Below are 57671 nucleotides of genomic sequence, written 5' to 3' on the forward strand. Positions count from 1 at the left end.
TGCTGTTGAAGAACTCCTGCATGTATTCGAGCAACTTGCCCGCCGGGTTCGTCGGCGATTGCACGCCAAAGACAATCGCGGTCATGCCGTGCAACTGACGCAGCGCGCTGAACACGGCGTACCCCAATTGCAGTTCGACGCGCAGGCGCTGATAGAAAGGCGTCTGGCACAACTGAGCCACAAGGCGCCACGCCGCTTCGTCAGCAATATCGCGGCTGGCTGTCGGGCAGATCAGCAGCAACGCGTGTTCGCTGGAGGCGGTGTTGATCTGGCTCCAGTGGTACTGGGCTTGGGTGATCGGTATCTGCGGTAGCTGATTGTCCGGTGTGCCGGGAATGCGGCTCAGCGCCAGGCCCAAGGCTGATTGGGTTTGTTGGTTAAGGCCTAGAGCCAGGCCGTCCCAGCGCGAAGTTGTCCACAGCTGATTGGCGTCATCGCTGGTTTCAATCGTGGGCAGGGATTTCTCTGGCAACGCTTCGAGTAGTTGGCGGATCGGCATCGACGGTATCTGCACCTCGTCGCGCGGCGAATCGGCGCCGATCATCGTCAGACATTTCAGCGCATGCTCGAGGATGCTGGGCATCGGTTCCTGTAGTCCGGTCATTTTCAGCAGGCATTGGTTGCCTGCGGCGCTGAAAGACAAGTCCACTCCGGCTTCGGACGCATCCTGTCGGGTCTGGCGCAGACTGCGCTGCAATCTTGAGCGCAGATCGGCGCTGGCCGCCGTCTCGACCTGCCAGCGCAGGTAAATCGCGCCCTCATCGCTGTTGTCCGGCAGCGCCTGGCTGAACTGCATCGGCGATCGCTCGCGACGACTGCGCGAGCGATCCTGGGCGAAGGTGCGCAGGCCACGGTGGGCGCTGGTCTGGCCGCGAATCAGCCCGGCGTTGGCCAGCGGTTCACTGGCGCGCAAGAAAGGATTCGCGGCGGGCAGATGCCAATGATCGCTGAAGTTATCCACAACGCCGATTTCGCGAAGGATGTGCTCAAGTGCGGCAGCGCCGGATTCGGACAGGCCGAATGCTTGCTGCTCGATGTCGGTTCGCGCCAGTTGCAATGCGCCGCTGACTTGCTGCTGGCGCTGAAGCAGGGCGGCGTATTCCTCGCGCAACGGCGTCCAGTCCTGACGGGCGAAGAAGCTCAGCCAGTCCAGCAGGTGTTCGCGAATGGTATCCAGGCGGTCGCCGCCAGCATTGAATTGAAGATGCAGCAGCGCTTGGCCGGCGAACTGGTAGAGCGGCGTGGCTTTCAGGCTGTCAGCCAGATTCTGTTGATGCAGGTATGCGAGCAATCCACCAGGTTTTGCGCTATTCAACCAATGACAGAGAAAAGCCATCGCCTCGGCGGATGACTCGGGCAACGCGTCGAAAGCGAATAACAGGTTCGAGTGAGCGCCGACCTGTTGATAACTTTTCACTGCCAACGGTGGCGGTGCGGCCTGGGCAACTTTATCCCCAATCGGCAACACTGCTGCGAATTGCTGCGCCAGCTCCCGAAGCTCATCGATACTTTGTGGCCCGACCAGACTCAGGCTCATTTGCCCGGTTCGATAAAAGCGCTGATGGAAGTCTTGCAGCGCCGACTGAAACCCTGGCGATTCGACCTGCAAGCTGTCCCGATTGCCCGCATGAAACCCACGTAACGGGTGCTGCGCGGGTAAACCTTCATACAGGGCAAACTGCTGCTGTGCTGTCGGATCCTGCGACCAGGCGACAAATTCCGCCTGCAGCACTTCCCGTTCACGCAGTTGATCGTCCCGATTCATCCGTGGCCGGGCGAGCATGTCTGACAGACGCTCGAGCCCCGCGCTGAAGGACGACACAGGCAACTCGAAGAAAAAATCCGTGGTGCGCTCACGGGTGCTGGCATTCACCTGCCCGCCGTGACGTTGCACGTAGCCCATCAGCCCTTCGTCTGTGGGAAAACGCTCGGTGCCGAGAAACAGCAAGTGCTCAAGAAAATGCGCCAGCCCCGGCCATGCCAATGGCACGTCATGGCTGCCGGCCGCCACGCGCAATGCGGCAGCGCTGCGCTTGAGACCGGGCACGTGGCGCAGGGTCACGCGCAGGCCGTTGGCCAGGGTTTCAGAGTCGGGGCGGGGATTAGTCGGCGCGGGCATGGGCACTTCCAGAACAGTGAAGTGCCCATGCTAGCGGATTAGCGGCGGTTGAGCGCGCCGTAAAGCTCCGGGCGGCGATCGCTGAGATAGCGATTGGCCTGGCGCGAATCGTTCATCAGTTGTCGGTCCAGTTCGCCGACGATCAACGCCTCGTCCAGACCTGCCAGAGCGATGCGGCTGCCGTCCGGCGCGGCAATGCTGCTTTGCCCGCAATACTGGATATCGCCTTCATGTCCGCAGTAATTGGCGTAAGCCACGTAGCACTGGTTTTCGAAGGCGCGGGCACGCACGGTGACATCGGCAACGAAATCGAACGGAATCATGTTGGCCGTCGGCACCACAATCAGCTCGGCGCCGGCCAAGGCCAGGCGCCGCGCGTTTTCCGGAAACTCCAGGTCGTAGCAGATCAGGAAGCCGAGCTTCCAGCCGTTCAGCTCAACCACCGGCAACTCCGCTTCGCCGGAGCTGAACATCGACCGATCGAGATCGCCGAACAGATGCGACTTGCGGTAATTGCACAGACGCTCGCCGTGGGCGTCGATCAGTTGCACGGCGTTGTAGATCTGCCCGTCGGCGGTGCGCTCGGGGTAGCCGTAGACAATCGCCAGACCGGCAGCCTTGGCAATCCGGCCGATCTGCTGCGCCCATTCACCGTTATAGACCTCGGCCAGCGTGCCGACCGCTTCGGCGCCGATGTTGTAGCCGGTCATGAACATCTCCGGCAGCACCAGCAGATCGGCGCCTTTGGCCTCCATCGCTACCTGATGCAGGCGATGCAGGTTGGCGGCGGGGTCCAGTGGCAGCGGTGGACATTGGTAAACGGCTACGCGCATCGGGGAATCCTCTTACTCGGGCAGGGCGATAGGGCCGATGTCTTTGAACACATCACCCGGGCCGGGGTTCTCTTTATGTGTGGAGCCGCCGAAATGTTTCATGATGCCCCACACCGCGTTGAGCGAAGTCTGCACCGCGCCTTCGACCCACGCCGGTGTCCACGACACGTCGTCGCCGGCGATGAAAATCCCGCGCTGTTCGGCCGGCATGTCGTCCTGCATGAAGTGCGCGTACATACGCTGGTTGTAGCGATAATGGCCGGGCAGGGCGCCTTTGAAGGCACCGAGGAAATACGGATCGGCTTCCCACGACACGGTGATCGGGTCGCCGATGATCCGCGCGGCGATGTCGACTTTCGGGTAGATCTTTTTCAGTGCGTTCAACGCCAGCTCAACGCGTTTTTCCACCGGATGCGGGAGCATTTTCAACGCGTCGCTCATCCACGAGTACGACAGGCAGATCACCCCCGGCTTGTCGTCGCCGTTGTCGAACAGATAGGTGCCACGGGTCAGGCGATCGGTGAGGGTCATGCTCATCACGTCGCGGCCGGTCTCCGGATCCTTGTCCTTCCAGAATGGCCGGTCGACCATCACGAAGGTTTTCGACGACTGCATGTAGCGCGTGCGGTCGAGGGCCATCCACATCTTCTGCGAGAACAGGGTTTCATCGCATTCGATCTGAGTGGTCAGCAGCCAGCTCTGGCAGGTTGTCAGGACGGCGGCGTATTCGCGGGTGTCACCGTTGTTGTCGGTAACGGCGAAACGGCCCTCCGGTGCATGAGCAATTTTCTTCACGCCGGAACGCGGCGCGCCACGGTGCAGGGATTTCAGGCTGGTGCCGGCCGGCCAGTGCACACAGCGCTCCGGCACATGGCGCCAAATGCCCTGTGGCACCTGCTCGACGCCACCGACCACCAGGTGTTGGTGATCGTCGCAATTGGTCATCACCACGCGGAAGATTTCCAGCATCGAATTGGGGAAGTCCGAATCCCAGCCGCCGGTGCCGAAACCGACCTGGCCGAACACTTCGCGATGCTGGAACGACAATTTGGCGAAGGCCTTCGAGGTGGCGACGAAGTCATAAAAGGTCCGGTCGTCCCACAGCGGCACCAGCTTGTTCCACAGCTCTTTCAGGCGCGGCACATCGCGATCGCGAATGGCTTGCTGGATATCGGAGAACTGCGAACCGGCTTCCAGCGCATCTGCCCAGGCGTCAGCGACTTCCTGGAACAAAGCAGGAAGATCCTTCAGGCTTTCGGCGTAATAGGTTTCGCCTTCCAGATCGATCACGGTACTGCCCGAAGCACCGGTCAGCGGGTTGGGGAAAGGCTTGGTTTCGAGGCCGAGCTTGTCCACGTAGTGATAGAACGCCGTGGAGGACACTGGAAAGCGCATGCCGCCAAGCTCCGCGACGATGGCGTCGGTACCGTTGAAGGCTTGCGAGCGCAGACGACCGCCGAGTTTCGACGCCTCGTACACCACCGGTTTCAAACCGAGTTTCATCAGTTCATACGCAGCCACCAGACCGGCAATGCCCGCCCCGACAATCGCCACCTCAGCGCCATGGTGCTGCTCGGGAATGCTCCCCAGGCCGGCGGGATGCTCGATCCAGTCGTCAAACGCGAACGGAAAGTCCGGACCGAAAATGGTGACTGGTTTTTTTCCGTCTGCAGGATGGCGGTTGTTCTTGTTCATGGCTGACCTTGTTGGCGACCCGACGCAGGATTCACGTCTGAGTATAGGAAAAGATGTCAGCCATTCTAGGGAGCGTGGAGCGCGTTAATAAGACGCAATGTGTCGTCGTTTTGCCTGATTATTGTGCAGATTGACGATTTCAGGCTGCATACCGACCAAAATGTGGGAGCGAGCCTGCTCGCGAAGAGGCTCTGAAATTCACCCGAGAAGCTCGATCAAAATCTTAAACCGGCTGACCCCGATCTATCTTGCTACTCAGAATGATAGAAGTCGTGGTCTTCTCCACCCCATCGACACTGCCAATCTGATCCAGCAGCTGATCGAGCTGCTCCGGCGAATCGGTGCGTAACCACGCCACATAATCAAACTCGCCACTCACCGCACACAACTGCTGCACCTGCGCCATCGCACTCAAACGCCGCAACACGTCCTTGCCGGAACGCGGCTGCACCTTGATCCCGACGTACGCCTGCAAGCCACCATCGACTACACGCTGACCAAGACGCACGCCATAACCGGTGATCACTCTGGCCTTTTCCAGCCGGGCCAGCCGCGACGTCACCGTCGTGCGAGCAATGCCTAGCTGACGGGCGAGCATGGCCACGCTTTCGCGGGCGTTGATTTGCAGCGCGGCGATTAGCTGGCGGTCGATTTCGTCGAGGATGGGTTGGCGGGTGTCTGGCAAGGTGGGCTCCATTGGCGTTGAGTCGGAGGGAGGCGCACTTTACAGGCAAATAAGGAAAGGCTTTTGCGCCATAGCAAAGTGGTCACTGATGAATTTGATGAAACAAATGTTCTGACAATTGATTTGACTTGTCTGCCCTGTTTCCCAAGAATGCCAACAAGAGCGCGAAATCTGCTGCCTTGCAGGGCATTAGCAGATGTAGGTACCTCAGCGATGCTGCAACATCGGTGTCAGGTGAGACCTCTTCATCCCATTTCCTGAGGATGCAAATATCAGGATTTAGATGTTACGGGCAGCCCGATGGCTGCCCTTTTTTTGTCCGTAAGAATGTACCGCCTATACAAAAGCTCGCCTTTTCGATGCCTGTTCATGGCTCTCGCCGGAGCGTGCATAAAATTCCACAGAACGTGTCCATTCCGAATGTCTACAACCACAAGCATGTCATTTTTTGCCTCATAGGCATTGATGAATGCCACGCGGTGTCCGCCGTTATCGTATCGGACTTTCCATATTTCAAAGGGTCCCGTTAAGGTATCGATAGCGTGTCGAACATAGCGCTCGCGCGAGTCCGGGCGTTTTTCAACGATGTGGGCCAGTTTGTCTCTCGCAACCGCAACGTTTCCAATCGGCGTCAGGATCGTGACGGCCATAACAGACTCATCGATGAATCCGAAGTATTCCAAGAGTATTCCCAAGGCACCCGCTGCATCGTCAGCCCTTTTTATTTCTGTGATTGCGGCTGATCGAAGTTCTTTTGAGAGTGTTCTCAAGTCGGGTAGGGCAAGATCGATCCAGGTTGCTTGGTCGGCTGCTTCGCTGATTGTTGGAGCAGCATTCATGAGCATGGAAACAGTCCTGGGCGGCGATGGCGTCAGGAGATTAATTGCTCGCAGGAAAGCCTCACAAGGCTGCAAACGTCCCGGAAGCATCGCTTCAGAATGATCCTACAGATAGCGCAGCTTTCTTCCTGGGTCGGAATTAGCCAGACTGAGAAACCGCACCCACAAAAAAGCCGCGCATTCAGCGCGGCTTTTCAATTTGGTGGGCCCACACGGACTCGAACCGTGGACCAAAGGATTATGAGTCCTCTGCTCTAACCAACTGAGCTATAGGCCCTCAGTAGGCCGCGGATTATAGCGACGGTTTCGCGGCTGTGCTATCCGAAAAATCCGATACGGTTATATGCAGAAACGTCGCGGCGAATTCGTCCGGGGGCAGCGGCAGGCTGACGATGTAGCCCTGGATCTGTTCACAACCTTCTGCGGCGAGGAATTGTTGTTGCGCCTGGGTTTCCACGCCTTCGGCAATCACGGTGAATTGCATGCTGCGACCGAGCGCGATGATGGCGCGCACAATGGCCGCGTCGTGGGGGTCGTCAGGCAGTCCGCGGACGAAGGACTGGTCGATCTTGAGGATGTCCAGCGGCAGGCGTTTGAGATAGCTGAGCGAGGAGTAGCCGGTGCCGAAGTCATCGATCGCCAGTTGCACGCCGAGGTGTTTGAGCTGGTGCAGCACTGCCAGCGCCTCTTCGGCCTGACTCATGATGAAATTCTCGGTAATTTCCAGTTGCAGTAAATCCGGCCTGAGGCGGTTGTCCTTGAGCAGTTGCTCGATGCGCACCAACAGGTTCGGCTGACGCAGCTGCGCGCCAGCGAGGTTCACCGAGAGCGGCCCGAGCGGTTGGTAGATTCGGCTCCACTCGAACATTTGCCGGCAAGCGGTCTCCAGCACCCAGTCACCGATCTGCAGGATCATGCCGTTCTCTTCGGCCAGCGGAATGAAATGCTCGGGCGGCACGTCGCCGAAGGTTGGGTGGCGCCAGCGAATCAGCGCCTCTGCACCGACCAGACTGTGGTCGACCAGGCTGATTTTCGGTTGGTAATAGAGAAACAGCTCATCGCGCTCGATGGCGCGGCGCAGTTCGTGTTCCAGCGCTACGCGCTCGCTGGCCTGGGCGGTGAGGTCGCGGGTGTAACTTTCAACGCGGTTACGCCCCTTGGCTTTGGAGCGGTACATCGCCGCGTCCGCGTTTTTCACCAGGGTGGCGACATCGCAGCCGTCGCGGGGATAGAGGCTGGTGCCGATGCTCGCGCTGATAAAAAACTCGTGTTCGCCGGCCTGGAACGGCGCACCGAAGCAGTTGAGCAGTTTCGTCGCGATGTTGTCGGCATCGCTGGCTTGCTGCAGGCCCGGCAGCAGAATGATGAACTCGTCGCCGCCCAGCCGCGCGACCGTGTCGATATCGCGCAATTGTTCTTTCAAGCGCACGGCGATGCCCTTGAGCAACAGGTCGCCGACCGGGTGGCCGAGGCTGTCGTTGATGTGTTTGAAACGGTCGAGATCGAGAAACAGCACGGCACCCTGGCCGCCATTTTCCTGCTGGCTGGTCAGGGCCATTTGCAGGCGGCTCTCGAACAAGGTGCGGTTTGGCAAGCCGGTGAGCGGGTCGTGGTGAGCCTGGTAATCAAGCTTGGCCTGCGCATGCTTGAGGCTGGAAATATCGGCGAACACCGCGACGAAGTGAGTGATGAACTTGTCGCGATTGCGCACGGCGCTGATGGTCAGCCAGCTCGGGTACAGCTCGCCGTTCTTGCGCCGGTTGGAAATCTCGCCTTGCCAGTGGCCTTCGTCAGTCAATTGGTGCCACATCGCCGCGTAGAAAGCGCTGTCATGCAGCCCTGACGCCAGCAAGCGTGGCGTGTGGCCCAGCGCTTCACTTTCGCTGTAACCGGTGATTTCGGTGAAAGCGCGATTGACGGCGCTGATGTGTTGTTGAGTATCGGTGATCAACACGCCCTCGGCGGTGCTCTCGAAAACGGTCGCGGCCTGCTGCAGTTTTTCCTGCATGAGATGGCGTTCGGTGATGTCGCGGGCGATGGTCAGCATGCAATCCTCGTCGCCGATCGGCAGCGGTCGACTGGACACTTCGCACAGGCGAATCTGCCCGTCGCTGCGACGGATGTGGCAAGTGAAGTCGCGGACAAACCCGTCGCGCTTTAGCAGATCGAGCATCTGCTTGCGTTCGTTGAGGTTGACCCAGATACCCAGGTCCAGTGTCGACCGATCCACCGACATGGCGCTGTTGAAACCGGTGATGCGGCTGAAACCTTCGTTAACCTCCAGCAGCAGGCCGTCGCTCTGGCGCGACAGCAACAGGCCGTCGGGCGACGCATGGAAAGCCTTGGCGAATTTCTCTTCAGAGGTTTGCAGTTGCTGTTGGGTTTCCTTGAGCTGGCTGATGTCGCGAACTACCACCACCAGCGCCGGGGTGGTGTCGAGGTCGAAAGGCTCGGCGGAAATCAGCCCGGTGAACAATTGGCCGTTGTTGCGGCGAAAGGGCATTTCCAGATTACGGATGCTGCCGGCCTGCAAACGCTGCAAGAGGCCCGGCCCGACCCCGGGAATGCCCCAGATATTGAGGTTGGTGGCGGTCTGGCCGATCACATCCTCGGCCCTGAGGCCGATCTGCTCCTCGAAGGCCTCGTTGACCTCCAGCAGGCAGCCGTCGGACAGGCGCGCAATCACCAGAATGTCCGGGCATTGCTCAAACACCGAAGCGAACTTCTGCTCGGACAGCCGCAGCGCTTCTTCGGTGCGTTTGATTTCGCTGATATCGATCATCAACCCGCGCATCACCGGTTCGTGGCCATGCTCGATCAGGCTGACAATGTCGCGCACCCACAGGCAGCGGCCGTCGGCGGTGATCACGCGATAGTCGACGATGTGATCGCGGCCCTGGCGCAGCGCTTCCCTGCAATAGTTTTGCGTGCGGGTCAGGTCGGCCGGGTGAATGATGTTGTGCCAGAAACCCGGAATCAGCCAGTGAGACTGTGGATACCCGAGCAGGTCTTCAGCATGGGGCGAAACATAGCTGTAGGTGAAGTCGCTCATCCGCGCTTCCCAAGCGATCGCCGACAAGCTCTCCACCAGACCGCGGTAGTGATATTCGCTGCTGCGCAATTCCTGTTCGAGGTCGATGCGCCGGGAGATTTCCGAGCTCAGGCGGCGGTTGATGCGAATCACCACGGCCAGCACCGTCATCAACAACAACAGACCGGGCAGGCCATACATCAGCAGATCTGACCAGAATGTGCGGTGGTCGAGCACATTACCGACCCAATGTTCCTGAATGCTGCTGATTTCCGCCGGTGTCATGTCGGCCAGGACTTTATCGAGAATGCCCACCAACATCTTGTTGTCGCGGGGCACGGCCATCGCCAGTTGATAGCGATACGGGGTTTCGCCGCTGACGTAGAGGCCGTCGAGTTTGAGCTGGCGCAGGCTCCAGACGCTGGAAGCCAGATCGCCGACCACCGCGTCCACTTCATCGGTCGCCAGGGCTTGCAGCGCCGAACTAACATTGGGCATGGCCACCAGATTCAGATCGGGATGGTGAGTGCGCAGCAGTTCGTGGGGAGCGTAGTTTTCCACTACGGCGATTTTCAGACCGTACAGGTCGTCGAGTTTGCGCGGCTGGGCCCCGCCGACATGGGCCAGAATGACGATCGGGAAGTCGAGGTACGGCCGGGTAAATGACAGGTAATTCTGGCGTTCCGGCGTGGACATGATTCCCGGCAGCAAATCGATCTTGCCTTTTTTGACCTGCTCCAGCACCACCGTCCAGCTTGCCGGTTCGATGGGCGTCAGCTTGATTGCCAGACGTTCACGGATCACCTCGATATAGTCGGCAGCCAGGCCCTGATAGCGGTTCTGATCGTCACGGAACTCGAAGGGCGGCCACGATGCATCAACACCCAGGCGCAAGTCAGGGTGAGCCGCCAGCCAGCTGCGTTCTTCATCGGTGAGAGTCAGCGCGTCAGCCGTGGCGGTGCAGATCATCAATGACAGCAGAAAAAGCACGGGCGCCAGTCTGGGCATAACGCTCTCGTCAGGGCTTGGGATGATTGTTTCGAGTGTAGACGGGGTACGCGACGGGGAGGGCGGAGCGGGGAATTTAATCTGCCATAAAACAAAACCCCCGGCCTGGGCCGGGGGTTCTGGTATCACTCGTCGAGGAAGGAGCGCAGATGCTCGCTTCGCGTCGGGTGGCGCAGCTTGCGCAGCGCCTTGGCTTCGATCTGACGGATCCGCTCACGCGTTACGTCAAACTGTTTGCCCACCTCTTCGAGCGTGTGGTCGGTGTTCATGTCGATACCGAAACGCATGCGTAGTACCTTGGCTTCACGGGCAGTGAGGCCGGACAGCACTTCGCGAGTCGCTTCCTTCAGGCTTTCCACTGTGGCGACATCGATTGGCGACTGCATGGTCGAGTCTTCGATGAAGTCGCCCAGATGGGAGTCTTCGTCATCACCGATCGGGGTTTCCATGGAGATCGGCTCTTTGGCGATCTTCAGTACCTTGCGGATCTTGTCCTCAGGCATTTCCATGCGTTCGCCCAGCTCTTCCGGGGTCGGTTCGCGACCCATTTCCTGCAGCATCTGCCGGGAAATACGGTTGAGCTTGTTGATCGTCTCGATCATGTGCACCGGGATACGGATGGTGCGCGCCTGGTCGGCGATCGAGCGAGTGATCGCCTGACGGATCCACCAGGTGGCATAAGTCGAGAACTTGTAACCGCGACGGTATTCGAACTTGTCCACCGCCTTCATCAGGCCGATGTTGCCTTCCTGGATCAGATCCAGGAATTGCAGGCCGCGGTTGGTGTACTTCTTGGCGATCGAGATCACCAGACGCAGGTTGGCTTCAACCATCTCTTTTTTCGCGCGGCGGGCCTTGGCCTCACCGATCGACATGCGACGGTTGATGTCCTTGATTTCTGCGATGGTCAGGCCGGTCTCGGTTTCCAGCGCAATCAGCTTCTGCTGGCAACGGATGATGTCCGGCTGCACGCGACCGATGGCTTCGGCGTACTTGCTCTTGCCTTTGGCCAGGGCGTCGGACCAGCTTTCGTCGACTTCGTTGCCCGGGAACTGACGCAGGAAATCGGTGCGCGGCATACGTGCATCACGTACGCACAGCTGCATGATCGCGCGCTCTTGCTGACGCAGGCGATCCAGGGCACTGCGTACACGCTCGACCAGGGCTTCGAATTGCTTCGGCACCAGTTTGATCGGCATGAACAGCTCGGCCAGGGCCAGCAACTCGGCAACGGCTGCCTTGTTGTGACGACCGTGCTTTTTCAGGGCCTTGCGGGTGATTTCCATCTGGTCGGCGACGGCACCGAAGCGCTGCGCAGCGATGACCGGATCCGGACCGCTTTCGGCTTCTTCTTCATCGTCAGAAGATTCGGCATCATCGTCGTCGGTATCGTCGTCGGCCTTGACGGCTTTCGGGTCAACCGGCGGCGGCACTTCTGCCGCAGGCGGCGCGATGCCGTCGTCCGGGTCGATATAACCGCTCAGGACGTCGGACAGGCGACCACCTTCGGTGGTGACGCGGGTGTACTCGGAGAGAATGTGGTCAACCGTGCCTGGGAAGTGCGCAATCGCGCTCATCACTTCACGAATGCCTTCTTCGATCCGCTTGGCGATTTCGATTTCGCCTTCACGGGTCAGAAGCTCGACCGTACCCATTTCACGCATGTACATGCGCACCGGGTCAGTGGTGCGACCGATATCGGTCTCCACCGCCGCCAACGCAGCGGCTGCTTCTTCCGCAGCGGCCTCGTCGGTATCGGCGTCGGCCAACATAAGGGCGTCCGCATCCGGAGCACTCTCGTGTACGGGGATCCCCATGTCGTTAATCATGCGGATGATGTCTTCCACCTGCTCCGGATCTGAAATATCCTCGGGCAGGTGGTCGTTGACCTCGGCGTAAGTCAGATACTTCTGCTCACGACCCAGTTTGATCAACTCAATAATACGAGACTGCTGTTGCGCTTTTCCGGACATAACACCCTATCCACTGAAGGTCTTGGCGGGCAAAAAACAAGCCGAGGATTATACCTGAGCTATGACCTCACGCGCCAGTTGAGGTCGGGTTTGATGCGGAAACATTGCGACTTAAAAGGTCGCGCAGTTGATTTTTCTCTTCGACGCTCAGTTCGCTTTGCCGCGCTTTCCTGAGTAACTGTTCGAGATTTCGCTCGCGTTGGCGGGCGGACAAGCTAGTAATGGTGTCGAAAAACTGTTGTTCAAGGTTATCTCCGTCAATCAGCCATTCCTTTTCTGCCAGCGCCTTGAGTAAGCGACCCTGTTCAGTACCGTGCCATCGCGCGATCAGCTGAAATGAGTTTAGCTTGGGATTCTTCTGTACGGCTTCGAGCAGCGCCACAAGCAGCTGGGCGTTGGTCTGATTTTCATCGGCAATGTGCCCGGCGTCTTCGACGCGCTTGGCCAGTTGCGGATGATGGAGCAATGTTCGCAGTGCCGTCAGGGTTGGCGATTCAACGCCAATCGGCGTGCGCGGGCGCTGCTGTTCGCGATCGCCACCACGCTTGCCGTTCTTGTCCCACGGTTTCTTGTCCCACTTCTTGCCGCCGGCGCCGGGTTTCTTCGGCGTCCATTCCTGCTGCGGCGCATACATGTCCTGCGCCTGCGGCTGATGGTAGTCGCTGTAGTCCGGCATGGCGTCATAATCGAAGCCCGGATCGTAGGCGGGCGGTGCTTCCTGCGGCGCACTCTGAACCAATTGGCTGACGGTTTCGCTGCTCAGGCCAGTGATTTCGGTCAGGCGCTGACGCATGAGAATACGCAGGTTTGCGCCCGGCACCTTGTCGATCAATGGTGCGGCGAGGGTGGCCATGTGCGCCTTGCCCTCAAGTGAGCGCGGGTCGGCTTCTTCGGTCAGTTGCTGGAAAAAATAATCGGCCAGCGGCTGCGCGTGCTGATTGATGCGCGCCTTGAAAGCATCGGTGCCTTCGGCGCGAACCAGAGTGTCCGGGTCTTCGCCTTCGGGCAAAAACAGGAACCGCGCGCGACGACCGTCCTGCAGGCACGGCAGGGTCGCTTCCAGTGCACGCCAGGCTGCGTTGCGGCCGGCCTGGTCGCCGTCGAAGCAGAACAATACGTTCGGGACGACGCGGAACAAGCGCTTGAGGTGTTCTTCGCTGGTCGCGGTACCCAGCGTGGCGACGGCATTGCGCAAGCCTTGCTGGGCGAGGGCGATGACGTCCATGTAACCCTCGACGACGATGATTTCGTCGAGGTTGCGATTATTTTTGCGTGCTTCATAAAGGCCGTAGAGTTCCTGGCCTTTATGGAATACCGGTGTTTCCGGTGAGTTCAGGTACTTGGGCTTGTCGTCGCCCAGTACGCGGCCGCCGAAGGCGATGATTCGTCCGCGGGTATCGCGAATCGGGAACATCACGCGATCGCGGAAGCGGTCATAGCGTTTGCCGGTTTCGGCGTTCTCGATCAGCAGGCCAGCTTCGATCATGGCCTTCTGTTGCAACGTGTCGCTGCTCAGATGCTTGAGCAGGTTGTCCCAGCCCGGCGGCGCAAAACCGAGGCCGAAATCCCGAGCGATCTCGCCCGTCAGCCCGCGCCCCTTGAGGTAATCCACCGCAGCCTTGCGCGACGGATGACTCTTGAGTGCCTGCCGGTAAAAATCAGCGGCGGCGGTCAGCAGCGGGTACAGCGGCGAATCGGTCGGCTGGCGCGGCTTGCGCTCGCGACCGCTTTCTTCGCGGGGGATTTCCATGCCGGCGGCTTTGGCCAGATCTTCGACGGCCTGGGGGAAGTCCAGGTTGTCGTGATCCATGAGAAAGCCGAGGGCGTTGCCGCCGGCGCCGCAGCCGAAACAGTAATAGAACTGTTTGTCGGGGCTGACGCTGAATGACGGGGTTTTCTCTTTATGGAACGGGCAGCAGGCGGTGTAGTTCTTGCCGGCCTTCTTCAATTGCACGCGCGAGCTGACCACGTCGACGATGTCGGTGCGGTTCAGCAGGTCGTCAATGAAGCTCTGGGGAATCAGCCCGGCCATGGCGTTCTCGTCGTCTGCGCTGCAATAAATCCGTTGCGACAGGCCGTCGGACGCGGGCCATTGCTGGAAACGCACAAAAAGTGCGGCTCGACCGGTCTCGTCTGCGTAATCGCTGTCGGGAAGTGTATCTGCCGAAAATCCACTGACGTTAGTACCTATCAGTCTTCGACTATGTGAAAGTGTTGCGCTGAATCCGCTGACGGCCGATTGTCGACCTCGGATAGCTCAATAAAGCGGGCACGCATGCAGGTGCCTTGGGCTGATCGTCGTAAGAGGAATCAGTGGGTGTGCTCGTCAGTAGCCTTGAAAGGCTCGTCAGAAAAGACGTGCACCGCTGGCAAAAGAGCCAGGCCTGACGCGGTGAAGCAGATTTGTCTCGGTCGCATCGGCGGCGTCGACGGTGAAGCATCAAGCGTTTTACGCAAATGCCATTAGCCCGGCTGAGGGCCGGGCTTAGGCAAGAAGCTTGCTACGAACGTCTGTGGATTAGTACAGACGAACGGCGCGGCGCTGTTCGCGCTGAACTTTCTTGGCGTGACGCTTAACAGCGGCTGCTGCCTTGCGCTTACGCTCAGAAGTTGGCTTCTCGTAAAATTCGCGGCTACGAACTTCAGCCAGTACACCGGCTTTTTCGCAGGAGCGCTTGAAACGACGCAGAGCTACGTCGAAGGGTTCGTTCTCTTTTACTTTGACGGCTGGCATCCAGAGCTACCTTCATTCATTACCGGGGTCAACATCCTCGCGGCAAAAGAGCACTTGAAGACGTCGGTTTTTAAGGGTTGCGGATGTTAACCCCTCATCGCTCGGAATGCAAAGCCTCTGATCGAAAACCGCTGGTCGGGGCATCACGTGGCGACTATTATGCGCGCCTTCGAATTCAGCCTAAACAAGGCGCAAACCCATGCTAGTACTGGGATTAGAAACCTCCTGCGACGAAACCGGCGTCGCATTGTATGACAGTGAACGCGGTCTGCTGGCCGACGCGCTGTTCAGTCAGATCGACCTGCACCGTGTCTATGGCGGTGTGGTGCCGGAGCTGGCCTCGCGTGACCACGTCAAACGCATGCTGCCCTTGATCCGTCAGGTGTTGGCCGAGGCCGACTGTGTGCCGACCGAGATCGACGCAATCGCCTACACCGCAGGTCCTGGCCTGGTCGGCGCGCTGCTGGTCGGTGCATCCTGCGCGCAGGCGCTGGCGTTTGCCTGGGGCATTCCGGCGCTTGGCGTGCACCACATGGAAGGCCACTTGCTGGCGCCGATGCTGGAACCGAAACCGCCGGAATTCCCGTTCGTCGCTTTGTTGGTTTCCGGTGGTCATACCCAGTTGGTTCAGGTCGACGGCATTGGCCAATACAGCCTGCTCGGCGAGACGCTCGACGATGCGGCCGGCGAAGCTTTCGACAAAACCGCGAAGATGATGGGCCTCAATTACCCCGGCGGGCCGGAAATCGCCAAGCTGGCCGAGAAGGGCGTCGCAGGACGTTTCACCTTTCCGCGTCCGATGTGTGATCGCCCGGGTCTGGACTTCAGTTTCAGCGGCCTGAAAACCTTCGCCCTCAATACCTGGCAGCAATGCGTCAGCGCCGGGGACGACGGCGAGCAAGCCCGTTGCGACATCGCGCTGGCGTTCCAGCAGGCCGTGGTGGAGACTTTGACCATCAAGTGCAAGCGCGCCCTGAAACAGGCAGGCATGAAGCGGTTGGTGATTGCCGGCGGCGTCAGCGCCAACAAGGCGTTGCGGGTTTCGCTGGAAAAAATGCTCGGCGATATGAAGGGTGATGTGTTCTATGCGCGCCCGGAGTTCTGCACCGACAATGGCGCGATGATCGCATTTGCCGGTTGCCAGCGCCTGAAGGCCGGTCAGCAGGAAAGTCTGGCAATCACCGTGCAGGCACGCTGGCCAATGGAGCAGTTGTCGGCGCTGTAATGAGCGACGCTCATGGACGGCAGTCAGAAATGCCGTTCGCGCCCGGCAAACAGGTCGCGTAGATTGCCGCGATGGCGCCAGACAATCAGCAAGGTCAGCGCGCTCGTTGGCAGCAGGGCTTCCGGCTCCTGCCAGGCCAGCAATGGCAGGGTCAGTGGCGTGGCAATCAGCGCCGCCAGCGAGCTGGTGCGGGTCAGGTAAAACGTCAGTAGCCAGGCACATACTGCCAGCAGCGCGGCGGGTGGATACAGGCCGAGCAGCATGCCGGCGGCAGTGGCAACGCCTTTGCCGCCACGAAAGCGAAAGTACAAAGGGAACAGGTGACCGATCACGGCGCACACACCAATCCAGGCCTGATCCTGCATTGAAAGGCCCGCGCCCGAGGCGATCAGCACCGGCAGCAGGCCTTTGCACAGATCACCGAGCAGGGTCAGGATCGCCAGTTTGCGACCGGCCAGGCGCAGCATGTTGGTGGCGCCGGCATTACCCGAGCCACTCATTCGCGGATCCGGATTTCCGGTCAGGCGGCTGAGCAAAATGGCAAAGGACAGCGAGCCGAGCAGGTAGGCGAGAATCGCCAGTAACCAAAACATGCTAACTATTCCGGGCGAGGACGCCCTGATTCTAACGGCGCATCGCGCCCTTGTCGTGCAGCGGAGAGAAGTGCTTGGACAGAGTGTTTATCGAGGGCCTGGAAGTTGACACCGTGATCGGTGCCTACGACTGGGAGCGCGGCATCCGTCAGTGCCTGCGTCTTGATCTGAGCTTCGCCTGGGACAATCGCCCGGCCGCCGCCGGTGACGACCTGACCCTGGCGCTCGATTACGCCAGTGTTTCTACGCGCATTCAGGCCTTCGCCGAGCAAGCGCAGTTCCAGCTGGTCGAAACCTTCGCCGAGCGTCTGGTTGAAGTGCTCATGGCCGAATTCAAGATCACCTGGGTGCGACTGAAACTGACCAAGCCGGGCGCCGTTCCAGCGGCCAAGGGTGGTGTGGGTGTGGAGATCGAGCGCGGATGTCGCTGACTCAGGTCTACCTCGGGCTCGGTAGCAATATCGAGCGTGAAACCCATTTGCGCGCCGGTCTCGATGCGCTGGCCACGTTCCTGGTGGATATCCGTTGTTCGGCGGTGTTCGAGAGCCAACCGGTGGGCATCAAGAGCGGGCCGTTCTTCAATTTTGTGGTCTCGGCCTACACCGATCTGCCATTGATGGAGCTCGACCGCCGCTTGAAATTCATCGAGGCGGACAACGGTCGTTATGCCCCGGATCGCAAAGGTCTGCCGCTGGATATCGACGTGCTGCTGTATGGCGATCTGGTGGGTAATTTCGATGGATTGATGCTGCCGCGTGCTGAAATCCTGAAAAATGCCTTTGTGCTGTGGCCGCTGTCGTTGATTGCGCCGGATCGGGTGCATCCGGGGGTGGGCAAGAGCTTTGCGACGTTGTGGGCCGAGGCGCAGATTGATCAGGTGTTGGCGCCGGTTGCGTTCGAATGGCGGGGGGAGCAGCTCACGCCTTCGGATTTGCGGTGATATCAAATGCGCTTTCGCGAGCAGGCTCGCTCCCACATTGGATCGAGGTCTCATGTGGGAGCGAGCCTGCTCGCGAAGTTTTTTATCAGGCTGTCGCCGCCTCTTTGTAGGCTTTCAACGCATTCAGTCGTTCCCGCTTCAGCGCTTCACCCAGTTCCGGCCCCTTGAAGCCCTTTTCCAGCAGCGGCTGCACCGCCACCGCTCGCGCAGCTTTCGCCGCTCCGCGCAAATAATCCGCCTGTGGATAACTGCGCTGCTCCAGGCCCTTGCGGCCACGGGCATCCATCTCGCACGCGGCGATAAACTCTTCGAATCGCTGCGGTCGGCGATAGATATCGAAGCTCTGCAGCAACTCCAGCAGCGTCGAGGCTTTCAACTCCAGCGCCCGGTGCCCATGGGTGTGGTACTGGCCGGCCAGCAGCGCCAGTTCCTGACAGTCCTTGGGGACCTTGAAGCGCTCGTTGACCGCTTTGATCAGCTTCAGCCCGGTGTGCTCATGGGCGATATGCCTGGGCCACTCATCTTCCGGCGTCAGGCCTTTGCCCAAGTCATGCAGCAGGCAGGCCCAGCGCACTGTCAGTGGTTGTTTGTGCTGGGCTGATTGCTCCAGCACGCTCAGGGTGTGCAGGCCTGTGTCAATTTCCGGGTGATGGGTCTCTGGCTGCGGCACGCCGAACAAGGCGTCGACTTCCGGCAATAGCTCTTTGAGTGCGCCACAGTCGCGCAAGACCTGGATGAACACCTGTGGATGATCTTCCATCAGTGCCCGGGAAATCTCCTTCCAGCTACGTTCGGCAGTCAGCGCCTGCAATTCGCCGGACTCACTGAGCTGGCGCATCAAGTCCATGGTTTCATCGGCGACCGTAAAGCCCAATCCTGCGTAGCGCGCAGCAAAACGGGCAACACGCAGGACACGGAGCGGATCTTCGGCGAATGCCGGGGATACATGGCGCAGGATTCGCGCTTCAAGATCGCGCTGGCCATGGTACGGATCGGTAAGGTTGAGCTGATCGTCCTCGGCCATGGCATTGATCGTCAGGTCGCGGCGAATCAGGTCTTCTTCAAGCGTCACTTCGGGACTTGCGTAGAAGGTGAAGCCGCCGTAACCCCGGCCACTCTTGCGTTCCGTACGGGCGAGGGCATATTCCTCACCGGTTTTGGGGTGCAGAAACACCGGAAAATCGGCGCCAACCGGGCGGTATCCCTTGGCGAGCATTTCCTCCGTGGTGGCGCCCACCACGACCCTGTCGATGTCAGTGACCGGCAACCCCAACAGGCGATCACGTACTGCGCCGCCAACCTTGTAAACCTGCATAAAAAACCTCCGTCAGTCCGACAGGATAACCCTTGCGTCAGACTTTCGGAGGCCGGAACCGGATCAAAGATGAATCACGGCCAGATCGAGCCGGCCGTAATCGCCTTCGCTGTGTTCACTGCGTGGCGGCACGTGATGGGTTTTCATGATCTGGTCGCCTTGCAGGGTTTCCAGATGAATGTCGAAGCCCCAGAGCCGGTGCAGATGCTTGAGGACTTCTTCGGTGGAGTCGCCCAAGGGTTTGCGGTCGTGCTGCTGATGGCGCAGGGTCAGCGAGCGATCACCGCGCCGATCGATGCTGTAAATCTGCACGTTCGGCTCACGATTGCCGAGGTTGTATTGCGCTGCCAGGGTTTCACGGATGATGCGGTAGCCGCCCTCATCATGAATGGCCGGCACCAGCAAGTCGTCTTTCTGGTCGTCATCGAGAATGCTGAACAGCTTCAGATCACGGATCACCTTGGGCGACAGGTACTGCAGGATGAAGCTCTCATCCTTGAAACTGCTCATGGCGAACTTGATGGTCGACAGCCAGTCGGAACCGGCGATGTCCGGGAACCAGCGGCGATCCTCTTCGGTAGGCTCTTCGCACATGCGCCGAATGTCGCGGTACATGGCGAAACCCAATGCATAGGGGTTGATACCGCTGTAGTACGGACTGTCGAAACCCGGCTGGAACACCACGCTGGTGTGCGAGGTGAGGAATTCCATCATGAAGCCGTCGGTCACCAGGCCTTCGTCATACAGGTCATTCATCAGCGTGTAATGCCAGAACGTTGCCCAGCCTTCGTTCATGACTTGGGTCTGGCGCTGCGGATAGAAATACTGGGCGATCTTGCGCACGATGCGCACGATCTCGCGCTGCCAGGGTTCCAGCAGCGGCGCGTGTTTCTCGATGAAATAGAGGATGTTTTCCTGCGGTTCGGCCGGGAAGCGGGCGTTGTCCTTGTCGCTGTATTTGTCCGCGCCTTTGGGAATGGTGCGCCACAGATCATTGATCTGCTTCTGCATGTGCTCTTCGCGATCCTTCTGCCGCCGGCGCTCTTCTTCGGCGGAAATCGGATACGGGCGCTTGTAGCGGTCGACACCGTAATTCATCAGGGCATGGCAGGAATCGAGCAGATCTTCCACGGCATCGATGCCGTGGCGCTCTTCGCACTGCATGATGTACTGCTTGGCGAACACCAGGTAATCGATGATCGAACTGGCGTCAGTCCAGGTACGGAACAGGTAGTTGCCCTTGAAGAAGCTGTTGTGGCCATAGCAGGCATGGGCCACCACCAGCGCCTGCATGCAGATGGTGTTTTCTTCCATCAGATAGGCGATGCACGGGTCGGAGTTGATCACGATCTCGTAAGCCAGGCCCATTTGCCCGCGACTGTAGGATTTCTCTGTGCTGAGGAAGTGTTTGCCGTAGGACCAGTGGTGATAGCCCAGCGGCATGCCCACTGAGGCATAGGCGTCCATCATCTGCTCGGCGGTGATCACTTCGATCTGGTTGGGATAGGTGTCCAGAGCATAACGGGCCGCGATCCGGGCGATTTCGCGGTCGTAGGTCTGGATCAGCTCGAATGTCCATTCGGAGCCGGTGGAAATCGGTTGGCGCTTCTGCTCTTTGGCGGTCATGTCACTAACCTGCGCTGGAAGAGTTCACGGAAGACCGGATAGATATCTCCGGCCGAGACCAGTTGCTGCTGGGCAAACGTGTCAGAGAAGGCTTCGGCGATGCGTTCGTATTCGTACCACAGGGCCTGATGTTCGCGCGGGGTGATCTCCACATAAGTGTAGTACTGCACAAACGGCATGATCTGGTTGATCAGGATGTCGCGGCAGATCGGCGAATCGTCGTTCCAGTTGTCGCCATCGGAGGCCTGAGCGGCGTAGATGTTCCACTCGTTGCTCGGATAGCGCTCGGCCATGATTTCCTGCATCAGCTTCAGGGCGCTGGAAACAATGGTGCCGCCGGTCTCACGAGAATAGAAAAACTCCTCTTCGTCCACTTCCCGGGCGCTGGTGTGGTGACGGATGAACACCACGTCGATCTTGTCGTAGTTACGCTTGAGAAACAGGTACAGCAGGATGAAAAAGCGCTTGGCGATGTCCTTGGTGGCCTGCGTCATAGAACCGGACACGTCCATCAGGCAGAACATCACTGCTTTGGAACTGGGATTGGGTTGCTTGACCAACAGGTTGTATTTCAAGTCGAAGGTGTCGAGGAACGGCACGCGGTGAATGCGCGCGCTGAGTTTCTCGATTTCAGCTTCGAGTTCCTGAATATCGCCGAAGTTGTCCGGTTCTTCGCGCTTGAGCCGCGCCAGCTCTTCCTTGGCTTCGCGCAGTTTCGCGCGACTGCTGCCGGACAGGGCGATACGACGCGCATGAGCCGAGCGCAACGTGCGGATGATATTGATGCGTGAAGGGTTACCTTCGTTGCTGATCCCGGCGCGGACGGTTTTGAACGTGTCGGTGCCGGTCAGGTTGCGTTTGACCAGATTCGGCAATTCAAGGTCTTCGAACATGAATTCGAGGAACTCTTCCTGAGTGATCTGGAAGACGAACTCGTCCATTCCTTCGCCTGAATTGCCGGCCTTGCCCGGGCCGCGCCCACCGCCGCCGCCCGGTGGACGGGCGATATGTTCACCGGCCGTGAACTCTTTGTTGCCGGGATGCACCACGGTCTGTTTGCCGCCGCGTCCGTGATGGAGCACCGGTTCGTCGATGTCGCGACCGGGAATGCTGATCTGCTCACCGTGCTCCATATCGGTAATGGAGCGGCGACTGACTGCCTCTTCGACAGCCTTTTTGATGTGGTCACGGTAACGCCGCAGAAAACGCTGACGGTTTACCGTGCTCTTGTTCTTGCCATTGAGGCGTCGGTCGATCACATAGCTCATAAGGCCCCTCCGGGGAGCTTCAAGTTTTGAGCTGCAAGCTGCAAGTGGAAGCAAATGCCCGTGTTTCAGGGTTCACACGCTTTGTTCTTGCAGCTTGTGGCTTATAGCTTGCAGCTGCCTCACTGCGACTTGCGGACCCGCAGGTACCATTCGGACAGCAGGCGTACCTGTTTATCGGTGTAGCCACGTTCAACCATTCGCGTAACGAAGTCGTTGTGTTTCTGCTGATCCTCCTTGCTGGCCTTGGCGTTGAAGCTGATGACGGGCAGCAGGTCTTCGGTGTTGGAGAACATTTTCTTCTCGATGACCACCCGCAGTTTTTCGTAGCTGAGCCAGGTCGGGTTCTTGCCGTTGTTGTTGGCCCGGGCGCGCAGGACGAAGTTGACGATTTCGTTGCGGAAATCCTTCGGATTGCTGATGCCGGCCGGTTTTTCGATTTTTTCCAGCTCTTCGTTCAGGGCTACGCGGTTGAGGATCTCGCCGGTTTCCGGGTCGCGATACTCCTGATCCTGAATCCAGAAATCCGCGTACAGCACGTAGCGATCGAAGATGTTCTGGCCGTATTCGCTGTAGGACTCCAGATAAGCGGTCTGGATTTCCTTGCCGATAAACTCGATGTAGCGCGGCGCCAGGTACTCCTTCAGATAGCGCAGGTAACGTTCGCGGGTTTCGGCCTGGAACTGTTCCTGTTCGATCTGTTGTTCCAGCACATAGAGCAGGTGCACCGGGTTGGCGGCGATTTCATGCGGATCGAAGTTGAATACCTTGGAGAGAATCTTGAAGGCGAAGCGGGTCGACAGGCCGTTCATGCCTTCGTCGACACCGGCCGAATCGCGGTACTCCTGAATCGACTTTGCCTTCGGATCGGTGTCCTTGAGGTTTTCGCCGTCGTAGACGCGCATCTTCGAATAGATGTTGGAGTTTTCCGGCTCCTTGAGGCGCGACAACACGGTGAACTGCGCGAGCATTTTCAGGGTGTCCGGTGCGCAGTGCGCCTTGGACAGGGAGCTGTTGAAAAGCAGTTTGTCGTAGATCTTCACTTCGTCGCTGACGCGCAGGCAGTACGGCACTTTGACGATGTAGATCCGGTCGATGAACGCCTCGTTGTTCTTGTTGTTGCGGAAGGTGTGCCACTCCGATTCATTGGAGTGAGCCAGCAGGATGCCGGTAAACGGAATCGCGCCGAGGCCTTCGGTACTGTTGTAGTTGCCCTCTTGGGTAGCAGTCAGCAATGGGTGCAGCACCTTGATCGGCGCCTTGAACATCTCGACGAACTCCATCAGGCCCTGGTTGGCCCGGCACAGCGCACCGGAGTAGCTATAGGCGTCAGCGTCGTTCTGTGGGAATTCTTCGAGTTTGCGGATATCGACCTTGCCGACCAGCGCCGAGATGTCCTGGTTGTTCTCGTCACCGGGTTCGGTCTTGGCCACGGCAATCTGATTGAGGATCGACGGGTACAGCTTGACCACGCGGAACTGGCTGATGTCGCCGCCGAATTCGGCCAGGCGCTTGGTCGCCCAGGGCGACATGATGGTGTTCAGGTAGCGCCGTGGAATGCCGAAATCTTCCTCGAGGATCGCGCCATCTTCGGTGGCGTTGAACAGACCCAGAGGCGATTCGAAGACCGGCGAGCCCTTGATGGCATAAAAGGGCACTTTCTCCATCAGTTGTTTCAGCTTCTCGGCCAGGGACGATTTACCGCCACCGACGGGGCCGAGCAGATAAAGAATCTGTTTCTTTTCTTCCAGGCCTTGGGCAGCGTGGCGGAAATACGAGACGATCTGGTCGATGCATTCTTCCATCCCGTGGAAGTCTTCAAAAGCCGGATAGCGACGGATCACCTTGTTGGAGAAGATGCGCGACAGCCTCGAATTGGTCGAAGTGTCGAGCAGTTCCGGTTCGCCGATCGCCATCAACAGACGTTCGGCGGCGGAAACGTAGGCGCTGCGATCGTTTTTGCACAGCTCCAGGTACTCCTGCAGAGAGAGTTCTTCCTGGCGTGTGGATTCGAAGCGTTGTTGGAAGTGGCTAAAGATACTCATGACGTCACCTCGCTCGATACGTGGAGCCGACGCCGGATCACTCAGTCGATGCTGGCAGCAGTCGCTGTTGCAGCTGCTGTTTACCCCCCAGAATTCTCCCACGGTCGACAAACCGCGAAAGCTACTCCCGATGACCCGCGCGCCGGTGTACCGGCTCTCCCCTGTTTTGGATGGCCTGCGCTTAAGGATAGTTGGGAATTCGAGAGGTAAAGGCGAGATACGTAATTAGTTGTGGCAGACCGTTCGTCTGCCGCGCGCAGGCCCACGGCAGCCGGGGCCTGCGCTGCGCAAAAAAATTATTCGGCGGTGCCTTGCGCGGTTTCCGACGGATAAGTCGTACGCCACAGCTCAAAGCCGCCGTCCATGCTGTAAACGTCGGAGAAGCCTTGGCTGACCAGATAGGCGGCTGCGCCCTGGCTGGAATTGCCGTGGTAGCAGACCACGACGGTCGGTGCATCGAGGTCGGCGCCTTGAATGAAAGCGTGCAGGGAATGATTGTCGAGATGTTTGGAGCCGCTGATGTGCAGCGCGGCAAAGGTCGCCGGATCGCGTACGTCGACTACGACTGCGCCCTGTTCACGCAGGGCCTGCGCCTGTTCCGGGGGGATTCGTTTGAATTCGGTCATGACAAAGTACCTGTTGCTCTACTGAAGGCGCAGTCTAACGCGAGGCGTTGACGGGCGAATCGTTGGGGGTGAGTGGGGCGACTGATGGCGCAAGTCCGCCGTGCTCGTCGCATTTGCATGACAGGCGTTCGCCGCTGTCGACGTTCATAAGCGTCAGGCTGCCGCCCCATACGCATCCGGTGTCCAGCGCGGAAATGCCCGGCTCGTGGATATTGCCCTCGAGCGCCGCCCAGTGACCGAAGATGATGCGCAGGCCTTTGGTCTTGCGCTCCTTGTGCTGAAACCACGGCTTGTAGCCGGGTGGGGCGCTGTCGAGGCCTTCCTTGCTTTTGAGGTCGAGCTTGCCCTCAGCGGTGCAAAAGCGCATGCGCGTGAAGTAATTGGTGATCACCCGCAGACGATCAATGCCTTTGAGGTCGTTGTCCCATTTCGCCGGTTCATTGCCGTACATACCGTCAAGGTAGGCGGGGAATACGTTGTCGTCACGCAGGGCGGTCTCGACTTCGGCGGCGCACTTCAACGCACGGCGCAGCGACCATTGTGGCGGGATGCCAGCATGGACCATCGCAACATCGCGTGTTTCGTCGTAATGCATCAGCTTCTGCTGGCGCAGCCATTCCATCAATTGCGGGCCGTCGGGGGCCTCGATGATTTCGCGCAAGGTGTCACTTTTCTTCAAGCGCTCGATCTTTTTCGCGGCGGCCAGCAGATGCAAATCGTGATTGCCGAGGACACAGACCAGCGACTCGCGCATCTCGTAGAGAAAGCGCAGGGTTTCCAGCGACTGCGGGCCACGGTTGACCAGATCGCCGACCAGCCACAGCCGGTCAAGCGCCGGGTCGAAGGCAACTTGCCTGAGCAGGCACTTGAGTGGTTCGAGGCAGCCTTGCAGGTCACCGACGGCATACGTCGTCATCAGTGCAGGGCTCCGGGCACGGCGAGGCGAAACGGCTCAATGATTGCATCGAAATGTTTGCCGTCGTCGGCGAGCATTTGATAAGTGCCCTGCATGGTGCCGACCTTGGTGGTCATCACTGTGCCGCTGGTGTAGACATGGCTCTTGCCTACATCGATCGACGGTTGCTGGCCGACGACGCCTTCACCGCGCACGTGTTCGACATGGCCGTCACCATCGGTGATCACCCAGTGCCGGGACAGAAGCTTGGCCGCAACCTCGCCGTTGTTCTGTACGGTGATGGTGTAGGCGAAGGCGAAACGGTCGTGTTCGGGTTGCGATTGGTCTGGCAGATAGCGGGTGACGACGCTGACATCGACCTGATAACGGGAATCGGACATGCAAGAAGGCCTTAACGAAGCGGAACGCGGGGCGTAGCTGATGGGGAATCAGTCTAGGCAAGTATCGGGCAGTAAACCAGAGTGGTGTGCTGCCCGATAGCGTTCATCGCGAGTCAGTCGGCGGCAGGAGTGGCCGGGACCTGTATCGCGAGCTGGTCGGCCAGGCGCACGAATGCAGCCAGATCCAGTTGCTCGGGACGCAGGCTGCCATCGACGCCGGCGGCTTCGATCTCGGCATTGCTGAGTAATTGCTTGAGGGTATTGCGCAAGGTTTTGCGGCGCTGATTGAAGGCTTCGCGCACCACGCGCTCCAGCAGCTTGTGATCCTTGGCCGGGTGCGGCAGAACCGCGTGGGGCACCAGACGAACGATTGCCGAGTCGACTTTCGGCGGTGGATTGAATGCGCCCGGGCCGACGTTGAACAGATGTTCTACACGGCAGTGATACTGAACCATGATCGACAGACGACCCCAATCACCGCCACCCGGGCCTGCGGCCAGGCGCTCGACCACTTCTTTCTGCAACATGAAGTGCATGTCGCGAATGATGCCGGCGTTGTTCAGCAGGTGAAAAATCAGCGGCGTGGAGATGTTGTACGGCAGGTTGCCAACCACCCGCAGGCTGTTCGGCGCGGCGTTCAGCGTATTGAAGTCGAACTTCAGCGCATCGCCCTGATGCAGGTTGAAATTACTCATGCCGGCAAACTGCTGGTTGAGGATCGGGATCAGATCCTTGTCCAGCTCCACTACGTCGAGTTGCGCGCCGGAGCCGAGCAGGCCCTGGGTCAGGGCGCCCTGACCGGGGCCGATTTCCAGCAGGCGATCGTCAGCCTTGGCGTGGATGGAGCGCAGAATGCGGTCGATAACGCCGGCATCGTGGAGGAAGTTCTGACCAAAGCGTTTGCGCGCCTTGTGTTGGTATTGCTCGTTCATAAACGGGTCTCGGCCATCTGGTAGGCGGTTTCCAGGGCGACTTGCAGGCTGCCGGTGTCGATCCTGCCGCTGCCGGCCAGATCCAGGGCGGTGCCATGGTCGACCGAGGTGCGGATGATCGGCAGGCCCAGCGTCACGTTGACGGCAGCGCCGAAGCCTTTGTACTTGAGCACGGGCAAGCCCTGGTCGTGGTACATCGCCAGCACTGCGTCGCAGTGCTCCAGATATTTGGGGGTAAACAGAGTGTCGGCAGGCAGCGGGCCACGAAGGTCCATGCCCTCGCCGCGCAGGCGCTCTAATGTCGGTTCGATGATGTCGATTTCTTCATGGCCCAGGTGGCCGCCTTCACCGGCATGCGGGTTGAGACCGCAGACCAGGATGCGTGGCCGGGCGATGCCGAATTTGTCTTGCAGGTCGGCGTGCAGGATTCGCGTGACTCTTTCCAGCCGTTCCGGGGTGATCGCGTCGGCAATCTCGCGCAGAGGCAGATGCGTGGTGACCAGCGCCACGCGCAAACCGCGAGTGGCCAGCATCATCACTACTTGCGCGGTGTGCGTCAGGTCGGCGAGAAATTCAGTGTGTCCAGAGAACGCGATGCCCGACTCGTTGATCACACCTTTGTGCACCGGCGCGGTGATCATCCCTGCGAAATCGCCGTTCAGGCAGCCGTTGCCGGCGCGGGTCAGGGTTTCGAGGACGAATGCAGCGTTGGCCTTGTCCAGTTGCCCGGCGATTACCGGTGCGCTGAGCGGCGTGTCCCAGACGTACAGGCTGTTGGCCGGTGCTGGAACATCTGGCCACTGCCCCGGCGCGACATCCAGCAGACTGACGGCCAGCCCCAGCTGCGCGGCCCGCTCAAGGAGCAGGTCGCGGCTGGTGATGGCAATCAGGGGATGTGGCTGGGCTTGCGAGGCGAGCAGCAGGCACAGGTCGGGACCGATGCCGGCCGGTTCGCCGGGTGTCAGCGCGAAACGCTTGGGTTTCACTGCGCTGCCTGGTCTGCACCAGGGAGTTTGATCTCTACGTATGCTTCGTCACGGATCTGACGCAGCCAGGTTTGCAGCTCTTCATCGTATTTGCGGTTACGCAGTACAGTCATTGCTTGCTGCTCACGGGCCTGTTCGGTGCCGTCAGTGGCGCGACGGCCAAGGACTTCCAGCACGTGCCAGCCGTATTGGGTCTGGAATGGCTTGGACAGCTGACCTTGTGGGGTCGAAGCCATCACTTCGCGGAATTCCGGTACCAGCACGTTCGGGTCGATCCAGTTCAGGTCGCCGCCGTTGAGGGCGGAACCCGGATCTTCCGAGTAGTTTTTCGCCAGCTCGGCAAAGTCTTCGCCGGCGGTGATGCGGTCATACAACGATTGCACCAGTGCCTTGGTCTTGGCTTCGTCGCGGATCGGGCTCGGCTTGACCAGGATGTGGCGGACATGCACTTCGTCGCGCATCTGCGCTTCGCCGCCACGTTTGCCCAGCAGCTTCAGAATGATGAAGCCGCCCGGCGTGCGCGCAGGCTGAGTGATGTCGCCAACCGCCATGCTGCTCAGCTCACGATCGAACGGAGGTGGCAGTTGTGCGGCTTTACGCCAGCCCATCTCGCCGCCTTCCAGCGCGTTGTCGCTACCGGATTTGGCCACGGCCATCTGACCGAAGTCGGCGCCTTGCTTGAGCTGCTGGTATACATCCATCGCCTGACGATAAGCGCTCTGAATGGCTTCAGAGTTGGCGCTTTCCGGGGTCGGAATCAGGATGTTGGCCAAGTGCAGTTCTTCGGACAGCTGCATCTTACCGAGGTCGGAGGCGAGGAAGTTCTTCACTTCCTGCTCGGACACCTGGATACGCTCCGCCACACGACGCTGACGCACACGGCTGATGATCATTTCGCGCTTGATCTGATCACGGGCGTCGTCATAGTTCAGGCCGTCACGAGCCAGTGCAGCACGAAACTGATCGACACTCATGTTGTTGCGCTGAGCAATGGTGCCGACAGCCTGGTTCAACTCTTCGTCAGTGATGCGGATGCCCGAGCGTTCGCCGATCTGCAGTTGCAGGTTTTCGACGATCAGACGCTCGAGCACTTGCTGATCGAGCACACCCGGAGGCGGCAGACCGCCACCGCGCTTGGCGATGGTCTGCTGAACTTCGTGAACGCGTTGGTCCAGTTGGCTCTGCATGACCACGTCGTTATCGACGATCGCCACCACTTTATCGATGGACTGTACGGCGGCGTTGGCCGCCGTACCCAGGAACAGCGCGCCCAGCAGCACCGGGCGCAGACAATCAGAAAGCTTGGTCTTCACGTTCACGATAACCTTGAATGCCTTTGTCGAGGAAGCTCTCTACCTTGGCGCCAGTCAGGCCGCCGAGTCCCTTCAGAACAATTTGGAGGAAGATGCCATGGTCGCCTTTTTCGTTTTCCGGGGCGTTCTGACTGTTTTCGTCATAGGCGACCCAGTAACGGTTGATCAGGCGCAGTTTCCAGCAGCAGTTGTCGTATTCGAAACCACCGAAGGCTTCCAGCGTGCGATTGCGGTTGTAGTCGTACTGCCAGCGGCTGATGGCGTTCCACTGCGGAACGATCGGCCAGATGACCGAGAAGTCATGCTGCTGGATCTTGTAGTAGTCCTTCACGTAGCCAGGTTGACCCGGGGTGCCGTAGTCACCGCCGCCCACAGTCCAGCGACCGGTGTTCTGGTCGTAACGAACCTGGTCGTTACGATAGCGGTAACCGACGTTGACCACCTTGTTCGGGTTGTCTTCCGGCTGGTAGTGGAACATCGCGCTGCCAGAGCGCGGGCTGCGGCTGTCCGGGTCCCAGTTGTAGTCGGCAGTGGTGCGCCAATCGCGGTTCCAGCGGTATTCGTATTCCAGCGCGTATGGCGAAACGTCGGATTTCGCGTCGTCACGATCGTTGAAAGCGATACCCGGCAGTTGGACCTTGCGATCCTTGAAGTACAGAGCCTGGCCAACGCTGATGCGCTGACGCTCGAAACCGTTGTCTTCGATCCAGCGACTGGTCACGCCCAGAGACAGCTTGTTCTCGTCACCGACACGGTCGGAGCCGGTAAAGCGGTTGTCACGGAAAAGCGACGAGTAGTTGAACGTCGTTTCGCTGGTGTCGAATACCGGAATGTCTTCCTGATCTTTCTCAGGTACATAGAGATAGAAGAGACGTGGTTCTAGGGTCTGGCGATAATTCTTGCCGAAATAGGAGGTATTGCGGTCGAAGTACAGTCCACTATCTACGCTGGCTATAGGGACGCCGCGGTTCTGGTTGCGACTGTAGTCTTCACCAGCCAGTAGCGTGCTTTTGCCTTGCTGGTCGAGATCAAGCTGATACTGCGTGTACTGATACTTCAACGATGGTTTGAGGAAACCATACGTCCAATTCATCGGCAGGCTGACGCCCGGCTTCAGATTCAGGCGATCGCCGTTAGCGCGGGCCAGACCGCTGATGTTTGTGTCGAGACGACGCTCGGCAATGCCATCTTCATTGATGAAGTCACCATCACGTAGATCGCGATCGAAACGAACCAGCTCGGTCTCGTAATCGAAATTCAGACCTTCCGGATGGTACGGCAGCTGACCATTGAAGGTGATCTGCGGCAGACGACCATACGGTGTGATGTTGGAAACGGTAGCCAGCTGATATTGCTGAGCATTCAGGCGTGCGGTGTAGTTGTCGCCACGGTAGCTGACCGCACCCTGCTGATTGACGAAATCATCGCTCTTCACACCAATCTGATCGGTCTGCAGATCCTGGAAGTAATACGGATCGCTGATCTTGGTGTAGTCAACTTCTGTGAGCACACGGGAATCGAGACCGCCCTTGTGCTGCCAGTTGTACATATAGCGAGTGTCCTTGTAGTCGGACTGAAGCTTGCGATCGTCGTTCTCATCGTTGAGATACGCCGCACCGAACTGCCCTTCACTCGACTTGGTCAGGTAGCGGAACTCACCCTCCACCAGCATGCCGCGCTTGCTCATGTAACGCGGGTACAACGTGGCGTCATAGTTCGGCGCCAAGTTGAAGTAGTACGGCGTGACCAGCATGAAGCCGGTGTCGCTGCCCGAGCCGATGGTCGGCGGGAGGAAACCTGACTGGCGACGGTCGTCGATCGGGAAGTAGATGTACGGGGTGTACAGAATCGGGATGTCTTTGACGCGCAACGTCACGTTGGTCGCGGTACCGAAACCGGTGGCCGGGTTCAGGGTGATGTTGTTGCCCTTGAGCTGCCAGGCGTTGCTGTTCGGTTCGCACGTGGTGTACGTGCCGTCCTTCAAGCGGATGATCGCGTTTTCGGCACGCTTGGCATACAGCGCGTTACCGCGGATGCGCGATTTGTGCATCACGTATTCGGCGTTGTCGACCTTGGCTTCACCGGTGTCGAGCTGCACATCGGCGTGGTCGCCGACGATCAGCGCGCCGTTGTCACGGATGCGCACGTTGCCGGCCAGTTCGCCACGGCTCTCGGCCTGATACAGATTGGCCTCGTCGGCTTCGACCTGCATGCTGCCCTGACGCATGATCACGTCACCGGCGAGGCTGGCGACTTGTGTGTCCTGCTCGTAACGCGACGCTTTGGCACCGATGAAGGTCGGCGCGTCACTTTTATTCGTCTTGTCATTCATGCCAGGACGAATCGGTTCGATATAGGAACCAGAGCAGTAAGGACCGGTCTCGGCCAATTGCGCAGCGGTGAGCTTCTCGCGCGGAACCCAGTCGAGGTGACTGTAGTCTTCGCTACGGGATTTCAGGCCGCGGCCCTTGGACTCGGTGACCAGTGCGGTTTTCGCGCCAGTGTCGGCGTCGGAACCCTTGTCGGCCGCAGGCTCGCCGGCAGCGCTGACGGCACTGCCGTCATGCACCGGACGCGGCGGCAATGCCGCGGCGGGCGACTTGGGCGCACAGTCCCAGCCACCCGTAGCCGAGACGGAGCAGTCATACTGCTCGGCGGCAACAACGAATTGACTGGCCAGAGGTTGCATAGCCAGCAGACTGCCGGTTACCAACAATGGAAATTTTTTACGAAACGCGGGGGATTTCAATGCCATCTTATTAGTCCGGGCTTCCTGCGTGCCATCTGCCCGCGGTGTGGGCCGCACGCCTCTCGATGGTCTGAAAAAGATGCTGGATAATAAAGCATGACCCGCTTGACGGCTAGCGCCGTCGGAGACCCTTGCAATGCCTGACCAAGATGTACGCTTGCAACACCTGAAAGTTTGGCTCGATGAGCAGTTGGCAAAGTTGTTTGCCGAGCAGGGCTGGGGCACCGTGCCCCCGGCCACGTTGACCGCGGCCAGCAGCGACGCGAGTTTCCGCCGCTACTTCCGCTGGGAGGGCGATGGTCGCAGCTTCGTCGTGATGGACGCGCCGCCACCCCAGGAAAACTGCAAACCGTTCGTGGATATCGCTTTTTTGCTGGCGAAATCCGGAATTAATGTGCCGAAAATTTACGCCGAAGACCTCGAACGCGGTTTTCTTTTGCTCAATGACCTGGGCAACAAGACCTATCTCGACGTCATCGATGGCGAAAATGCCGACGCGTTATTCCACGATGCCCTGCAAGCGCTGTTGGCTTTTCAACAGTTGCCGATGGTTGCGCCGTTGCCCAGTTACGACGTCGCCTTGTTGCGTCGTGAGCTTGAGTTGTTCCCCGAGTGGTACGTCAAGCATGAGCTGGGCGTCGAGTTCGATGCGGCCCAGCAGCAACAGTGGCAGCACATCAGCGAGCTCTTGATCGACAGCGCGCTGGCGCAGCCGAAAGTGCTGGTGCACCGCGACTACATGCCGCGCAACCTGATGCTCAGCGAGCCGAACCCTGGCGTGCTGGACTTCCAGGACGCGGTGTACGGCCCGGTGACCTACGACGTGACTTGCCTGTTCAAGGACGCTTTCCTCAGCTGGCCGGAAGAACGTGTACGCGGCTGGCTGGAAAGTTATTGGCAGCAAGCCTCGGCACTGGACATTCCGGTGCAAGCTGATTTCGAAGACTTCCTGCGCGCCAGCGACTTGATGGGCGTGCAACGTCACCTGAAAGTCATCGGCATCTTCGCGCGTATCTGCCATCGCGATGGCAAGCCGCGTTATCTGGCCGATGTGCCGCGCTTCTTCTCTTATATAGAAGCAGTGATCGCCCGCCGTCCTGAACTGGCGGAGCTGCAAGCGCTGTTCAGCAGCTTGCGTGCTGGAGCGACGGCATGAAGGCAATGATTCTGGCGGCGGGCAAAGGCGAGCGTATGCGCCCGCTGACCCTGACCACGCCGAAACCGCTGGTGCAGGCCGCTGGCGTGCCGCTGATCGAGTATCACCTGCACGCCCTCGCGGCTGCAGGCTTCAACGAAATCGTCATTAACCACGCCTGGCTCGGTCAGCAGATAGAGGATCATCTGGGTGACGGTTCGCGTTTCGGCCTGAGTATCCAGTACTCGCCGGAAGGCGAGCCGCTGGAAACCGGTGGCGGGATTTTCCGTGCGCTGCCGTTACTTGGTGACGATGCGTTTCTGGTGGTCAACGGCGACATCTGGACCGATTACGACTTCAGCGTGCTGCACCAGCCGATCAATGGCCTGGCGCATCTGGTGCTGGCGGACAATCCGGCGCATCACCCGAAAGGCGACTTCACTCTCATCGACGGCAAAGTGCAGGACGGCGAGCCTGATGCGCAGACGCTGACCTACAGCGGTATCGCCGTGCTGCATCCGCAGTTGTTCGATGGTTGCAGCGATGGCGCGTTCAAGCTCGCGCCGCTGCTACGCAACGCCATGGCCAAAGGTGAAGTGACGGGCGAGCGGCTGAAGGGGCATTGGGTGGATGTCGGTACCCACGAGCGTCTGGCCGAAGCCGAAGCCTTGATAGAAGCGAGTCGCTGAGATGCTGTGGCCAGGGACTCTGATTGGAGCCGGAGTGGGGTACGCGATTGCCAGCATTCCGGGGGCCATGCTTGGGGCGTTGTTGGGGCAGGCGCTGGATCGGCGCCTGCACTTGCAGAGCTGGGGGCACTTACGCGAAAAGCTCGGTGGCCGGCCGATGCTGCGCAACGATGAATTGCTGTTCGTGTTGCTCGGGCGTCTGGCCAAGAGCGACGGACGCGTCACTGACGGGCATATCCAGCAGGCGCGCAATGAAATGCGCGCATTGGAAATGAGCGAACCGGCGACTCGACGGGCGATTGCCGCGTTCAATCGCGGCAAGTCCGGCAGCGACAATCTGCGCGGCTATCTGCGTCGTCTGAGTTCTCAACCGCACGCGGCCGAAGGTGTGTTGCGCGCCTGTTGGCGAATGGTTTGGGCTGATGGTCGCGCCGGGGTCAGCGAACGCGAGTTGCTGGCGCAGTGGGGCAAGTGGCTCGGCTGGACGTCGCAGCAGGTGCAAGCGCTGGCCAGCGATTACGAGCCGGGCAAGCGGCCGATCGTCAGTGCGGCAGTGAGCTATCAGGAGGCGATGAAGCTGCTTGGGGTGTCGGCGAGCAGTGAGCCGGCACAGATCAAGCGCGCTTACCGGCGATTGCTCAGTCGCCATCACCCGGACAAAATCGCCGGCAGCGGCGCGACCCCGGCGCAGGTGCGTGACGCGACCGAGCGTACGCGGGAACTGCATAGCGCCTATACGCTGATTCGCGAGCGACGGGATTTTCGCTGACCCTTGAAGATCAAAAGATCGCAGCCTTCGGCAGCTCCTACCTTTGGAATGCATTTTTCCGGTAGGAGCTGCCGAAGGCTGCGATCTTTTGCTTTTATCAGTCCGTATTTTGTGGATTCAACCAGCCCCGCACCCGCCGAAACAACTGTTCCTGCTCAGCCTTCTTGTCCGGCAACACCTTCAGCGCCACCTGGCTGAACGCCGAGGTCTTCAGGCGCTTGCTCGCCTGCATGCGCTCCAGCGCCGCGTTGCGATCCAGCGCTCTGTCCATATAGAAAATATCCACCGTCGGCAGCTTCAGCGTCGGCGTCAGTTCGGCGAGTGGCGGCAGGGCTTTGGTCGGGACTTGCGCATCGACCATCACCAGTTTCTCCACCTGAGGCGTTTGTCTCTCACTGAGAAAACGCGCCGCCCAGTAGGCGCCGGTGCCGTGACCGAGCACGACAATGCTGCGCGCGCTCTGCTGTTCGGCGTAGGCAATCACTGCGTCGATGCGTCCGAAAATGCGCTCGGCGTCGGCTTTGGTTTGTTCTTCGCTGGTCTCGGCCACTACCTGTTCGGCAACTTCCGCTTCACCGCCAGCGGCCTGTTCGATCGGTTGTGCGGTGGTGGCGTCTTTGCTCGTGGTTTCCGGGGCTTTCGGCGCGGCGGCCGGTTCGATTACGCGCGGAGCAATGGCGTCGCTTTGCAGATCCGGCAGGGTGATACTCAGGCTGCTCCACTCGGCATCCGGCAATTTGCCTCGCAACGGGCCAACTGCCTGCGGCCAGTCAGCGGTTTCGCCGGCACCGGGAACGATGATCACCGCGCCTTTGGGCTCGGCGCTGTTGGCCGGTTTCCACAGGGCGAGGAAAGTGTCGCTGCCAGCCTGCAGTTGTTGCTGCTCTTGCGCCGGCAGTTTACGTTGCAGTGCGGCGGCCTCTTCCTGACTACGCTCAAGCAGTGGCTGGCGCTCGGCCGGTTTTTCCTCGGCGGGTTTATCCGTGGCGGCGGGCGCCGGGTCGGCGGCTTCGACGGAAAACGCACAAGGCAGGATCAGCGACAGGCACAATGCTGGCAGTGCCAGGCGGTAGACAGAGGGCATCGGTTATTCCAGGCCAGAAAAGTATCCCGGCAGCCTAATGGGTTGGTCAGAATTTGTCAGTGTATGAGACTTCAATGAAGCGATTTTGCTGCCTGTGGGTTATCGGCTGTTTGTGGTTTCCCTTGATGGGCTGGGCGGCGCCTGCGCCGCCGGGCCATGCCGCGCAATTGTCGCCAGAGCAGCAGCAATGGCTGGCGCAGCACAACGAATTGCGCGTCGGCCTGGTCTTGCAGGCGCCTTACGCGACCTACGATCGGCGCCTGCAGCGATTGTCCGGGGCCAATGTCGAGTTGATGAAGCTGCTCGCCAGAACCTTGGGCGTGGAGCTGAGCTGGCGCAACTTCCAGGATCTCGGGGCGCTGGAAAACGCTTTGCGCGAGGGCGAGATCGACATCGCTCCGGGCCTCAGCCAGACCCCGAGCGCGCTGCGCCTCTGGCAGTTTTCCGACCCGTACATGCGCGTGCCGCAACTGGTGGTCAGCGATCAGAAAAGCAGCGGCGCGGTCGATCTGGAAAAGCTCGACAGCCAGACCCGCGTCGCCGTGCGTATGCCGAGCAGCACCGCCGATTATCTGCGCAGCAATTATCCGCACTTGAATTTGCAAGGTGTGCCGTTGGAGCGTCAGGCCTTGCAGCTGCTGTTGAGTCAGCAAGCCTCCTACGCGGTGGTCGACGAAGCGCAGTTGGGGCGTCTGTCGGTGGAGCCGGAGTTTGCCGAACTGGTGGTGGTCGGCGATATCGGCCTGCCGCAGTTGCTGCGCGTGGCCTCGCGGCGCGATTGGCCGGAACTGGCCGGCATCGTCCAGAGCGCCTTGCGCGCAATACCGGCCAAGGATCTGGAACAACTGCACAACCAATGGCTGCAGCCGAAGTACCCACGGCTGACCGAATCGCCGGGGTTCTGGCAGAACCTCAGCCTGTTGTTCGCGGTGATGCTGCTCAGTTGCGCGGTGATCGTGGTGTGGCAGCGGCGCCAACAACACAGCCTCGAACAACGCCTGCTCAGCGCCCGCGAAGACATTGCGTTGCGCGCGGCCAGTGAAGAGGCGCTGCGGCTGACGCAGTTTTCCATCGATCAAAGCACCGTCGGCATCCTCTGGGTCAATTGGGACAGCCATGTGCGCTACGCCAACCGCGCAGCGGAAAACATGCTCGGCTATCCCTCGGGCGGGCTGATCGAACGGCCACTGATCGATTTCGAGCCCGGCCTGCACATGGATCGCTGGCTCAATCTGTGGAAGCGTGCGCGGGCCAGTGAAGAAGGGCCGCTGAGCTTCGAAACCAGCTGCCTGCGTGCCGATGGCAGCGTGCTGCCGGCCGACGTGTCTTTGAGTTTTCTGCGTTTTCGCGACAGTGAATATCTGGTGGTCTACCTCACCGACGTCACCGACCGCCGCCGCGCGCTCGCCGCTTTGCAGGAAAGCGAGGCGCGCCTGCAAGGCATCGCCGCCAACGTTCCGGGTCTGGTGTTCAGGCTGGAGCGGGCACCGGTCACCGGGCAGATCGACTTTGCCTACATCAGCGAAGGCAGCGAAAGTCTGGTCGGTTATGCGCCGGCAGCCATCGCTCATCGCGACATGGGCTTGCGCAGCCTGGTGCACCCCGATGACAGGGCCAGTTATCACCGTACCCAGGATCAGGCGCTGGACACTGACAGCGACTGGTCGTGGCAGGGCCGCATCGTCACGCGCCAGGGTGAGCAGCGCTGGGCCGAGATCAAGGCAATCACCCGCCAGTTGGAGGACGGAGCCTATGTGTGGGACGGCATTGTCTGGGACATCAGCGAAAGCAAACGCATCGAGCTGGAACTGGCGGCCTCGCGCGAGCAACTGCGCGAACTGTCGGCGCACCTGGAAAGCGTGCGCGAAGAAGAGAAGGCGCGCATCGCCCGGGAAGTTCATGATGAGCTGGGACAGATGCTCACCGTGCTGAAACTGGAGACATCGATGTGCGAATTGGCCTACGCGCAACTCGATCCCGGTCTGAACGAGCGGCTCAACAGCATGAAGCGCCTGATCGCACAGTTATTTCAGCTGGTGCGCGATGTGGCGACCGCGTTGCGTCCGCCGATTCTGGATGCCGGGATTGCCTCGGCCATCGAGTGGCAGGCGCGGCGGTTCGAGGCGCGCACGCAGATTCCGTGTCTGGTGCAGGTGCCGGACAACCTGCCGGCGCTCAGCGATGCCAAGGCGGTGGGGCTGTTCCGGATTTTGCAGGAGGCGCTGACCAACGTGATGCGCCATGCTCAGGCGCACACGGTGGAGCTGACGCTGGTGCTTGCGGGCGATGAATTGTGTCTGACCGTCAGCGATGATGGCGTAGGATTTGTCGCCGCCGAGGGTCGGCCGACCTCGTTTGGTCTGGTCGGCATGCGTGAGCGGGTGCTGATCATGGGCGGGCGGCTGGAGCTGGTGAGTGAGCCGGGGGAGGGCACCAGTCTTCAAGTGTGGGTGCCGGTAAGTGAGGTCTGAAGTTTTGTATTGTGAGTGCTGACACCTTCGCGAGCAGGCTCGCTCCCACAGGGACTGGTGTGTACCTGAAATCTGGAGAACAACGTGATCCGTGTATTGGTAGCTGAAGACCACACCATCGTCCGCGAGGGCATCAAGCAATTGATCGGCTTGGCCAAGGATCTGCAAGTGGTGGGGGAGGCGAGCAATGGCGAGCAACTGCTCGAAACCCTGCGCAGCGTACCTTGCGAGGTGGTGCTGCTGGACATCTCCATGCCCGGGGTCAATGGCCTGGAAGCGATCCCGCGCATTCGGGCGCTGAACAATCCGCCAGCAATTCTGGTGCTGTCGATGCACGACGAAGCGCAAATGGCCGCGCGCGCGTTGAAGGTCGGCGCGGCCGGGTATGCGACCAAGGACAGCGATCCGGCGCTGCTGCTCACGGCGATCCGCAAAGTCGCAGCGGGCGGGCGTTACATTGACCCGGAACTGGCCGACCGCATGGTCTTCGAAGTCGGCCTGACCGATACCCGCCCGCTGCATTCGCTGTTGTCAGAACGCGAATTCTCAGTGTTCGAGCGCCTCGCTCAGGGCGCGAACGTCAACGAAATCGCCCAGCAACTGGCCTTGAGCAGCAAGACCATCAGCACGCACAAGGCGCGGCTGATGCAGAAGCTCAACATCACCTCGCTGGCGGAGCTGGTGAAATATGCGATGGAGCACAAACTCCTTTGACCGTCACCGCCCTCATGTGGGAGCGAGCCTGCTCGCGAAGGCGGCGTAACAGTCAGCCATTCAGTTTGATGACCCACCGCATTCGCGAGCAGGCTCGCTCCCACAGGTTCGGAGTTGGCATATCCATTAGCGACAGACGCTTTTGCCTTTACTAGCGGCTTGCAGCTTGCCCCTTGCCGCTGCGTTTGCCCAAACGCGCCATCCTTGTAGGGCAATCCCTACCCCCAACCTTCCATTGCGCTTAAGCGATTCTCTCCTGCACCCCGATTTGCGTGGCCGCCGCCAGCCACTAGGCTTGATGAACAAGCAGTCATCAACAACAAAGGTGTGGGTATGAGCCAGGTCGATACAAGCGCAGGGACCAGTGATGTGCTGGTCAGCTTTCGTGGTGTGCAGAAGAGCTACGACGGCGAGAACCTGATCGTCAAAGACCTCAACCTGGACATTCGCAAGGGCGAATTTCTTACCCTGCTCGGGCCGTCCGGTTCCGGCAAGACCACCAGCCTGATGATGCTCGCCGGTTTCGAAACGCCGACCGCCGGTGAAATCCTTCTGTCCGGGCGTTCGATCAACAACGTACCGCCGCACAAGCGCGATATCGGCATGGTGTTCCAGAACTACGCGTTGTTCCCGCACATGACTGTCGCGGAAAACCTTGCTTTCCCGTTGACCGTGCGCGGCTTGAACAAAAGCGATGTCAGCGAGCGGGTGAAGAAAGTCCTCAGCATGGTTCAGCTCGATGCGTTCGCTTCGCGCTATCCGGCGCAGTTGTCCGGCGGTCAGCAGCAGCGTGTGGCACTGGCCCGCGCGTTGGTGTTCGAGCCGCAACTGGTGTTGATGGACGAACCGCTGGGCGCCCTCGACAAACAACTGCGTGAACACATGCAGATGGAGATCAAGCACCTGCACCAGCGCCTCGGCGTGACCGTGGTCTACGTGACCCACGACCAGGGCGAAGCACTGACCATGTCCGACCGCGTCGCGGTGTTCCATCAAGGCGAGATCCAGCAGATCGCGCCACCGCGCACGCTTTACGAAGAACCGAAAAACACCTTCGTCGCCAACTTCATTGGCGAGAACAACCGCCTCAACGGCCGCCTGCTCAGCCAGAGTGGCGAGCGCTGCGTGGTCGAGTTGGGGCGTGGCGAAAAGGTCGAGGCACTGGCAGTCAACGTTGGCCAGACCGGCGAGCCGGTGACCCTGTCGATCCGTCCGGAGCGCGTCAGCCTCAACGGTTCGAGCGATCAATGCGTCAACCGCTTCTCAGGGAGGGTGGCGGAATTCATCTATCTGGGCGACCACGTCCGGGTGCGCCTGGAAGTCTGCGGCAAGACCGACTTCTTCGTGAAACAACCGATTGCCGAGCTCGATCCTGCGCTCAGCGTCGGCGACGTGGTACCGCTTGGCTGGCAGATCGAGCACGTTCGTGCGCTCGATCCGCTTTTAGAGGCGCACTAAGCGCCCCGGCAATACCAACACCAACCCTGCACGTGGAGAGAACAATAAATGTTGAGATCCCTGAAGTTCACCGCCCTGACTCTGGGCCTGATGGGTGCGACCGGCGCAATGGCCGCCGGCCCGGACTTGACCGTGGTGTCGTTTGGCGGGGCGAACAAGGCGGCGCAAGTCAAAGCCTTCTATGCACCCTGGGAAGCGGCGGGCAACGGCAAGATCGTCGCTGGCGAATACAACGGCGAGATGGCCAAGGTCAAAGCCATGGTCGACACCAAGAGCGTGTCGTGGGATCTGGTCGAAGTTGAATCGCCAGAGCTGTCCCGGGGTTGCGACGAAGACATGTTCGAGCAACTCGACCCGGCACTGTTCGGCAAGACCGAAGACTACGTCAAGGGCGCCATTCAGCCGTGCGGCGTAGGTTTCTTCGTCTGGTCGACCGTACTGGCGTACAACGCCGACAAATTGAAAACCGCACCGACCAGTTGGGCGGATTTCTGGGACACCAAGAAATTCCCGGGCAAGCGCGGCCTGCGCAAAGGCGCCAAATACACCCTCGAATTCGCGCTGATGGCCGATGGTGTGGCGCCGAAAGACGTCTACAAAGAGCTGGCAAGCAAGGGCGGCCAGGATCGCGCCTTCAAGAAACTCGATGAGCTCAAGCCAAGCATTCAGTGGTGGGAAGCCGGCGCACAACCGCCGCAATACCTTGCTTCCGGTGACGTGGTGATGAGCTCGGCGTACAACGGTCGCATTGCGGCGGTGCAGAAAGAATCCAACCTGAAAGTGGTGTGGAACGGCGGCATCTACGACTTCGACGCCTGGGCCATCCCGAAAGGTCTGGATGCCAAACGCGCGGAAGCGGCGAAGAAATTCATCGCCTTCTCGGTGCAGCCGCAGCAGCAAAAGACCTACTCGGAAAACATCGCCTACGGCCCGGCCAACACCCAAGCCGTGCCGCTGCTGGCCAAGGATGTCCTGAAAGACATGCCGACCACCCCGGAAAACATCGCCAACCAAGTGCAGATCGACGTCAGCTTCTGGGCTGACAACGGCGAGCAACTGGAACAGCGCTTCAATTCCTGGGCGGCGAAATAACCACTTATTTACCTGTATGGAGATGGCAAGGGGGCTTTTGTGGTGAGGGGATTTATCCCCGTCGGGTTGCGAAGCAGCCCCAAAGCCATACCCGCTCGGTGGGTCAGATAAACCGCATTCTCAGGTTTTACGACTGCTGTGCAGCCGAACGGGGATAAATCCCCTCGCCACCAGGCTCGCTCCCACAGGTAGCAGTGTTTCAACGCAACAGAGGTGGTTCGCCACCTCTGTAACGATCAAAGATTTGCGGAGTACGTCATGGCCATCGCCGTTCCCCTGAACGAGGGCAACAGCCCCACCTTGAAGCAGAAGCTCAAGCACGCCGAGCGGGTCAACCGCTGGAAGGCCCAGGCACTGATTGCGCCGCTGGTGCTGTTTCTGCTGCTGGTGTTTCTGGTGCCGATCGTGGCGCTGCTCTATAAAAGCGTCGGCAACCCGGAAGTGGTTGGCGGCATGCCGCGCACTGTCACTGCCATCGCGAGTTGGGACGGCCGTGGTCTGCCGGCCGAGCCGGTGTACAAGGCGGCCAGCGAAGACCTCGCCGAAGCCCGCAAAAACCAGACGCTGGGCGATCTGTCCAAGCGCTTGAACATGGAGTTGGCCGGCTACCGCAGCCTGCTGACCAAAACCGCCCGCGCGCTGCCGTTCGCCAGCGAACCGGCCTCCTACAAAGAAGCGCTGGAAGCGCTCGACGAACGCTGGGGCGACCCGGCCTACTGGCAAGCGGTGAAACGCAACACCAGCAGCATCACTCCGTATTACCTGCTGGCGGCGGTCGATCACCGTATCGATGACCTTGGCGAACTGGCCCCGGCCACCCCGGATCAGGCGATCTACCTCGACATCTTCGCCCGCACGTTCTGGATGGGCCTGGTCATCACCGTGATCTGCCTGCTGCTCGCCTATCCATTGGCCTACCTGCTGGCGAACCTGCCTTCGCGGCAGAGCAACCTGCTGATGATCCTGGTGCTGCTGCCGTTCTGGACCTCGATTCTGGTGCGGGTCGCCGCGTGGATCGTGCTGCTGCAATCCGGCGGCCTGATCAACAGTGCGCTGCTGGCCATGGGCATCATCGATAAACCGCTGGAACTGGTGTTCAACCGCACCGGCGTGTACATCTCGATGGTGCACATTCTGCTGCCGTTCATGATTCTGCCGATCTACAGCGTGATGAAAGGCATCTCGCCGACCTACATGCGCGCGGCGATTTCCCTTGGCTGTCATCCGTTCGCCAGTTTCTGGCGGGTTTACTTCCCACAGACCTATGCCGGCGTTGGCGCCGGCTGCCTGCTGGTGTTCATCCTCGCGATTGGCTACTACATCACCCCGGCGCTGCTCGGCAGCCCGAACGACCAAATGGTCAGCTACTTCGTCGCTTTCTACACCAACACCAGCATCAACTGGGGCATGGCCACCGCGCTCGGCGGCTTGCTGTTGCTGGCGACCGTGGTGCTTTATCTGATCTACAGCTGGCTGGTCGGCGCCAGTCGCCTGCGCCTGAGCTAAGGGGAATTTGCGATGCTGAGTCCTTACATGTCGCCCATTGAACGGGTGTGGTTCTACAGCCTGCGGATCCTCTGCGGCCTGATTCTGTTGTTTCTGATCCTGCCGGTGCTGGTGATCATTCCGTTGTCGTTCAACTCGGGGAGTTTTCTGGTCTATCCGCTGCAGGGTTTCTCGCTGCAGTGGTACCACGACTTCTTCGCCTCGGCGGAATGGATGCGTGCACTGAAGAACAGCATCATCGTCGCCCCGGCGGCGACGGTGCTGGCGATGATCTTCGGCACGCTGGCGGCGATCGGCCTGACCCGTGGCGACTTCCCTGGCAAGTCACTGGTGATGGCGCTGGTGATTTCGCCGATGGTGGTGCCGGTGGTGATCATTGGCGTGGCCAGCTATCTGTTCTTCGCGCCACTGGGGCTGGGTAACAGCTTCTTCTCGCTGATCGTCGTGCATGCGGTATTGGGTGTGCCGTTTGTGATCATCACCGTGTCGGCGACTTTGCAGGGCTTTAATCACAATCTGGTGCGTGCGGCGGCGAGTCTGGGTGCTTCACCCCTGACGGCGTTCCGCCGGGTGACCTTGCCGCTGATTGCGCCGGGAGTGATTTCCGGGGCGCTGTTTGCCTTTGCGACTTCTTTCGATGAAGTGGTGGTGACGCTGTTTCTCGCCGGGCCTGAGCAGGCGACATTGCCTCGGCAGATGTTCAGCGGGATTCGCGAAAACCTCAGCCCGACGATTGCGGCTGCTGCGACGTTGCTGATTGCCTTCTCGGTGATTCTGCTGCTGACCCTGGAATGGCTGCGCGGGCGTAGCGAGAAACTGCGTACTGCGCAAGTCTGAGATCAAGGTCAAAAGCCACCCCTCACCCCAGCCCTCTCCCCAAGGGGGCGAGGGGGAAGGGAGCAGATCTTCGTGGCTTTCGCGGCCGGAGTTCGACTCGGTAATTCAGGTCGATGTATTTCGAGAGTACAACCCGGTCAGTCCCCTCTCCCCTCCGGGAGAGGGTTAGGGTGAGGGGCTCTTGATCTTCCTATCCGATCAACCATTCACACCCTGAATAGCAGACAACCCCAAATCCCCAGCTAATCTTGTGCCCGGCTCCCATATCTATAAGAGGCTGCGCACCATGAGTCTGTCCCAGTTCAAAATCGCTCATAAACTGATCACCGGCGCCGCAGCCATCGAACAACTGGCCGCCGAACTCACCCGTCTGGACATCGATAACCCGCTGATCGTCACCGACGCCGCGCTGGTCAAGTCCGGTACTGTCGAGCTGGCGCTGGTGCAACTCGGCGGACGCGAATACGAGATTTTCGACCGTGTACTGCCCGATCCGGAAATCGCCATCGTCGAAGACTGCATGCGCGCCTATCGCGAAGGCGGCCATGACGGTTTGATCGGCCTCGGGGGCGGCAGCGCCATCGATATTGCCAAAAGTGTCGCCGCCTACGCCGGATATCACGGCGCGCTGGAAGATCTGTTCGGCGTCGATCAGGTGCCGCGCAAAGGCCCGCCGCTGATCGCCATCCCGACCACCGCTGGCACCGGCTCTGAAGTCACCAACGTAGCGATCCTGTCGGACAAGGTCGCGCAGTTGAAGAAAGGCATCGTCAGCGACTATCTGCTACCGGATGTGGCGCTGGTCAGTCCGCAAATGACCCTGACCTGTCCGCGCAGTGTCACCGCCGCCAGTGGTGTCGATGCACTGGTGCACGCTATCGAATCCTATTTGTCGGTGAACGCCTCGCCGATCACCGACTCCCTCGCCATTGGCGCAATCAAGTTGATCGCCAGCGCCTTGCCCAAGGCCTACGCCAACGGCGCCAACCTGCAAGCCCGCGAAGACATGGCCACCGCCAGCCTCATGGCCGGCATGGCGTTCGGTAACGCCGGGGTCGGTGCGGTGCATGCGTTGGCGTATCCGCTGGGCGGGCGCTTCAACATTGCCCACGGTGTCAGCAACGCCTTGCTGCTGCCCTATGTGATGACCTGGAACAAAATGGCCTGTGTCGAACGCATGCAGGATATTGCCGAAGCCATGGGCGTGAAGACCGCGCATCTGAGCGCCAGCGAAGCCGCGGACAAAGCCGTGCAGGCCATGACCGACCTGTGCGCGGCAGTGCAAATCCCTGCGGGGCTGCGCAGTTTCGGCGTGCCGGAGGAAGCAATTCCGGCGATGGCCGTGGAGGCCGCCGGCATCGAGCGCTTGATGCGCAACAACCCGCGCAAACTCAGCGCCGGCGACATCGAGAAGATCTACCGCGCGGCTTACTGAGACGCGGACGCTGAGGGCTCATGGCACAACCCAATCATCGCGGTCCCGGTGCGCGCGTGGAAACTTGAGGTATACAATGCGCGCCATCGTGATTTAGCTCAGCACAGGTGCGTCATGCAGCCCTTCGTAATTGCTCCGTCGATCCTCTCCGCCGACTTCGCCCGCCTCGGCGAGGAAGTGGACAACGTTCTCGCCGCCGGCGCCGACTTCGTCCACTTCGATGTCATGGACAACCACTACGTGCCCAACCTGACGATCGGCCCGATGGTCTGCGCGGCGCTGCGCAAGTACGGCGTGACCGCGCCGATCGACGCGCACCTGATGGTCAGCCCGGTGGACCGCATCGTCGGCGACTTCATCGAAGCCGGCGCGACTTACATCACCTTCCACCCGGAAGCCACTTTGCACGTCGATCGCTCGCTGCAACTGATCCGCGAAGGTGGTTGCAAATCCGGTCTGGTGTTCAACCCGGCGACCCCGCTGGACGTGCTCAAGTACGTGATCGACAAGGTCGACATGGTCCTGCTGATGAGCGTCAACCCGGGCTTCGGCGGGCAGAAATTCATTCCCGGCACCCTCGACAAACTGCGCGAAGCGCGGGCGATCATCGACGCCTCGGGCCGCGACATCCGTCTGGAAATCGACGGCGGCGTCAACGTCAACAACATCCGCGAAATTGCCGCTGCTGGCGCCGATACCTTCGTCGCCGGCTCGGCCATTTTCAACGCGCCGAACTATCAGGAAGTCATCGACAAGATGCGTTCCGAACTGGCGCTGGCGCGCCCATGAGCGGTTTTGAGCAGCTGTTCCCGGGGCAGTTGCCACGGTTGGTGATGTTCGATCTGGATGGCACGCTGATCGATTCGGTTCCCGACCTGGCAGCGGCGGTGGACACCATGCTGCTCTCCCTCGGCCGTCCGCCGGCAGGTATCGAAGCGGTGCGCGAATGGGTCGGCAATGGCGCGCCGGTGCTGGTGCGTCGGGCCTTGGCGGGTGGCATCGATCACTCGGCAGTGGACGACGCTGAAGCCGAGCGCGCACTGGAGATTTTCATGGAGGCGTACGGCGCCAGCCATGAACTGACCGTGGTCTATCCCGGTGTGCGCGACACGCTCAAGTGGCTGCACAAACAAGGCGTGGCCATGGCGTTGATCACCAACAAGCCGGAGCGCTTCGTCGCGCCGCTGCTCGATCAGATGAAAATCGGCCGCTACTTCAAGTGGATCATCGGCGGCGATACCCTGCCGCAGAAGAAGCCTGACCCGGCGGCGCTGTTTTTCGTGATGAAAATGGCCAACATTCCGGCCTCGCAATCGTTGTTCGTCGGCGACTCGCGCAGTGATGTGCAGGCGGCGAAAGCAGCGGGGGTCAAGTGTGTGGCGCTGAGTTACGGCTACAACCATGGCCGGCCGATTGCCGAGGAGTCCCCGGCACTGGTGATCGACGATTTGCGCAAACTAATTCCCGGTTGCCTGGATCTGGCCGGTGGGATAACGTTGCCCGACGCTGTTCAACCCCCTTCTGGAAACGCCATCGTGGTGGTCACCCGCAAACTCTGGATGAAAGTCATCAAGGCCCTGGCCCGCTGGCGTTGGCGCGCCTGACTGATTCTGGCCGGCCCTGCCGGCGCGTTTGCATACCTGACTGATTGCACCTCACACCACGAGGCACCTTATGAATCGCGAAGAATTCCTGCGTCTGGCCGCTGATGGCTATAACCGCATCCCGTTGGCCTGCGAAACCCTGGCCGACTTCGACACGCCGCTGTCGATCTACCTGAAACTGGCCGACCAGCCCAACTCCTACCTGCTCGAATCGGTGCAGGGCGGCGAGAAATGGGGCCGTTACTCGATCATCGGCCTGCCGTGCCGCACCGTGCTGCGCGTACATGACCATCACGTCAGCATCACCGTTGATGGCGTCGAGACCGAAAGCCATGACGTCGAAGACCCGCTGGCCTTCGTTGAAACCTTCAAAGCGCGCTACAACGTGCCGACCATCGCCGGCCTGCCGCGCTTCAACGGTGGACTGGTCGGTTACTTCGGTTACGACTGTGTGCGCTATGTCGAGAAGCGTCTGGGCAAATGCCCGAACCCGGATCCGCTGGGCGTGCCGGACATTCTGCTGATGGTTTCCGACGCTGTTGTAGTGTTCGACAACCTGGCCGGCAAGATGCATGCGATCGTCCTCGCCGACCCGGCCCAGGCCGATGCCTTCGAGCAAGGTCAGGCGCGTTTGCAGGAACTGCTCGAGCAACTGCGTCAGCCGATCACCCCGCGTCGTGGCCTGGATTTCAGCAAACAGCAATCGGCCGATCCGGTGTTTCGTTCGAGTTTCACTCAGGACGATTACGAAAAAGCCGTCGACACCATCAAGGAATACATCCTTGCCGGCGACTGCATGCAGGTGGTGCCGTCGCAGCGCATGTCGATCGACTTCAAGGCTGCGCCGATCGATCTGTATCGCGCGCTGCGTTGCTTCAACCCGACGCCGTACATGTACTTCTTCAACTTCGGCGATTTCCACGTCGTCGGCAGTTCGCCGGAAGTGCTGGTGCGCGTCGAAGACAACCTGATCACCGTGCGCCCGATCGCCGGCACGCGCCCACGCGGCGCCACCGAAGAAGCCGATGTGGCGCTGGAGCAGGACCTGCTCTCGGATGACAAGGAGATCGCCGAGCACTTGATGCTGATCGATCTGGGCCGCAACGATACCGGGCGCGTTTCGGAAATCGGTTCGGTGAAGCTCACCGAGAAAATGGTCATCGAGCGTTATTCCAACGTGATGCACATCGTCTCCAACGTCACCGGCCAGTTGAAGTCGGGCCTGACCGCGATGGACGCACTGCGAGCAATTCTGCCGGCGGGTACTTTGTCCGGCGCACCGAAGATTCGCGCGATGGAAATCATCGACGAACTCGAGCCGGTCAAGCGTGGCGTGTACGGCGGTGCGGTCGGTTACTTCGCCTGGAACGGCAACATGGACACCGCCATTGCCATTCGTACGGCGGTGATCAAGAACGGTGAATTGCACGTGCAGGCCGGCGGCGGCATCGTCGCCGACTCGGTGCCGGCGCTGGAATGGGAAGAAACCCTGAACAAACGCCGCGCGATGTTCCGCGCCGTGGCCCTGGCCGAGCAAACCCCGGACGCCTGATCCACGCAATTTTCCATGTGGGAGCGAGCCTGCTCGCGAAGAGGTGAGTCAGTCACCGTTGATGCTGACTGACCCAGCGCTTTCGCGAGCAGGCTCGCTCCCACATTGGGTTTTGTGTTGAGGCATAAAAAAAGCGGCGCCCTGACAGGCGCCGCTTTTTTGCATCTACGACTCAGAAATCCAGCACAACCCCGACATTCAGGCCCTGCTGCTTGAAGTCATCATCCTTGCGGAACGTATAACCCCCACGCAGCGCCAGATCAGCCGTCAGCTTGTGACTGACGCCCAGGCTCAAGCGGTTCAGGTGACTTGCCGGTGTGTAGCCTTCAAGGGTGAAGTCATTGGCCGGCAGGGTGTTGAGGGCGATGTTGACCTTCTGCACGTCATCTTCGTACTCACGCTCGTGGGCGTATTCGCCATACACCTGGGTTTGCGCGGTGAAGTTGTACTTGCCTTGAATCCCCAGGCCCAGGCGTTTCGAATCGCGGCTCTGGTCATCGAAGGTCAGCGCGGTGGCGCGGTTGCTCTTTTCCGAGTAACCGTCGACATCGACACTGGCGTAATCGGCGCTGACAAACGGCGACAGATGCCATTGGCTGCCCGGTTGCGCAATGTCATAGCCCAGGCGCGTGCTGAACGCCCACAGGCTGCCGTCGGTATCGCCTTTCTCCGCGCCCTCGCTGGCGCCGAGGTCGAACTTGCGCTTGAGGTTGTCGTAGTCGAGTTTGCCGCCGGTCAGCGCCGCGTCGGCCCACCAGCGGTTCTGCTGGAACTGGGCGAACGCGGTGGCCATGTAGCTGTTGAGTTTGTAGTCGGAATCGTTGTGCCCGGCCTCGAGATTCTGCCGGTACAAACCGGCCGCCACGCCCACGCGCCAGGCCTCATTGAGGCGATAGCTGCCGCCGACGTTAAGGTTGTAACCGCTGCCATCGGCGCTGGCGCCGCTGCTTTGGCTGTCGACATCCAGACGCTGTCCGCCGGCCGAGACAATCGCACGCCATTGGCCGACCGCTTGCCAGTTCTCCCAGTCCGCCTGCCATTGATTGCGCAATTCATCCTGATGCGCGCGCACGGTGCCGTGGGCCATTTCCGGTAGCAGGCTCAATTCCCATGGCGCAGCCAACAGCGAATAGGCGTAATCGGCGATCAGTTTTTGCCCGGATTCGGTCGGGTGTACGCCATCGTTGTAGATCAGTTTGGTCGGATCCGGCGTGGCGCTGTTGATCCCGTAACGGGCGTTTTCCGTGCAGCTATTGCCACTGAAGCAGGTCGCGGTGAGGTTCTGGTCGGTAGCCAGACCAAAGCGCCCCGGGTCGGCGAAGACTTCCGAGAGCAGCACCGGAATGTTCAGCGGAATGACTTCGGCGTTGATGCCTTGCAGGCGCGTCACCAACTGACTGTTGAACTGGTTGGCGAGGGTGCTGCTGAACGCTTGCAGCGGCGTGCCGTTCAGAGCAGGTGTCAGGCCCACGTCGGGCAGCAGCCAGACCATCACGTATTTGGCGCCGGCGGTCTGCAGGGTTTGCACGCTATCGGCCAGTCGATCGGCTGCGGCGTTGGCCTGGGGCAGGCTGAGAATGCGGCCCTGGAGGAAATCGTTGCCGCCACCGGAAATGTAATACAGCGCATTCGGGTCGGCGCGGAAGCCGTTCGACGGCAGGTAACCGGCGCGGGTGCGTTCGCCGGTGGCAGATTGGGTGGTGATCGAGTCGAGAATCTGGTCGGTGCGATAACCACCGACCGCCCAGTTGTTGCCGTCAGGCTGGCCGTTTTCCGCGCGCACTGCGGAGCTGGAAGAGGCTGTCTGGTCGGCCGAAAAACCCAGGCGGCCGCCAAGCAGCTGGGTGGAATTCAATGAAAAAACTTCGCCGCTGCCATCCTGATACACCGGCCCGGTACGGTTGGTGTAACGCTCGGTGGAGCCCGCCGGGCCACCGGTGTCGGCGAAGGTGCCGGCATCGTTGAGGCTGTCACCGAAGACGATGAAACTGGAATAAGGATTGGGCGCTGCATTGGCCTGGGCGCAGGCGAGTGCGAGCAAGCAGCTGGCCAGCGGTACAAACAACGTCTGTCTGATCATGAGCAAGTCCGTTTATTTATTGTTGTAGGTGAACGAAACGACAGTACCAAAAACTTTCGGCATTTTGCCATCGGTCGCGAATCCTTCTGCCGTTTTATAACCCGCAGGCCCCGCCATATTGCACGCTCCGCCCAGCTAAGTTACTGTGCCGGAACGTATGAACGAGACCTTCCCCGTGTTGATCACCAGCAAACTCCTGGATCAAGTCATCAAGGCACACGCCCGCTGGCGTTGGCGCGCCTGAATCTTCTCTGCCGGCTCCGCCGGATCTGTATCGCTTTGCCTTCCTTGTCTGTTTGAAATGCCGCTGTGCTGGCGCCCTCTGCGCGTCCGACATCGCGCAGCGCCCTGCGGGCAAGTCATCTGAAGGCTGTCATCAAGTCAGAATTCAAGAGGTTCGAAACGCCATGTTGCTGATGATCGACAACTACGACTCCTTTACCTACAACGTTGTGCAATATCTCGGCGAGCTGGGTGCCGAGGTCAAAGTGGTGCGCAACGACGAACTGACCATCGCCGAAATCGAAGCGCTGAATCCCGAGCGCATCGTGGTTTCCCCGGGGCCGTGCACGCCCACCGAGGCGGGCGTTTCCATCGACGCGATCAAGCACTTCGCCGGCAAACTGCCGATCCTCGGCGTCTGCCTCGGCCACCAGTCCATCGGCCAGGCCTTCGGCGGTGATGTAGTCCGCGCCCGCCAAGTCATGCACGGTAAGACTAGCCCGGTATTCCACGAGGACAAGGGCGTGTTTGCCGGCCTCAATCATCCGCTCACCGTTACCCGTTATCACTCGCTGATCGTCAAGCACGACAGCCTGCCCGATTGCCTCGAGCTGACCGCATGGACCCAGCACGATGACGGCTCGGTCGACGAGATCATGGGCCTGCGTCACAAGACCCTGAACATCGAGGGTGTGCAGTTCCACCCCGAATCGATCCTCACCGAGCAGGGTCATGAACTGTTTGCCAATTTCCTCAAACAAACCGGCGGCACGCGCTAAGGACTTCCCATGAATATCAAGACAGCCCTGAGCCGTATCGTCGAACACCTCGACCTCAGCACCGATGAAATGCGCGATGTGATGCGCGAAATCATGACCGGTCAGTGCACCGAAGCGCAGATCGGCGCGTTCATGATGGCCATGCGCATGAAGAGCGAAAGCATTGACGAAATCGTCGGCGCCGTGTCGGTGATGCGCGAGCTGGCCGATCAGGTCGAGCTGAAAACCCTCGACGGCGTCGTCGATGTGGTTGGCACCGGCGGTGACGGTGCGAATATCTTCAACGTATCGACCGCGTCTTCCTTTGTTGTCGCAGCCGCCGGTTGCACCGTCGCCAAGCACGGCAACCGCGCGGTGTCCGGCAAGAGCGGCAGTGCCGATCTGCTGGAAGCTGCCGGCATTTATCTGAACCTGACCCCGGTGCAGGTCGCGCGCTGCATCGACAACGTCGGCATCGGTTTCATGTTCGCCCAGACTCACCACAAAGCGATGAAGTACGCCGCCGGCCCGCGCCGCGAACTCGGCCTGCGCACGCTGTTCAACATGCTCGGCCCGCTTACGAATCCGGCCGGTGTGAAACATCAGGTAGTCGGCGTGTTCACTCAGGCGCTGTGCCGGCCATTGGCCGAGGTCTTGCAGCGACTGGGCAGCAAACACGTGCTGGTCGTGCATTCGAAGGACGGTCTGGATGAATTCAGCCTCGCCGCGCCGACCTTTGTCGCTGAATTGAAAAACAACGAAATCACTGAGTATTGGGTCGAACCGGAAGACCTCGGCATGAAGAGCCAGAGCCTGCACGGCCTGTCGGTTGAAGGCCCGGAAGCGTCGCTGGCGCTGATCCGTGATGCCCTCGGCAAGCGCAAAACCGAAAACGGCCAGAAAGCTGCCGAGATGATTGTGCTCAATGCCGGTGCGGCGCTGTATGCCGCCGACCTCGCAAGCAGTCTGAAACAAGGTGTGGAGCTGGCGCACGATGCGCTGCACACCGGCCTCGCTCGGGAAAAGCTCGAGGAGCTGGGTGCCTTTACCGCGGTATTCAAAGTGGAGAATGAAGGATGAGTGTACCGACGGTTCTGGAAAACATTCTGGCGCGCAAGGTTGAGGAAGTCGCCGAGCGCAGCGCTCGGGTCAGCCTGAGCGAGCTGGAAAGTCTGGCCAAGGCGGCCGATGCACCCCGTGGTTTTGCCCAGGCTTTGCTGGCGCAAGCGAAGAAGAAGCAACCGGCCGTGATTGCCGAAATCAAAAAGGCTTCGCCGAGCAAAGGCGTGATCCGCGAAGACTTCGTGCCGGCAGACATTGCCAAGAGCTACGAAAAGGGTGGGGCCACCTGTCTGTCGGTGCTGACCGATATCGACTACTTCCAGGGCGCCGATGCCTACCTGCAACAGGCGCGCGCCGCCTGCAAATTGCCGGTGATCCGCAAGGATTTCATGATCGATCCGTACCAGATCGTTGAAGCCCGCGCGCTTGGCGCCGATTGCGTGTTGTTGATCGTCTCCGCCCTGGACGACGTGAAAATGGCCGAGCTGGCCGCCGTGGCCAAAGGCGTCGGTCTCGACGTCTTGGTGGAGGTGCACGACGGTGACGAGCTGGAGCGCGCGCTGAAGACCCTCGACACGCCGCTGGTCGGGGTCAACAACCGCAACCTGCACACATTCGACGTCAGTCTGGAAACCACCCTCGACCTGCTGCCGCGCATCCCGCGCGATCGCCTGGTGATCACCGAGAGCGGCATCCTCAATCGGGCCGACGTCGAGCTGATGGAAATCAGCGATGTGTACTCGTTCCTGGTCGGCGAAGCGTTCATGCGCGCGGAAAATCCGGGCATTGAATTGCAGCGCCTGTTCTTTCCGGAGCGTGGTGTGCCGATCAGTGGTTCGACCCTCGACTGACCGAGTCGACCTCATTCGCGAGCAGGCTCGCTCCCACATTTGGAATGCATTTCCCCCTGTGGGAGCGAGCCTGCTCGCGAAGGGGCGCTAAATTCCGCTAAAGAGATTCAATCTGCCGGAGCTCACCATGTCGCTGCCAACCCCGCTGACCATCGAATCCGGCCTGCAAGCCGAACAGGACTTGCTGGCCTCGGTCTGCGCCGGCGACGCCGAATTCGGCCTGCTGTTCTGGCAACCCACCGATCGCGCGCTGGTCATGCCGCGCCGCCTCAACCGTCTCCCGCATTTCGACCACGCCTGCGAAGTTTCCGCTGCTGCTGGCTGGCCGGTGCTGTTGCGTGAAACCGGCGGTGAGCCCGTCCCGCAATCCGCTGCGACCGTCAACATTGCCTTGGTATATGCCCCGCCTCGCAGCGAAGGCGATCTGAACCGCATCGAAACCGGCTACCGCCGCCTGTGCGATCCGATCTGTCAGTTGCTGGATGAGTTGGGTGGCACCTCGTCGGTCGGGGAAATCGACGGCGCATTCTGCGACGGCCGTTTCAACGTCAATCTCGACGGTCGCAAGATGGTCGGCACCGCCCAGCGCTGGCGCCAGAGTCAGGGAGGCCAGCGTCCGGTTGGCCTGGTGCATGGTGCGATGCTGATGGATGACGAGCGCGAAGCGATGGTTGCTGCGGTCAATCGCTTCAATGTAGCCTGCGGCCTGGATCAGCGGGTGAGGGCGCAAAGCCACATTGCCCTGTATGAGAAATTCAACGCGCCACAGGCATTGGCGCGTCTCGATGAATTGTTTCGTTTGATGCTGGCGCAGATTTACGTCTAGCGCGTGCCGAAGACCACCATGGTCTTGCCTTTCACATCGACCAGGTTGCGTTCTTCCAGATCCTTGAGCACGCGGCCGACCATCTCTCGAGAACAGCCGACGATACGACCGATCTCCTGGCGGGTGACCTTGATCTGCATGCCGTCCGGGTGAGTCATGGCGTCCGGTTGTTTGCACAACTCCAGCAGGCAGCGGGCGACTCGGCCAGTGACATCGAAAAACGCCAGGTCGCCGACTTTGCGCGTGGTGTTACGCAGGCGTTGTGCGATTTGTCCGCTGAGGGCGTAAAGAATGTCTGGATCCTGCTGCGATAACTCGCGGAACTTGGCGTAACTGATTTCCGCGGTTTCGCATTCAACTTTGGCACGCACCCAGGCGCTGCGCTCCTGCTCCTGACCTGCCTGCTCGAACAGACCCAGTTCGCCGAAGAAATCCCCGGCGTTCAGGTAAGCGATGATCATCTCGCGACCATCGTCGTCTTCGATGAGGATGGTGACCGAGCCTTTGATGATGAAAAACAGCGTGTCCGAGCGATCCCCGGCGCAGATTATATTGCTCTTGGCCGCATGACGCCGGCGCTGGCAATGCATCAACAGCTTGTCGATGTTCTTGATTTTGGGTGTGGGGGTAATAGCAACCATGGTTGTATCCCGAAAAGACTGCACGGTGATGTTTGAGTTTTTATGAGGCGCTGAAGGCGGTCGCTACAGAGCTGACGAATTGGCGCCAGCGAATTGGCGCCAGCTTACCAGACACTTCGTCGAGAATTCGAGAAATTACCTACAGCCAGAAAGCATCCGTCCTAGGACGTCGTTCCTGTCGGGACAAAGCGCTGTGCTAAGCTGGCGACCCTTTTTTTACAGTGGAGTCTGGGCGATGAAGGCACGCATCCAATGGGCTGGCGAAGCCATGTTCCTCGGCGAATCCGGCAGCGGTCATGTCGTGGTAATGGACGGCCCGCCAGATGCCGGTGGCCGTAACCTCGGGGTTCGCCCGATGGAAATGCTCTTGCTGGGTGTCGGCGGTTGCAGCAACTTCGACGTGGTCAGCATCCTGAAGAAGTCGCGCCAGGCCGTTGAAAGCTGTGAAGCCTTCCTTGATGCCGAGCGTGCGACTGAAGATCCCAAGGTGTTTACCAAGATCCACATGCACTTCGTGGTCAAGGGCCGGGGCCTGAAGGAAGCTCAGGTCAAGCGCGCCATCGAGCTGTCGGCCGAGAAGTATTGCTCGGCGTCGATCATGCTCGGCGCGGCTGGCGTGGCAATCACCCACGATTATGAAATCGTCGAACTCGGCTGAACCGACATTCAACTATCATAAAAGCAGTGCAGACTCTGGCGATCCCCCGCTGACGTCTGCATAATGCGCCACTTTTTTCAGGGCAGTGATCGGTCAGCCGACGGGTCATCCGCCTGAACAGATAACCAAAATCGCCATCGCGAAGAGGTGTTAACCGTCCTACGCAGGTGCGTTGTTCGCACTTGACGGGCATGCTTGATCACGCGGCCGCGCCGCATACATAGAGAGTTTTTAACGGTGAAAAGCAAACTCAAGCTCCACGGGTTCAATAACCTGACAAAGACCTTGAGCTTCAACATCTATGACATCTGCTACGCGGAGACCCCGCAAGACCAGCAGGCTTACGTCGAGTACATCAATCAAGAGTACAACGCGAAACGCCTGACGCAGATTCTCACAGAAGTTGTCGAGATCATTGGTGCCAACATCCTGAACATCGCCAGTCAGGACTATGAACCCCAGGGCGCCAGCGTCACGATTCTGATTTCGGAAGAGCCGGTAACCCCGACTGACAGCCAGATCGAAGAATCGCCGGGCCCGTTGCCCGAAATCATTCTGGCCCACCTCGACAAGAGCCACATCACGGTGCACACCTATCCGGAAATCCATCCGGACGACGGTATTGCAACGTTCCGTGTGGATATCGACGTGTCGACCTGTGGTGTCATTTCACCGCTCAAAGCGCTCAACTTCCTCATTCACCAGTTCGATTCGGACATCGTGACCGTGGATTACCGTGTGCGCGGTTTCACCCGTGACGTTGAAGGCAACAAGCACTTCATCGACCACGAGATCAACTCGATCCAGAACTACCTCTCCGAAGACACTCGCGACGCGTACCAGATGACCGACGTGAACGTGTATCAGGAAAACCTGTTCCACACCAAAATGCTGCTGAAGAACTTCGAACTGGACAACTACCTGTTCGGCGACGCCACCAGCAACCTCTCGCCCGAGCAACGTGCCCAGGTGACCGACCGTGTGAAACACGAAATGCTGGAAATCTTCTACGCGCGCAATATGCCGACCTAAGATTCCCGGAAACAAAAAAGGCGACCTCCTGGTCGCCTTTTTCATGCCTCACATAAAACCCCTGTGGGAGCGAGCCTGCTCGCGAAGAGGTCATCAGCACCGACACAGATCTCAGATCCGATACGTACTCTTGGTCATCACCTTCGCCAACAAACTCATGCCGAACTTGACCGGCGCCGGAAAACGAAACCCACCCGCATCCAGGGCACTTTCCGCATGGTGTTCTTCATCGATGCGCATCTGCTCAAGAATCGCCCGGGACTTCTCGTCCTCGGCCGGCAATTGCTCCAGATGTTCGTTCAAGTGTTTGCAGACCTGATGCTCGGTCGCCGCAACGAAACCAAGGCTGACCTTGTCGCTGATCAGTCCGGCCACCGCGCCGATACCGAACGACATGCCGTAAAACAGTGGATTCAGCACGCTGGTGTGGCTACCCAGCTGATGGATGCGCTGCTCACACCAGACCAGATGATCGATCTCTTCTTCAGCCGCGTGCTCCATGGCTGCGCGTACCTGCGGCAACTTGGCGGTCAGCGCTTGCCCCTGATACAGCGCCTGAGCGCAGACTTCGCCGGTATGGTTGATGCGCATCAGGCCGGCGACGTGGCGAGTGTCTTCATCGCTCATCTGCGTATCCGGCTGCAGAATCGCCGGCGACGGGCGGTACGGCTGGCCACTGAAGGGCAACAGAGTGCGCATCGCGGCATCGGCTTGCAGCAGCAGACGGTCTATGGGCGAGTAGTGACGTTGGGTAGTCATGCTGACCTCCGGGAAGAATCTCGGCGGCCAGTTTAACCGAATCGGCCGGCGAGGGTTTGCGCTGGGTCACTTGCTGCGCGGTCAGGCTTTTTTGTGGGAGCGAGCCTGCTCGCGAAAGCGGATTATCGGATACTGAAGTGTTGAATGTATCGGCGCCTTCGCGAGCAGGCTCGCTCCCACAGTTGGTTGTCGCCAATCAGCCCGGCGGCCAGTTCATCTGGCGCTGACCCAGCACGTGCATATGAATGTGATAGACAGTCTGCCCACCAAGTTCATTGCAGTTCATCACTACGCGGAAGCCTTCTTCGCAACCCAGTTCCAGCGCCAGACGCTGCGCGGTGAACAGGATGTGCCCGGCCAGCGCCTTGTCGTCTTCGGTCAGGTCGTTGAGCGTGCGCACCGGTTTTTTCGGGATTACCAGAAAGTGCACCGGAGCCTGGGGGGCGATGTCGTGGAAGGCCAGAACCTGGTCGTCCTCGTAAATGATCTTCGCCGGGATTTCCCGGTTGATGATCTTGGTGAACAGAGTATCCACTGCTGTTTCTCCGTTGAGTTGGGCTGAATCGAGTGTACCGCTTCGAAGTTGTCTTCCTAGCGGGGGCAGTAAG

49 protein-coding genes and 1 tRNA gene (2 of these 50 running past the window's edge) are annotated in these 57671 nt (G+C 59.9%); 22 read left to right on the forward strand and 28 right to left on the reverse strand.

What is annotated here, in order from left to right; all coding sequences use genetic code 11:
* The 10 genes from pqqF to rpsU form a co-directional block, all read right to left on the reverse strand.
* Positions 1 to 2119, reverse strand: partial view of a pyrroloquinoline quinone biosynthesis protein PqqF gene (gene pqqF / locus AB4N48_RS00260; RefSeq protein WP_256808084.1) — the 5' portion only. The gene continues 293 nt to the left of window position 1, outside the view; the window shows 2119 of its 2412 coding nt (coding positions 1-2119); the start codon lies at positions 2117 to 2119; its stop codon lies beyond the left edge, outside the window.
* A 38-nt stretch (positions 2120 to 2157) separates the two neighbouring features.
* Positions 2158 to 2952, reverse strand: a complete 795-nt coding sequence (locus AB4N48_RS00265) for a carbon-nitrogen hydrolase family protein (RefSeq protein ID WP_252884918.1) — start codon at positions 2950 to 2952, stop codon at positions 2158 to 2160.
* Positions 2953 to 2964: 12 nt separating this feature from the next.
* Complete coding sequence (locus tag AB4N48_RS00270; protein ID WP_024014552.1) at positions 2965 to 4647, reverse strand: flavin monoamine oxidase family protein; 1683 nt, start codon at positions 4645 to 4647, stop codon at positions 2965 to 2967.
* 223 nt (positions 4648 to 4870) lie between these two features.
* Complete coding sequence (locus tag AB4N48_RS00275; protein ID WP_041476707.1) at positions 4871 to 5332, reverse strand: Lrp/AsnC family transcriptional regulator; 462 nt, start codon at positions 5330 to 5332, stop codon at positions 4871 to 4873.
* A 272-nt stretch (positions 5333 to 5604) separates the two neighbouring features.
* A complete protein-coding gene (locus AB4N48_RS00280; RefSeq protein ID WP_056786649.1) occupies positions 5605 to 6177 on the reverse strand; it encodes a PBECR2 nuclease fold domain-containing protein in 573 nt (190 codons plus the stop codon).
* 194 nt (positions 6178 to 6371) lie between these two features.
* Positions 6372 to 6448, reverse strand: a tRNA-Ile gene (locus AB4N48_RS00285).
* A 15-nt stretch (positions 6449 to 6463) separates the two neighbouring features.
* The gene (locus AB4N48_RS00290; RefSeq protein WP_150743538.1) at positions 6464 to 10210 is read right to left on the reverse strand and encodes a bifunctional diguanylate cyclase/phosphodiesterase; all 3747 of its coding nucleotides are present in this window, start codon (positions 10208 to 10210) and stop codon (positions 6464 to 6466) included.
* Positions 10211 to 10335: 125 nt separating this feature from the next.
* Positions 10336 to 12183, reverse strand: a complete 1848-nt coding sequence (rpoD, locus tag AB4N48_RS00295; protein ID WP_460094609.1) for an RNA polymerase sigma factor RpoD — start codon at positions 12181 to 12183, stop codon at positions 10336 to 10338.
* Positions 12184 to 12250: 67 nt separating this feature from the next.
* On the reverse strand, positions 12251 to 14215 hold the full coding sequence (gene dnaG, locus AB4N48_RS00300; protein WP_076564352.1) for a DNA primase: 1965 nt from the start codon (positions 14213 to 14215) through the stop codon (positions 12251 to 12253).
* 486 nt (positions 14216 to 14701) lie between these two features.
* A complete protein-coding gene (rpsU, locus tag AB4N48_RS00305; protein ID WP_002551877.1) occupies positions 14702 to 14917 on the reverse strand; it encodes a 30S ribosomal protein S21 in 216 nt (71 codons plus the stop codon).
* 199 nt (positions 14918 to 15116) lie between these two features.
* On the opposite strand from rpsU, the gene tsaD reads away from it, so the two are divergent.
* The gene (gene tsaD, locus AB4N48_RS00310; RefSeq protein WP_039757706.1) at positions 15117 to 16142 is read left to right on the forward strand and encodes a tRNA (adenosine(37)-N6)-threonylcarbamoyltransferase complex transferase subunit TsaD; all 1026 of its coding nucleotides are present in this window, start codon (positions 15117 to 15119) and stop codon (positions 16140 to 16142) included.
* A gap of 23 nt (positions 16143 to 16165) precedes the next feature.
* Here the strand turns inward: tsaD and plsY are convergent, their stop codons facing one another.
* Positions 16166 to 16735 (reverse strand): glycerol-3-phosphate 1-O-acyltransferase PlsY, encoded by a 570-nt coding sequence (plsY, locus tag AB4N48_RS00315; RefSeq protein ID WP_150636800.1) that lies wholly within the window; start codon positions 16733 to 16735, stop codon positions 16166 to 16168.
* A 74-nt stretch (positions 16736 to 16809) separates the two neighbouring features.
* Between plsY and folB the strand changes: the two genes are divergently transcribed.
* The gene (gene folB, locus AB4N48_RS00320; protein ID WP_016772885.1) at positions 16810 to 17166 is read left to right on the forward strand and encodes a dihydroneopterin aldolase; all 357 of its coding nucleotides are present in this window, start codon (positions 16810 to 16812) and stop codon (positions 17164 to 17166) included.
* On the forward strand, positions 17157 to 17675 hold the full coding sequence (gene folK, locus AB4N48_RS00325; protein ID WP_122699657.1) for a 2-amino-4-hydroxy-6-hydroxymethyldihydropteridine diphosphokinase: 519 nt from the start codon (positions 17157 to 17159) through the stop codon (positions 17673 to 17675). Before folB ends, folK begins: the two co-directional genes overlap by 10 nt.
* An 85-nt stretch (positions 17676 to 17760) precedes the next feature.
* Here folK and AB4N48_RS00330 read toward each other — a convergent pair whose 3' ends face one another.
* From AB4N48_RS00330 to AB4N48_RS00380, 11 genes are all read right to left on the reverse strand, one after another.
* Positions 17761 to 18990, reverse strand: coding sequence for a multifunctional CCA addition/repair protein (locus tag AB4N48_RS00330; RefSeq protein ID WP_460094611.1), 1230 nt, complete (start codon positions 18988 to 18990; stop codon positions 17761 to 17763).
* A 63-nt stretch (positions 18991 to 19053) separates the two neighbouring features.
* A complete protein-coding gene (locus AB4N48_RS00335; RefSeq protein WP_024014545.1) occupies positions 19054 to 20616 on the reverse strand; it encodes a SpoVR family protein in 1563 nt (520 codons plus the stop codon).
* Positions 20613 to 21884, reverse strand: a complete 1272-nt coding sequence (locus AB4N48_RS00340) for a YeaH/YhbH family protein (RefSeq protein ID WP_039757709.1) — start codon at positions 21882 to 21884, stop codon at positions 20613 to 20615. Before AB4N48_RS00340 ends, AB4N48_RS00335 begins: the two co-directional genes overlap by 4 nt.
* Positions 21885 to 22003: 119 nt before the next feature.
* Complete coding sequence (locus tag AB4N48_RS00345) at positions 22004 to 23926, reverse strand: PrkA family serine protein kinase (protein ID WP_016772892.1); 1923 nt, start codon at positions 23924 to 23926, stop codon at positions 22004 to 22006.
* 296 nt (positions 23927 to 24222) lie between these two features.
* Positions 24223 to 24552, reverse strand: a complete 330-nt coding sequence (gene glpE / locus AB4N48_RS00350) for a thiosulfate sulfurtransferase GlpE (protein ID WP_095181409.1) — start codon at positions 24550 to 24552, stop codon at positions 24223 to 24225.
* 34 nt (positions 24553 to 24586) lie between these two features.
* Positions 24587 to 25468: a symmetrical bis(5'-nucleosyl)-tetraphosphatase gene (locus tag AB4N48_RS00355; RefSeq protein WP_460094612.1), complete on the reverse strand. Its 882-nt coding sequence runs from the start codon at positions 25466 to 25468 to the stop codon at positions 24587 to 24589.
* Positions 25468 to 25848: a Co2+/Mg2+ efflux protein ApaG gene (gene apaG, locus AB4N48_RS00360; RefSeq protein WP_041476700.1), complete on the reverse strand. Its 381-nt coding sequence runs from the start codon at positions 25846 to 25848 to the stop codon at positions 25468 to 25470. Before apaG ends, AB4N48_RS00355 begins: the two co-directional genes overlap by 1 nt.
* Positions 25849 to 25961: 113 nt before the next feature.
* On the reverse strand, positions 25962 to 26780 hold the full coding sequence (rsmA, locus tag AB4N48_RS00365; protein WP_130887897.1) for a 16S rRNA (adenine(1518)-N(6)/adenine(1519)-N(6))-dimethyltransferase RsmA: 819 nt from the start codon (positions 26778 to 26780) through the stop codon (positions 25962 to 25964).
* Positions 26777 to 27766 carry a 4-hydroxythreonine-4-phosphate dehydrogenase PdxA gene (gene pdxA / locus AB4N48_RS00370; RefSeq protein ID WP_016772897.1) on the reverse strand — a complete coding sequence of 330 codons (990 nt, stop codon included), beginning with the start codon at positions 27764 to 27766 and terminating at the stop codon, positions 26777 to 26779. The genes rsmA and pdxA overlap by 4 nt, the downstream gene beginning before the upstream one ends.
* The gene (surA, locus tag AB4N48_RS00375; protein ID WP_177434216.1) at positions 27763 to 29085 is read right to left on the reverse strand and encodes a peptidylprolyl isomerase SurA; all 1323 of its coding nucleotides are present in this window, start codon (positions 29083 to 29085) and stop codon (positions 27763 to 27765) included. The genes pdxA and surA overlap by 4 nt, the downstream gene beginning before the upstream one ends.
* A complete protein-coding gene (locus AB4N48_RS00380) occupies positions 29060 to 31834 on the reverse strand; it encodes an LPS-assembly protein LptD (protein ID WP_150636794.1) in 2775 nt (924 codons plus the stop codon). The genes surA and AB4N48_RS00380 overlap by 26 nt, the downstream gene beginning before the upstream one ends.
* A gap of 130 nt (positions 31835 to 31964) precedes the next feature.
* Here AB4N48_RS00380 and AB4N48_RS00385 point away from each other — a divergent pair, with 130 nt between their 5' ends.
* Genes AB4N48_RS00385 through AB4N48_RS00395 form a run of 3 tightly spaced genes read left to right on the forward strand, consistent with a single transcriptional unit; the run spans position 31965 to position 34421 of the window.
* Positions 31965 to 32984: an aminoglycoside phosphotransferase family protein gene (locus AB4N48_RS00385; RefSeq protein ID WP_095181413.1), complete on the forward strand. Its 1020-nt coding sequence runs from the start codon at positions 31965 to 31967 to the stop codon at positions 32982 to 32984.
* Positions 32981 to 33652 carry an N-acetylmuramate alpha-1-phosphate uridylyltransferase MurU gene (murU, locus tag AB4N48_RS00390; RefSeq protein ID WP_056786684.1) on the forward strand — a complete coding sequence of 224 codons (672 nt, stop codon included), beginning with the start codon at positions 32981 to 32983 and terminating at the stop codon, positions 33650 to 33652. Before AB4N48_RS00385 ends, murU begins: the two co-directional genes overlap by 4 nt.
* 1 nt (position 33653) lies before the next feature.
* Positions 33654 to 34421, forward strand: coding sequence for a TerB family tellurite resistance protein (locus tag AB4N48_RS00395; protein ID WP_041476693.1), 768 nt, complete (start codon positions 33654 to 33656; stop codon positions 34419 to 34421).
* A gap of 97 nt (positions 34422 to 34518) precedes the next feature.
* Here AB4N48_RS00395 and AB4N48_RS00400 read toward each other — a convergent pair whose 3' ends face one another.
* Entirely contained in the window at positions 34519 to 35505 is a 987-nt protein-coding gene (locus tag AB4N48_RS00400; RefSeq protein WP_460094615.1) for an alpha/beta hydrolase family protein, read from the reverse strand.
* A 74-nt stretch (positions 35506 to 35579) separates the two neighbouring features.
* Between AB4N48_RS00400 and AB4N48_RS00405 the strand changes: the two genes are divergently transcribed.
* The 10 genes from AB4N48_RS00405 to trpE all read left to right on the forward strand — a co-directional run bounded on the left by AB4N48_RS00405 (position 35580) and on the right by trpE (position 48174).
* Complete coding sequence (locus tag AB4N48_RS00405; RefSeq protein ID WP_252868384.1) at positions 35580 to 37976, forward strand: PAS domain-containing sensor histidine kinase; 2397 nt, start codon at positions 35580 to 35582, stop codon at positions 37974 to 37976.
* 84 nt (positions 37977 to 38060) lie between these two features.
* The gene (locus AB4N48_RS00410; protein ID WP_041476690.1) at positions 38061 to 38690 is read left to right on the forward strand and encodes a response regulator; all 630 of its coding nucleotides are present in this window, start codon (positions 38061 to 38063) and stop codon (positions 38688 to 38690) included.
* 333 nt (positions 38691 to 39023) lie between these two features.
* Positions 39024 to 40148 carry an ABC transporter ATP-binding protein gene (locus AB4N48_RS00415; RefSeq protein WP_252868383.1) on the forward strand — a complete coding sequence of 375 codons (1125 nt, stop codon included), beginning with the start codon at positions 39024 to 39026 and terminating at the stop codon, positions 40146 to 40148.
* Positions 40149 to 40196: 48 nt separating this feature from the next.
* Positions 40197 to 41240: an ABC transporter substrate-binding protein gene (locus AB4N48_RS00420; RefSeq protein ID WP_016772907.1), complete on the forward strand. Its 1044-nt coding sequence runs from the start codon at positions 40197 to 40199 to the stop codon at positions 41238 to 41240.
* Between the two features lie 258 nt (positions 41241 to 41498).
* Positions 41499 to 42746, forward strand: a complete 1248-nt coding sequence (locus AB4N48_RS00425; protein ID WP_076564337.1) for an ABC transporter permease — start codon at positions 41499 to 41501, stop codon at positions 42744 to 42746.
* Positions 42747 to 42758: 12 nt separating this feature from the next.
* Positions 42759 to 43583 (forward strand): ABC transporter permease, encoded by an 825-nt coding sequence (locus tag AB4N48_RS00430; protein ID WP_016772909.1) that lies wholly within the window; start codon positions 42759 to 42761, stop codon positions 43581 to 43583.
* Between the two features lie 286 nt (positions 43584 to 43869).
* On the forward strand, positions 43870 to 45018 hold the full coding sequence (locus AB4N48_RS00435; protein WP_460094617.1) for an iron-containing alcohol dehydrogenase: 1149 nt from the start codon (positions 43870 to 43872) through the stop codon (positions 45016 to 45018).
* 114 nt (positions 45019 to 45132) lie between these two features.
* Positions 45133 to 45807, forward strand: coding sequence for a ribulose-phosphate 3-epimerase (gene rpe / locus AB4N48_RS00440; RefSeq protein WP_007918813.1), 675 nt, complete (start codon positions 45133 to 45135; stop codon positions 45805 to 45807).
* Complete coding sequence (locus tag AB4N48_RS00445) at positions 45804 to 46622, forward strand: phosphoglycolate phosphatase (protein ID WP_041476686.1); 819 nt, start codon at positions 45804 to 45806, stop codon at positions 46620 to 46622. The genes rpe and AB4N48_RS00445 overlap by 4 nt, the downstream gene beginning before the upstream one ends.
* A gap of 70 nt (positions 46623 to 46692) precedes the next feature.
* Entirely contained in the window at positions 46693 to 48174 is a 1482-nt protein-coding gene (trpE, locus tag AB4N48_RS00450) for an anthranilate synthase component I (protein WP_122612453.1), read from the forward strand.
* Positions 48175 to 48346: 172 nt separating this feature from the next.
* Here trpE and estP read toward each other — a convergent pair whose 3' ends face one another.
* Positions 48347 to 50254 (reverse strand): esterase EstP, encoded by a 1908-nt coding sequence (estP, locus tag AB4N48_RS00455; protein WP_460059421.1) that lies wholly within the window; start codon positions 50252 to 50254, stop codon positions 48347 to 48349.
* Between the two features lie 407 nt (positions 50255 to 50661).
* On the opposite strand from estP, the gene AB4N48_RS00460 reads away from it, so the two are divergent.
* The 4 genes from AB4N48_RS00460 (at position 50662) to AB4N48_RS00475 (ending at position 53973) form a co-directional block, all read left to right on the forward strand.
* Positions 50662 to 51255 (forward strand): aminodeoxychorismate/anthranilate synthase component II, encoded by a 594-nt coding sequence (locus AB4N48_RS00460; RefSeq protein WP_041476683.1) that lies wholly within the window; start codon positions 50662 to 50664, stop codon positions 51253 to 51255.
* A gap of 9 nt (positions 51256 to 51264) precedes the next feature.
* On the forward strand, positions 51265 to 52314 hold the full coding sequence (gene trpD / locus AB4N48_RS00465; RefSeq protein WP_041476682.1) for an anthranilate phosphoribosyltransferase: 1050 nt from the start codon (positions 51265 to 51267) through the stop codon (positions 52312 to 52314).
* Complete coding sequence (gene trpC, locus AB4N48_RS00470) at positions 52311 to 53147, forward strand: indole-3-glycerol phosphate synthase TrpC (protein WP_041476681.1); 837 nt, start codon at positions 52311 to 52313, stop codon at positions 53145 to 53147. Before trpD ends, trpC begins: the two co-directional genes overlap by 4 nt.
* Positions 53148 to 53274: 127 nt before the next feature.
* Positions 53275 to 53973, forward strand: coding sequence for a lipoate--protein ligase family protein (locus AB4N48_RS00475; protein WP_095181421.1), 699 nt, complete (start codon positions 53275 to 53277; stop codon positions 53971 to 53973).
* Here the strand turns inward: AB4N48_RS00475 and crp are convergent.
* Positions 53970 to 54614 (reverse strand): cAMP-activated global transcriptional regulator CRP, encoded by a 645-nt coding sequence (gene crp, locus AB4N48_RS00480; RefSeq protein ID WP_041476679.1) that lies wholly within the window; start codon positions 54612 to 54614, stop codon positions 53970 to 53972. The genes AB4N48_RS00475 and crp overlap by 4 nt on opposite strands.
* Before the next feature lie 235 nt (positions 54615 to 54849).
* On the opposite strand from crp, the gene AB4N48_RS00485 reads away from it, so the two are divergent.
* Together AB4N48_RS00485 and speD are read left to right on the forward strand one after the other, a co-directional pair.
* Positions 54850 to 55272 (forward strand): OsmC family protein, encoded by a 423-nt coding sequence (locus tag AB4N48_RS00485; RefSeq protein ID WP_016772921.1) that lies wholly within the window; start codon positions 54850 to 54852, stop codon positions 55270 to 55272.
* Positions 55273 to 55509: 237 nt separating this feature from the next.
* On the forward strand, positions 55510 to 56304 hold the full coding sequence (gene speD, locus AB4N48_RS00490) for an adenosylmethionine decarboxylase (RefSeq protein WP_024014530.1): 795 nt from the start codon (positions 55510 to 55512) through the stop codon (positions 56302 to 56304).
* 111 nt (positions 56305 to 56415) lie between these two features.
* Here speD and coq7 read toward each other — a convergent pair whose 3' ends face one another.
* From coq7 to AB4N48_RS00505, 3 genes are all read right to left on the reverse strand, one after another.
* Positions 56416 to 57063 carry a 2-polyprenyl-3-methyl-6-methoxy-1,4-benzoquinone monooxygenase gene (coq7, locus tag AB4N48_RS00495; RefSeq protein ID WP_041476678.1) on the reverse strand — a complete coding sequence of 216 codons (648 nt, stop codon included), beginning with the start codon at positions 57061 to 57063 and terminating at the stop codon, positions 56416 to 56418.
* Positions 57064 to 57259: 196 nt separating this feature from the next.
* Entirely contained in the window at positions 57260 to 57598 is a 339-nt protein-coding gene (locus AB4N48_RS00500; protein ID WP_017128660.1) for a histidine triad nucleotide-binding protein, read from the reverse strand.
* Between the two features lie 56 nt (positions 57599 to 57654).
* Positions 57655 to 57671, reverse strand: the 3' end of a protein-coding gene (locus AB4N48_RS00505; protein ID WP_122612457.1) for an SDR family NAD(P)-dependent oxidoreductase. Its footprint extends 772 nt past the window's final position; 17 of the gene's 789 nt are visible here — the last part of the coding sequence; the start codon falls outside the window, past its right edge; the stop codon is at positions 57655 to 57657.

The sequence above is a fragment of the Pseudomonas sp. S2_C11 genome (assembly GCF_054668395.1).

Bases quoted from the DNA above. Each gene is read 5' to 3' on its own strand.
- AB4N48_RS00265 (WP_252884918.1), bottom strand. From the start codon at position 2,952: ATGCGCGTAGCCGTTTACCAATGTCCACCGCTGCCACTGGACCCCGCC.
- AB4N48_RS00270 (WP_024014552.1), bottom strand. From the start codon at position 4,647: ATGAACAAGAACAACCGCCATCCTGCAGACGGAAAAAAACCAGTCACC.
- AB4N48_RS00280 (WP_056786649.1), bottom strand. From the start codon at position 6,177: ATGCTCATGAATGCTGCTCCAACAATCAGCGAAGCAGCCGACCAAGCA.
- AB4N48_RS00290 (WP_150743538.1), bottom strand. From the start codon at position 10,210: ATGCCCAGACTGGCGCCCGTGCTTTTTCTGCTGTCATTGATGATCTGC.
- rpoD (WP_460094609.1), bottom strand. From the start codon at position 12,183: ATGTCCGGAAAAGCGCAACAGCAGTCTCGTATTATTGAGTTGATCAAA.
- dnaG (WP_076564352.1), bottom strand. From the start codon at position 14,215: ATGGCCGGGCTGATTCCCCAGAGCTTCATTGACGACCTGCTGAACCGC.
- rpsU (WP_002551877.1), bottom strand. From the start codon at position 14,917: ATGCCAGCCGTCAAAGTAAAAGAGAACGAACCCTTCGACGTAGCTCTG.
- tsaD (WP_039757706.1), top strand. From the start codon at position 15,117: ATGCTAGTACTGGGATTAGAAACCTCCTGCGACGAAACCGGCGTCGCA.
- plsY (WP_150636800.1), bottom strand. From the start codon at position 16,735: ATGTTTTGGTTACTGGCGATTCTCGCCTACCTGCTCGGCTCGCTGTCC.
- folK (WP_122699657.1), top strand. From the start codon at position 17,157: ATGTCGCTGACTCAGGTCTACCTCGGGCTCGGTAGCAATATCGAGCGT.
- AB4N48_RS00330 (WP_460094611.1), bottom strand. From the start codon at position 18,990: ATGCAGGTTTACAAGGTTGGCGGCGCAGTACGTGATCGCCTGTTGGGG.
- AB4N48_RS00335 (WP_024014545.1), bottom strand. From the start codon at position 20,616: ATGACCGCCAAAGAGCAGAAGCGCCAACCGATTTCCACCGGCTCCGAA.
- AB4N48_RS00340 (WP_039757709.1), bottom strand. From the start codon at position 21,884: ATGAGCTATGTGATCGACCGACGCCTCAATGGCAAGAACAAGAGCACG.
- AB4N48_RS00345 (WP_016772892.1), bottom strand. From the start codon at position 23,926: ATGAGTATCTTTAGCCACTTCCAACAACGCTTCGAATCCACACGCCAG.
- glpE (WP_095181409.1), bottom strand. From the start codon at position 24,552: ATGACCGAATTCAAACGAATCCCCCCGGAACAGGCGCAGGCCCTGCGT.
- AB4N48_RS00355 (WP_460094612.1), bottom strand. From the start codon at position 25,468: ATGACGACGTATGCCGTCGGTGACCTGCAAGGCTGCCTCGAACCACTC.
- apaG (WP_041476700.1), bottom strand. From the start codon at position 25,848: ATGTCCGATTCCCGTTATCAGGTCGATGTCAGCGTCGTCACCCGCTAT.
- rsmA (WP_130887897.1), bottom strand. From the start codon at position 26,780: ATGAACGAGCAATACCAACACAAGGCGCGCAAACGCTTTGGTCAGAAC.
- AB4N48_RS00380 (WP_150636794.1), bottom strand. From the start codon at position 31,834: ATGGCATTGAAATCCCCCGCGTTTCGTAAAAAATTTCCATTGTTGGTA.
- AB4N48_RS00385 (WP_095181413.1), top strand. From the start codon at position 31,965: ATGCCTGACCAAGATGTACGCTTGCAACACCTGAAAGTTTGGCTCGAT.
- murU (WP_056786684.1), top strand. From the start codon at position 32,981: ATGAAGGCAATGATTCTGGCGGCGGGCAAAGGCGAGCGTATGCGCCCG.
- AB4N48_RS00395 (WP_041476693.1), top strand. From the start codon at position 33,654: ATGCTGTGGCCAGGGACTCTGATTGGAGCCGGAGTGGGGTACGCGATT.
- AB4N48_RS00400 (WP_460094615.1), bottom strand. From the start codon at position 35,505: ATGCCCTCTGTCTACCGCCTGGCACTGCCAGCATTGTGCCTGTCGCTG.
- AB4N48_RS00405 (WP_252868384.1), top strand. From the start codon at position 35,580: ATGAAGCGATTTTGCTGCCTGTGGGTTATCGGCTGTTTGTGGTTTCCC.
- AB4N48_RS00415 (WP_252868383.1), top strand. From the start codon at position 39,024: ATGAGCCAGGTCGATACAAGCGCAGGGACCAGTGATGTGCTGGTCAGC.
- AB4N48_RS00420 (WP_016772907.1), top strand. From the start codon at position 40,197: ATGTTGAGATCCCTGAAGTTCACCGCCCTGACTCTGGGCCTGATGGGT.
- AB4N48_RS00425 (WP_076564337.1), top strand. From the start codon at position 41,499: ATGGCCATCGCCGTTCCCCTGAACGAGGGCAACAGCCCCACCTTGAAG.
- AB4N48_RS00430 (WP_016772909.1), top strand. From the start codon at position 42,759: ATGCTGAGTCCTTACATGTCGCCCATTGAACGGGTGTGGTTCTACAGC.
- AB4N48_RS00435 (WP_460094617.1), top strand. From the start codon at position 43,870: ATGAGTCTGTCCCAGTTCAAAATCGCTCATAAACTGATCACCGGCGCC.
- rpe (WP_007918813.1), top strand. From the start codon at position 45,133: ATGCAGCCCTTCGTAATTGCTCCGTCGATCCTCTCCGCCGACTTCGCC.
- AB4N48_RS00445 (WP_041476686.1), top strand. From the start codon at position 45,804: ATGAGCGGTTTTGAGCAGCTGTTCCCGGGGCAGTTGCCACGGTTGGTG.
- trpE (WP_122612453.1), top strand. From the start codon at position 46,693: ATGAATCGCGAAGAATTCCTGCGTCTGGCCGCTGATGGCTATAACCGC.
- estP (WP_460059421.1), bottom strand. From the start codon at position 50,254: ATGATCAGACAGACGTTGTTTGTACCGCTGGCCAGCTGCTTGCTCGCA.
- AB4N48_RS00460 (WP_041476683.1), top strand. From the start codon at position 50,662: ATGTTGCTGATGATCGACAACTACGACTCCTTTACCTACAACGTTGTG.
- trpD (WP_041476682.1), top strand. From the start codon at position 51,265: ATGAATATCAAGACAGCCCTGAGCCGTATCGTCGAACACCTCGACCTC.
- trpC (WP_041476681.1), top strand. From the start codon at position 52,311: ATGAGTGTACCGACGGTTCTGGAAAACATTCTGGCGCGCAAGGTTGAG.
- AB4N48_RS00475 (WP_095181421.1), top strand. From the start codon at position 53,275: ATGTCGCTGCCAACCCCGCTGACCATCGAATCCGGCCTGCAAGCCGAA.
- crp (WP_041476679.1), bottom strand. From the start codon at position 54,614: ATGGTTGCTATTACCCCCACACCCAAAATCAAGAACATCGACAAGCTG.
- AB4N48_RS00485 (WP_016772921.1), top strand. From the start codon at position 54,850: ATGAAGGCACGCATCCAATGGGCTGGCGAAGCCATGTTCCTCGGCGAA.
- coq7 (WP_041476678.1), bottom strand. From the start codon at position 57,063: ATGACTACCCAACGTCACTACTCGCCCATAGACCGTCTGCTGCTGCAA.